Below are 56931 nucleotides of genomic sequence, written 5' to 3' on the forward strand. Positions count from 1 at the left end.
TCCGTTTTGGAAATGTTCTTCTCAACCCACGGAGCTCGTAAGGGAATGACCGATACGGCTTTGAAGACGGCCGATTCTGGATATTTGACTCGTCGTTTGGTCGACGTGGCCCAAGACGTTATTATTCGTGAATTGGATTGTGATACTGATCGTGGACTTGACGTTTCAGCCATTATGAATGGAAATGAAACTATCGAACCATTGTATGATCGAGTACTTGGTCGTTATGCTCAAAAGACAGTTGTAAACCCTGAAACTGGGGATGTAATTGTTGCACATAACGGTTTGATCGATGAAAATATCGCCAAGGCAATTGATGCTGCAGGTGTTAAGACGGTTAATATTCGTTCAGCCTTTACTTGTAATACTGAACACGGTGTCTGTGTTCACTGTTATGGACGTAACATGGCTACTGGTGATGTGGTTGAAATTGGTGAAGCCGTTGGTACGGTTGCTGCCCAATCAATCGGAGAACCTGGTACTCAATTGACAATGCGTACTTTCCACACAGGTGGAGTTGCCGGTGATGATATCACTCAGGGACTTCCTCGTGTGCAAGAAATCTTTGAAGCTCGTAACCCTAAGGGACAAGCTCAAATTTCTGAAGTATCAGGAATTATCGAATCAATTGAAGAAAATCCAGCTGATCGGACTAAGGAAGTTACTATTAAGGGCGAGACTGATACTCGTACTTATACTCTTCCAATGTCTGCACGTATGAAGTTTGCTGAAGGTGATCACATTCACCGTGGAAACACAATTAGTGAAGGATCAGCTGATCCAAAGGAAATTATCAAAGTTCGTGATACGATGGCAACGGAAAACTATATTGTTGAACAAATTCAACAAGTTTACCGGATGCAGGGAGTTGAAATTGGTGATAAGCACATCGAAGTTATGGCACGTCAAATGTTGCGTAAGGTTCGTGTGATGGATCCAGGAGCAACTGAATTGTTGCCAGGAACTTTGCTTGATATCGCTCAATTCCGTGAGGCTAATGAGCCTGTTTTGAAGTCTGGTAAGTTACCAGCAACAGCTCGTCCAGTTTTGTTAGGAATTACGAAGGCCTCATTGGAGACCAATTCATTCCTTTCAGCGGCTTCCTTCCAAGAAACAACACGTGTCTTAACTGATGCTGCTATTCGTGGAAAGAATGATCCTTTGATCGGATTGAAAGAGAACGTTATTATTGGTAAGCTAATCCCAGCGGGAACTGGAATGCCAGAATATCGTTCAGTAAAACCAAAGCTTGATGCTGATCCAGTTGTTTCAACAACTGAAGAAGGGGCAAGTATTCCTTCAATTTCAGATATTGAAAATTCAATGAATTTGTAAGAATTAAATTTGGTTAATAAAAAAGCCGAGACATTTTGTCTCGGCTTTTTTTGTTTAAATAATTTTAATTCACATTGTATTTTTTTAGATATTTTTAAGTGCCTCAGTATAATTCGGTTCTTGTCCTTGATCATGTAAGATCTCTGAGTATTTAACCGTTCCATTGGGGTTAATAATCCAGACTGAACGTAAATCTAATTTTAATTCTGGAACATATAGCCCCATCGCGTCGCCAAAATCATGGGCAACATCAGATAGCATTTTCATATTTTCAACATTTTCGGCGGCACACCAATTTGACTGCTCTTCCACAGTATTAGTTGAAATAGTTACGAAGTTAACATTAGGATGTTGATCAACAGTTTCATTGAAATGCTTAGTTTGTAAGCTGCAGACGGAAGTATTGATATTAGGAACAACGCTAATTAATAAAGGTTTATCAATTAATAAATCTTGGGCTGAGATAGTTTGATTTTTGGCATCTACGACACTAAAAGTTGGAAGCTTCATACCCAGTTTAGGTTGATTTCCAGGGACTGTTACGGGTTCACCGTTAAAACTAAAAGTCATAAAATTTATCCTCCATTGATCCTGTGTTAAAAAGTAACGGAATGTATATGTCCATCATACGTTAAAATAATAAATTCAACAAATATCTAATGGGTCATAGTATAATCGATAAAAATATATTTTGATATAAATAAAATGTATTTTTGAACTTTTTAAAGATGAAATTGATTAATATTTAGGCATAATAAAGTAAAAATTAAAGTTGCTAAAGGTCTAATTAATGTCAAAAAATTATAATGGTACATATTATTAATTTAATAAAAAAGCGAAATAAAGAAAGAGGATTTCAAATGATAATTAAAAGTGGGATCGGTGCGAGTCAAGTTAATATGGACGCACTCTTAATTCGCGATATAGTTTTTATTGGTGAACAAGGAATTGATCCAGAGTTAGAACACGATCAAACTGACTATGAGCGAATTCATTATGTGGGTTATTTGGATCAACAGCCTGTCGTTACTGGTCGGGTTAATGCCACTGATCAAACTTGGCATTTGGAACGGGTTGCTACTTTAAAGGACTATCGAGGGCAAGGAATGGCTAAAAATTTATTAGAATTTATTCTTAAAGAAGCCATGAATCAAAAGATCAAACTGGTTGAATTAGATGCACAAATGCCTGCGAAACCATTTTATGCTAAATTAGGTTTTGAAGCATTTGGTGTGCCATTTTATGAAGCTGGATTAGAACATATCAAAATGCAAAAGAAATTAAAAATATCGTTATAAACGTTCAAGAACCAGGACAATTTTGTTCTGGTTTTTTAATATCTATTATTTTTAATATAAAAAAACACAATTGGTTGTAAAACCTATTAAGGCATGCTAAAATATCAAATGTAAGCGTTTACAATTAACAAAAAATAAACGTCTGCGGGTTGGTAGTGAAGTGGCGAGGAGACTACCAGTGCTAGGGATTTGGGCATTCCTAAAAATAAAAATATTTTTTTGAAAGGTCGATATTATCATGATGTCACTAACAAAGCACGAATTAGCAAAATATATGGATCACACTCTTTTGAAAGCTGACGCGACAAAAAAAGAGATCCAAGCCATTGTTGATGAGGCAAAGGAGTACGATTTTGCCTCAATCTGCGTGAACCCATATTGGGTTGCCTACGGAGCAGAAAAATTGAAGGATACAACAGTTAACGTATGTACAGTAATTGGATTTTCTTTGGGAGCTAATACTACGGCCGTTAAGGTTGCCGAAACTATTGATGCCATTGAAAATGGTGCTACTGAAGTTGATATGGTGATCAATATTGGTGAACTTAAAGGCGGAAATGATGCCATGGTTACAGATGAAATTGCCCAATTGGCTAAGGCAGCTCATGATCGTGGTGCTATCTTAAAGGTTATCATCGAGACTGCTTTATTGACAGAAAAAGAGATTATTCGGGCATCCGAAGCAACTGTTAAAGGTGGAGCTGACTTTGTAAAGACTTCAACTGGCTTCTCAACAGCTGGTGCGAAATTAAAAGATGTTAAATTAATGCGTGAGACAGTGGGACCTAACTTTGGTGTGAAGGCTTCTGGTGGAATTCACTCGCGCCAGGAGGCGGATGACATGATCTTAGCTGGTGCTACGCGCTTAGGTGTTTCTGCATCAGTAGCTATTATGAATGATGAAATTTCAAAAAGTAACTATTAAAATTTAATTCGAAAATTGTGATGATAAGTTGCGATTATAAACGAAGGTAGTTATGCACCTGGATACTAATCGTGTCGAGGTGTTTTTTTGATCGTTATTTTAGAAATGGGGTAGAAACATGTATAAGCGTATCTTTGGAATTGTTTTAGATTCAATCGGAATTGGAAGTGCTGCTGATGCTGCTAAGTATGGAGATGATGGATCAGATACTTTGGGGCATATTGGTGAATATTTTAAAGGTGATTGGGCTTTACCCAACTTACAAAGAATTGGTTTGGGAAATATTAGAACCGAGAATCAGATTAAAGGGATTGAACCAATTGATTCCCCGGTAGGATATTATGGAAAAATGACGGAAATGTCAGCCGGTAAGGATTCATTAGATGGTCATTGGGAAATGATGGGTCTTCCGATGATGTACGAATTAAGTACTTATCCAAATGGTTTCCCTAAGGATTTATTGGATAAAATTGGTGCGTTTGCTGGACGTAAAATTATTGCGAAAGGTCCGTATTCTGGAACTGAAGTTATCAAAGATTATGGGGAGGAAGCTGTAAAGGATGAGGCTTTGATTATTTATACTTCAGCAGACCCTGTGATGCAGATTGCTGCCCATGAAGATGTAATATCGGTGGAAGAACTTTATAAGATTTGTGAATACGCACGCTCATTGGTAAACAAAGCGCCAAATATTATTGGTCGAATTATTGCACGTCCGTTTATTGGACATAATGCTAATGACTTTAAGCGAACGTCCAATCGACATGATTTTGCATTGGCACCGACTGGGATGACCGATTTAGTGCGGCTCCAAGTTGCAGGACAAAAGGTAATTGGAATTGGAAAAATCAATGATATTTTCTCGGGTCAAGGAATTGATGAGGGATATCATAATGAGTCTAATCGTGATGGAATGGATCATGTGGATAAAGTTATTCAACAGGATTTCACAGGTTTCGCATTTACCAACTTAGTAGATTTTGATACTTTATATGGGCATCGTCGTGACCCTGAAGGTATGGGTAAAGAATTGATGCAGTTTGACCAACGTTTGGGACAAGTAATGTCAGCGCTGAAACCCGATGATCTTCTGTTAATTACTGCTGATCATGGAAATGATCCAGGTTTTAAAGGATCTGATCATACACGAGAACAAGTGCCAGTTTTGGCATATTCACCAAGTATGGAATCTCACGGATCATTAGGTGTCAGATCAACTTTTGCTGATTTTGGAGCAACTATTTTAGACAACTTCAAGCTTGATAATCAGGTAGGAACTAGCTTTTTAAACGAATTAAAATAAATTAAATTACGAATATAAGTTTAAGTTTATTTATTTTTGGGATTCAAAAAGCTTCATATAAACAGGTTGAGGTGATAGTGATGACAATGTTAGAAACTTTGATGAAAAAGCGAAATAATGAAGAATTAACATCAAATGAAATCGAGACAATGATTCAAGATTTTACAGCCGGTAAGATTCCAGACTATCAAATATCAGCCTTTCTTATGGCTACTTATTTTACGGGAATGACTATTCCAGAATTGACTAATTTAACGATGGCAATGATGCATTCAGGGGATGTTTTAGATTTGAGCACTATTGAAGGCATTAAAGTTGATAAGCATTCCACTGGAGGTGTGGGCGATAAGGTGAGTTTACCATTAGCACCGATGTTGGCTGCATTGGGAATTAAAGTTCCCATGATTTCTGGTCGTGGATTGGGTCATACTGGTGGGACTTTGGACAAGTTGGAAGCTATTCCTGGTTATCAGGTTGAAATTAGTGAAGATGAATTTAAAGCTCAAATTGATAAGGTAGGAACTGCAATTATTGGAGCAACGGGAAACATTGCACCAGCTGATAAGAAAATGTACGCCCTACGAGATGTGACCGCAACCGTTGACTCAATTCCTTTGATTGCTGCTTCAATTATGTCGAAGAAATTGGCTACCGGGAATAATGCTCTAGTTTTAGACGTTAAAACTGGATCTGGAGCATTTATGAAGGAACAGGATCAAGCAGAAGCTTTAGCCCAAATCATGGTTAAAATTGGCAAAGAAGCTGGAATGCAGATGCAAGCAGTGATTTCCGATATGAACCAACCTTTGGGGAATAAAATTGGTAATACTCTGGAAATTGAGGAAACTTTGGATACATTAAAAGGGCAAGGACCTAAGGATTTGTTGGAAGTGACCCTCACCTTAGCCGCACCCATGGTAGTAATGGCTCAAAAAGCGGATGATGAAGTAACGGCTCGTGAAATGTTGATGAGAACAATTGAAGATGGTTCAGCTCTAGTCAAGTTTGGTGAAATGATTACTGCGCAAGGTGGAGATAATCGAGTCCTAGGAAATTATAATTTGATGCCTCACGCTAAATTTGAAGTTGAATTGACTGCTCCAAGGAACGGATATCTTAGCCGTTTAGATGCTGATGCTGTTGGAATAGCTTCGATGCAACTTGGCGGTGGCCGAACTAAAAAAGATGATGTTTTAGATTATGGGGTTGGCATTACACTTCATAAGAAATTGGGTGATGCAGTTACTGAGGGTGAAAGCTTGATGACCATTGCCACGGAAAAAGAAGATATAACTGAAATTATGGATTATTTACAGGAACATCTGGTTGTAGGTGATGCAGTTAAGGTTCCGACGTTAATTCATAAAATTATTAAATAAAAAATAACTAAATTGATATCAAGTAAACCGAAAGTGAGAAACTAATTATGGCAACTCCACACAATGAAGCAAAGATGGGCGACTACGCCGAAACAGTCCTATTACCAGGTGACCCTTTACGGGCTAAGTATATTGCAGAAACTTTCTTAGAAGACGTGGTACAGGTCAATGGAGTTCGGGGAGCACTAGGCTTTACGGGTAAATATAAGGGTCACCGTATTTCAGTCCAAGGTTCTGGGATAGGAATTCCATCAATGTCAATTTATATCAATGAGTTGGTTAAAGAGTATGGTGTTAAAACTATTATGCGTGTTGGTTCTTTTGGAGGTATGGCCCCTGAATTAAAATTGGGTGATGTTGTTTTGGCCTCCGGTGGTTCAACTGATTCATCAGTAATTGCAAACACTTTTGGCCCAGGAATTTATTATTCAACGTTGCCGGATTTTGGATTACTAGATACGGCTTACCATACCGCCAAAGATTTAGATATTCCAGTGACGGTTGGAAATATATTTGCAGCTGACCGTTTTTACAATGATGAAATTGATATGCAAAAGTTGACTAATTATGGAATCTTAGGGACAGAAATGGAAGTTGCTGGTTTATATCTATTGGGAGCCAAGCTAAATATTAAGACCTTAGACATTTTAACTTGTTCAGATCATGTCTTCCGCGGCGAAGCACTGTCATCGGAAGAACGACAAAATTCATTTGCAAATATGATGAAAGTGGCTTTGGAAACAGCTGTTAAGAATGATGAAGCATAATTAAAATGTTGGAATACGTTATTTTGTTTAAACGGCTGGGTATCGATAAAATGCGGTACTTGGTCGTTTTTAATCAAAAAATAAGGCCTAAATTATTGGTTAATTGATGAAATAATTGGTTAATTGAACAAATTTTAGCATGGTATACTGAATTTAAGATGGCAATGTAGGGGAAATGCAATGACAGAAATGATGTTAAAGCTACCGGATGAAATTTATCAACAAATTAAGGCTGATGCAAAAAGTCAGCATTTGGCACCTGAAGATTATGTTGTAAATATATTGAAAGAAACAATGGCCGCTAAATTTGAGGATACTTTTGAGGCCCGCCAGTTTCAAGCCAAACGGATACCTGGGCGCAAATTTAATCGAGAGCATGAGTTGGTTTTAGTTGATGGTATTAACTATCGTTATCGGTTGGCTGATGGAAATACAATTAATTCTACATCCGATTATATGGTAATCGGGGCTAAAGGGAATGTTTTAATAATTAAGCAAGTGGGAACTAGTCAAACTAGTTAGAATGGAGTCATTAATGCCTTTTGGAATTAAGATCGTACCGCAAAACAATGTAGGCTTACGAGAGAATTTAGGAAAATACAGCGTCACGGTTGATTCTGGGATTCAATTTTACGTACCGATTTTTCAAAAAATTCGGCGTGTTAGCATGGCAATGAGCCCTTTAAGATTGCCAAACTATTCTGTGATAACAAAAGATAATGCAGATGTTTCTGCCAGTGTTACCTTGAATTATCATGTGACTGATGCGGTTAAGTACATGTATGAGAATACAGATTCTGTAGAATCAATGGCTCAATTGGTTCGGGGACATCTGCGCGATATCATTGGAAGAATGGAATTGAATGAAGCATTGGGATCCACAGCGCTCATCAATCAAGAATTAAGTATTGCGATTGGTGACTTAACTAATACTTATGGCATTAATGTGGATCGAATTAATATTGATGAATTAACTCCATCACGAGCCATTCAAGAAGCGATGGATAAACAATTAACGGCTGATCGAGAACGGGTTGCTGCAATTGCTGCTGCCGAAGGGCAAGCTCGTTCTATTGATTTAACGACCAAGGCAAAAAATGATGCTTTGATGTCGACAGCTAAGGCAGAGGCTGACGCAACTAAAACACGGGCTGATGCTGAAAAATATAGAATTGATACTATTCAAGAAGCTTTGAAAAGCGCCGATCAAAAATATTTTCAAAATCAGTCCATTGAAGCTTTTAAGACTTTGGGCGAAAACCCTGCTAATACGGTAGTGGTTCCCAGTGATCAAGCTCACGAATATGGACAAATTCCGGTGATTGGTAAGTTGTTAAAAGATCAATTAAATTAGTAACTATAATAATTAAATCATTTAAAAATGACCGTTTTAAGGTGAAAGGAGCTTTATAATGAAAGCAATTCAGATTGAACAATTTGGTGATGTCGATGAAATGAAAATGCAAGATGTCGATATTCCTGTTCTGGGCAAGCAACAAATTTTAGTACAAAATAATGCAGTGGCAATTGATCCATATGATATTAAATACGTCATGGGAGAATATGGGCCTAATGATACTTGGCCAGTCATTCCTGGATCTAGTGTAGCGGGAACTGTGATGGAATTTGGTGCTGAGGTAACCGATTTTAACCTTGGGGATCGAGTAGTTGCAACTCGACATTTAAAAACTTATGCAGAAATGGTTCCAGTAGCACAATCAGCCTTAGCGAAAATACCTGATGAAATTTCAGATGAGATAGCCGTGGCGGCTGCTTTAGGGGCTGCAACAGGATATCAAATGATTATGGAAAAACTAGCGGTGCAAGCCGGTGAACGAGTTTTGATTCACGGTGGGGCAGGTCAAGTCGGTGCTATGGCGATTCAAGTAGCTTTACTACAAGGCGCACAAGTTGTTGCGACAGCTAGTCCTGATGATTTTGAGTTTGTGCGTAGTTTAGGGGTAGAGGAAGTTTTAGATTATCATAAACTGAGTTGGGAATCATTAGCACCGTTTGATGTCATCTTAGATCCCATTGGTGGTCAGATGACTGAAAAGTCCGTTAAAGTGTTAAAGATGCATGGACGTTTGAAAACTTTAGGTATGATCCCAGAAACATTACAAAGTGGAGCCGATGTTGAGTCCGTTTATGCAGATATTAAACGGCCTACGTTGGAACGAGTTTTAGCTTTATTGGCGAAGAAGCAGGTTGAAATTCGTTTGGGGGATGTTCTGCCCTTTACGGAAAAAAATATTAGGCAAGCTCACGTGGTCGGACGACAACATACTTTGCATGGAAAAACAGTTTTAAAGTTTACAGAGTAAATTAAGGTTGCTTAATTGTTGATTTTAATTTATATTGTATTAATCAGATTAATAAACTTAACCTAGTATAATCGTTGGAGAATGGCTAACGAGATCTACCTGCACCTAAGCTGCGGACTACTAGTTTTAAGGGATGAGTCCATTCAATTATGGGCTCATTTTTTTATTTTAAATTAAATCCGGATATTAACGCATATGAAATTAGAGGAGTTGGATTAATGAAGTTATTAGAAGAACGAATTAAGCAAGATGGTCGTGTCATTGGGACGGAAGTCCTCAAAGTAGATAATTTTTTGAACCATCAAGTTGATCCTGCCTTAATGGAAGCTATGGGACAAGAATTTGCTCGTTTATTTAAAGATGAAAAAATTGATCGCATTTTAACGGTTGAATCATCTGGGATTGCACCGGCAGTCTTTACCGCATTAGCCTTAAATGTTCCGATGGTTTTTGCTCGTAAGAAGCAGTCACTAACTTTAACGGATGATAATTATGTTGCTGATGTATATTCGTTTACGAAACAAGAAACTAATCATATTATCGTTGATAAGCGCTTTATTCAAGCGGGTGAACGGATTCTATTGATTGATGACTTTTTAGCAAATGGTCAGGCGGTCCAAGGAATGTTAGAAATTGCTAAGGCTGCCCAAGCCGAAGTAGTTGGGGCGGGAATTGTCATTGAAAAGACCTTCCAAAAAGGAAGAGCGCTCTTGAATGAGCAAGGGCTTAAAGTCGAGTCTCTTGCACGGATTCAGGCTTTTGAAGATGGTAAAGTTATCTTTGCTGAGGCATAGCTTAGATTAAAAACCATATACTAGATGATATAAAAAAACGACGTACTTGGGGCTTTTTTATTAGCTGTAAAAGGGTCGTTTTTTATTTACTGTAAAGAGCGTATAATTTGACATACAGTTTGGATAGAAAAGGTGAAAAAATGCGAAAACAAGATGATTTTTATGCAGCAATTAATGGTACATGGGAAGAACAAGCTGAAATTCCAGCTGACAAGCCCCGAACAGGAGGGTTTAATGATCTTAGTGATGCAATTGAGGAGCTAATGTTAGCAACCTCTGATCAATGGCAAGCTGGTGAAAATTTACCAGATGATGTCGTTTTAAGAAATTTCATTAAATTACATCATTTAACTACTGATCAAGCTCGGCGTAATGAAGTGGGATTAGCTCCAGTTAAAGACATTCTTCAACAAATTTCGGCGCTGAATTCTTTTGATGAATATACCCAAAATATTGCACGTTTTGAAAAACTAGCTTGGCCAAATGCCATGCCATTTGGGATCGCACCTGATTTTAAAGATGCTCGGACCAATGTTTTATGGGCTGATGCACTGGGAACGATTTTACCTGACACAACTTATTATGAACCTGGGCATGAAAAAGGGGCGGAACTATTAGCTGCTTATCGTGAAACCACATTACCAATTTTAATGAAGTTTGGTTACACAGAAACCGAAGCCCAAACCTTATTGGATCAAAATATTGCTTTGGATGCTCGGATTGCCAAATATGTATTATCAAATGAAGAAAATGCTGAATATGCCAAGTTATATCATCCTTATCAATGGGATCAATTTAAGGCTTTGGTACCGAATTTGCCTTTAGCAGATTTTATGCAGGAAATGATTGGAAGCCAACCGGATCAGATTATTGTGCCAGAGGAACGTTTCTGGCAAAATGCTGATCAGTTCTATTCTGAAGAAGCTTGGCCATTATTGAAAGCACACTTATTGATTGATGCAATGCTGGACTATACTAGCGTCTTGACCGATGAAATGCGTATCATGGGTGGCGCCTATGGCCGTATTATTAGTGGGACACCTGAACCTAGTTCAACTAAAAAGGCAGCTTATTATTTGGCAGCAGGACCATACAGTCAAGCACTGGGATTATGGTATGCTCAAAATAAATTCTCGTCAGATGCTAAAAAAGACGTAGAATTGAAAGTTTCCACAATGATTGATGTATATAAGGAACGTTTGGAGAATAATAGTTGGTTAGCAGAACAGACGCGTCAAAAAGCCATCAAGAAGTTAGATACGATTGTGGCACATATTGGTTATCCAAATGAATTACCACAACGTTACTATGATAAGGTGATTGATGAAAACAAGAGTTTGTTTGATAATTTCCAAACTTTGAGTGAACAATCAATTCAATATGAATGGGCTAAATGGAATCAACCTGTCGACCGAACGGAATGGCATATGCCAGCCCATATGGTTAACGCTTATTATGATCCCCAACAAAATCAAATTGTCTTTCCAGCAGCTATTTTACAAGCGCCATTTTATGATCTAAAACAAAGTTCATCAGCCAATTATGGCGGAATTGGGGCAGTTATTGCCCATGAAATTTCGCATGCTTTTGACACTAATGGAGCGTCATTTGATGAAAATGGAAGTTTAAATAATTGGTGGTTGCCTGAAGATTATGCTGCCTTTGAAGAACGAACCCAAGCGGTAATTGATCAATTTGATGGTTTGGAATCATATGGGGTTAAAGTTAATGGTAAATTGACTGTTTCAGAAAATGTTGCTGACTTAGGTGGTTTATCTGCAGCATTAGCAGCTGCAAAACGAGATGCTGATTTTTCAGCTAAATCATTTTTCATAAATTGGGCTACTATTTGGCGGATGAAAGCACGTCCTGAATTTATGCAGATGATGGCTAGCGTCGATGTACACGGACCTGCCAAATTGCGGGTTAATGTACAAGTTGCTAATTTTGATGAGTTCTTTCAAACTTTCGATGTAGAGAAGGAAGATCAGATGTGGCGAGATCCAGCGCAACGAATTCAAATTTGGTAAAAATAAAAAGGCTAAGGCAATATGACCTTAGCTTTTTTTGTAGGGGTTAACCTCAAAGAAGGCCTACGATGGTCAATTATGTTTGGGTAAAATATTTAAAAATTTGAACTAGATGTCCAAATTAATTTAAATATACGAATTTTATTTATCTACTTTATGAATTTTATTTCACAAAGTTTAAAAAATAACGAGTGGGTGAAAATGTTAATGAAAGCGCTATCAAATTAAAACGTTTCACAAATTCTACTTCTAATCCTTATTTAATCAGCACTTTGCGTTGATTATCATGCTGAATTGGTGTTGACAAAAAGATTATACTTGATATAATTAACATTGTTAATAAATACACAAACGAAAATAAATAAGCAAACATATATGGGAGAAGTTAACATGGCTGAAACAAAAGCACCGAAAAAAGCAAAAAAAGTCTTAACACCCGAAGAAAAAGCAGCGCGTATGGACGCCGCTGTTAAAATGACTGGGGAATTAGTTGAAAAGGCCCAGAAAGCTGCAGTAGAGTTTTCAACATATACGCAAGAACAAGTTGATAAAATTGTTGCTGCGATGGCCTTAGCTGGTTCAGAAAATTCATTGCTACTAGCTCACGAAGCTGTTGAAGAGACAGGCCGTGGAGTAGTGGAAGACAAGGATACTAAGAATCGCTTCGCCTCAGAGTCAGTTTATAATGCAATCAAGAATGACAAGACTGTTGGTGTCATCAATGAAGATCGTGTAACTGGTAAAGTTGAATTAGCTGCTCCACTTGGGGTTTTAGCTGGAATCGTTCCTACGACTAATCCAACTGCAACATCAATTTTCAAATCAATGTTGACAGCAAAGACTCGTAATACGATTGTTTTCGCTTTCCATCCACAAGCTCAAAAGTCTTCAGCACATGCAGCTAAAATCGTTTATGATGCTGCCGTTGCTGCTGGAGCGCCAGAAAACTTCATTCAATGGATTGAAAAGCCTTCACTTGAAGGAACTACTGCTTTGATTAAGAATCCAGGAATTGCCTCAATTTTGGCTACTGGTGGTCCTTCAATGGTTCACGCAGCCTTGACTTCAGGTAACCCATCAATGGGTGTTGGAGCCGGTAACGGAGCTGTTTATATTGATGCAACTGCTGATGTTAAGCGGGCTGTTGAAGACTTGTTGTTGTCAAAGCGTTTTGACAACGGAATGATCTGTGCTACTGAAAACTCAGTTGTTGTTGCTAAGGAAGTTTATCCTGCCTTCATGAAGCAAATGCAAGAGCAAGGTGCTTACTTGGTACCTGCTAAGGATCACGAAAAGCTAGCTGAAGGAGTCTTCGTCAAGAATGCTTCTGGTTACGGGGTTCAAGGTCCAGTTGCTGGAATGTCTGGTCAAAACATCGCTAAGCGCGCAGAGATCAAGGTTCCTGCTGACAAAGATGTTTTGATGTTTGAACTTGATAAGAAAAATATCGGTGAGGCCTTATCATCAGAAAAGCTTAGCCCATTATTGTCAGTTTACCAAGCTGGTTCACGTGAAGAAGGAATTGAAATTGTTCGCGCATTATTGAACTACCAAGGTGCTGGACATAACGCTGCTATCCAAATTGGGGCGCAAGATGACCCATTTGTAAAGCAGTATGCTGACGCTGTTGAAGCATCACGAATTTTGGTTAACCAACCAGATTCAATTGGTGGTGTTGGAGATATCTATACTGATGCTTTGCGTCCATCATTGACGCTTGGTACTGGATCATGGGGGAAGAATTCATTGTCACACAATCTTTCAACTTACGATTTGCTAAATATCAAGACGGTTGCCCGTCGTCGTAATCGTCCACAATGGGTTCGCTTGCCTAAGGATATTTACTACGAATCAAACTCAATTACTTACTTACAAGACTTAGAAAACGTTTCACGTGCCTTTATTGTTGCTGATCCTGGAATGGTTCAATTTGGCTTTGTAGATAAGATCTTAGACCAATTTAATTTAAGTGCTACACCAGTGAAGACGTCATTGTATGGAACAGTACGCCCTGACCCAACTATCAGCCAAGCCGTTGATATTGCTCGTCAAATGGCAGCCTTTAAGCCAGATACTGTGATTGCATTAGGTGGAGGATCAGCTTTGGATGCCGGTAAGATTGCTCGCTTCTTGTACGAGTATTCAGTTTCTCACCCAGGCATCTTGGAAGATGATCAAGCTTTGATGTCATTGTTTGGAAAGTTGCAACAAAAGTTTATGGATATCCGTAAGCGAATTGTTAAGTTTGAACAAGCTAGTTCAACCCAATTAGTTGCTATTCCAACAACATCAGGAACTGGATCAGAAGTGACACCATTCGCAGTCATTACGGATGATGAAACTCACGTTAAGTATCCTTTGGCTGACTATGAATTGACACCACAAGTTGCGATTGTTGATCCAGAATTTGTTATGACGGTGCCAAAGCGTACAGTTGCTTATTCAGGAATGGATGCATTGTCACACGCACTGGAATCATACGTTTCAGTAATGTCTTCAGAATTCACTCGCCCATGGGCTTTGCAAGCAATTAAGTTAGTCTTTGAAAACTTAGTTACATCATACAATTATGATCCAAGTCACCCAACACTTGAAGGGCGTGAAGCTCGTACTAAGATGCACTACGCCTCAACTTTGGCTGGTCAATCATTTGCGAATGCTTTCCTTGGAGTAAATCATTCACTTGCTCACAAGACTGGTGGAGAATTCGGTTTGCCACACGGATTGGCTATCACAATTGCAATGCCACATGTTATTAAGTTTAATGCGGTGACTGGTAACGTTAAGCGTACACCATTCCCACGTTATGAAACTTATACAGCCCAAAAGGACTATGCTGATATTGCTCGTTACCTTGGTTTGAAGGGACAAACTGATGCCGAATTGGTTGATGCTTTGTTAGCTGAAATCAAGAAATTGACTGATGCATTGGATATTGATGTTACTTTGTCAGGTAACGGAGTTTCTAAGAAAGACTTAGAAGGATCAGTTGATAAGTTAATGGATTTGGTTTACAACGACCAATGTACTCCAGGAAATCCTCGTCAACCACGTTTGGAAGAAATTCGTCAACTTTTGATGGATCAATTCTAATCAAATAAGAATCAAAAAATGCTAAAAAGCTCATATAAGGAACTGATTAAATAATCGCATTTTACCAATTTGGGTGAAGTTGAGATAAAACCTTGAGTTTTTGAACATATTAGAGAGAGGCTGGGGCTTTTGTTCCAGCCTCTTTTATCATAATAAAAGACTAAAATATGATGAAATATAGTGCTCATTATTAAATGTTAAAAGATGCTAAATTTAAGGTTGAAACGTTATGATTAAAATGATTAGGTCCTTTGTGAACCTAGATTATTGAAAATCAATACTGTCTCATATAATAATCCCCGTTTCGGTCTGAAATACGTTAAAATAAAAGAAAAAGGTTACGTTAGAATCAGGCTTAAACGAATTGATTGAAATGGGATAAAAGTTAAACGTTATTATCCGTAAATATAAAGTTAAAAATGATCTAAAATGCTTTATTAAATTTAAGCGACAGTATTTTAAAGTGAGAATGAGCGAGGGGAAACTGATGAAGAAGCGTATTGTAATTGTTGGAGCTGGTTATGCTGGAGTTATGACGGCTCGTAAATTAGCTAACCAATTTAATCAAAAATCAGAATATGAAATAGTTTTGATTGATGAGCATCCCTTTTTCACGTACCGTACGAGTTTACATGAAGTGGCGACTAAGCGGATTGAACCTAACGCCGTACAATTTGATTTACGACAGCTTTTTATGCATCAAAAAAACGTTAAGATTGTGACAGCACGGGTTGAAAATATTGATGCAAATCAACATATCATTCATACCTCGATAGGACAGGTGGATTATAATAAGTTGATTTGGGCTGGTGGTGTTGAGGCACGGTCTGATGTTCCTGGAGTGAATGAATATGGTTTTCCTTTTTGGAGCTTGGACCAAGCAACTTCTCTGCGAGTACATATAGAAGAAGTCATTCGGCAAGGCGCAATTGAATTAGATGAAGATATTCGACAGCAAAAATTACGGCTCGTTGTGGTTGGTGGCGGTTATCTGGGGGTTCAAATTCTTGGTGAACTACTGGATGAACGTAGAATTTTGGCTAAAGCGAACCAACTTCGTAATCGCGAAATTGAATTAACCTTAGTCGAATCTAAAGCCGAAATATTATCAGATTTAGATGATGCTCGGGTTAGTCATAAAGTTGAAAATTACTTAAGGCATCAAGGCGTCAAGGTTTACAAAAAGAAAGCTGTATCAGAAATTTTTGAAGATCATTTAGTATTGAATGACGGTGATAAGATTATGACTAATACCGTTATTTGGGCTGGTGGTACGCAGGGTCGAACGCAAATGACTGAATTGGATTTAAGTCAAGATGAAGAACGACATCTGCAAGTTACACCTGAAATGCGGATTCAGGATCAAGCTGATATTTATGCATTGGGTGACTCAGTGATTCAGCCTTTGCCAGCGCATTTAAAAGAACGGAAGGGTTCAGAAACCTTAATGCCTAAACGTGGTGAACATCGTTATTTCTGGCCTCAAAATGTGCATAATGCAGTCAATCAATCAGGTAAATTAGCCAATAATATTGCGGTTAAATTATTAAATCATGGAGATTTAAGTGCTTTTAAACCGAAAAGTCAACGGATTTTTATTTCTGTTGGATCACGGTATGGGGTCGCGATTTTTAAAAATCGTTTAGCGGTAACTGGATTTTGGGCACGTGAGTTTAAGCATTTAAGCAATTTACATTTTTTGGCCCAATTGGGATCAACTTATCAAATACATCAATACTTAAAGCGTGAAATTTTCTCAACGCCGTAACATATGATTTCTGGACAAGGAAATGTTTCCAATGTCGGAAATACCTTGTGGTCTTTGCCGTTACGTTTAGCGACGGGAATATTTTTGATTATTACTGGGGTTGCGATTGGAGGGGGAATTGGTTCTATCTTTGCGGGAGTAGGAATGGCCCTGTTCTTTGGATTTATGACCACAATTGCTGGCTTTATGACTTTTTTGTTGTCGCTTGTAATGCTGGGAACTTCTTTTTCAATTTCAGCGTTGCTACTCCCCTTTGTCGGAATTGCTTTGATGAATGGTGCCGGACGTTCATTTGGGGTTGACTACTGGTTAGTTCCATTTATTCAAAAGAATTTAGGAATATTTATTACTGGTGATAGTCAAGCTAGCTATAATGACTTGGAAGATGAAAAAAGATAAAATTAGTATTTATAATATAATTAAAAAGGGAGCTCGGATTTTTCCAGGCTCCCTTATGATATATTGCAAGAATCTTTAAATTAAAATTACTGCTTATTTATGTTATAGGTTGGGGTGTTGAGCAGCATAAAAAGCTAGGACAATTCCGTGAGCGACTGAAACGTTGAGTGAACGAACGCTTCCGGCTTGGGGAATATAGAGCATTGCATCAGAAGCTTTAATTAATTCATCAGCGAGGCCAATTTGTTCTTCACCAAAAATGAAGGCTGCCTTTTTAGCTAATTTGGTTTCAAAAAGGTTGGTTGGTTGGTAAGATTCAATGTTATCAATCGCGTAAATGGTATATCCTTCAGCATGTAGTTGATCAAAAATAACTTGATAATCGGTTACTCGATGATGTTCAATATGTTCGTAGTTATATGTTCCAACTGATCCACGACGGTCCCATTTTTTTGAACCCTCTGGTCGATCGGGGAAAGATTGATTAACTGGATTAAGGAATATTAATTTGCGAGTCGCAAAAGCATTGCTATTACGTACGGCTGTAGCCTTGTTAAAATCATGCGTTAAATTTTGCATGATTGAAACGGCTTCATTACGTTTTTCGTCCAAATCTGCCCGAATGGCTTCATCAGACATATTTTTATAATAATCAGTGACATTCCGATAATCATTGGAATGGTTTAAATCGATTTCAGACATAGTTAATTTTTACCTCGTTTAAATTAAATTCGAAGGCACTACCTTTTAAACTAGTGAAGATTGATTCATCGAAAATCAAATAAGCTAGAATAAACACAGTACGATACTCTTATTGTAACAAGAAGCTAATGATATTTGGTAGAATATCGTAGAGATTAAAATTAAAATTTTTAAGGATGTATGAATTATGATTGAGATTAAAAATTTAACATATACATATCCTAATCGCTCCGAACCGGCGTTAGAACAATTAAACTTTAACATTGAAAAGGGAGAATGGGTGGCAGTAATTGGTCATAATGGTTCTGGAAAGTCGACATTGGCCAAATTATTGACCGGTCTTTTGAATACACAAACTGGTCAGATTAAAGTTAATCAATTAGTAATTAATGAAGAAAATATTTATGAAATTAGAGATCTGGTTGGGATGGTTTTCCAAAATCCAGATAATCAATTTGTCGGTGCAACGGTTGAAGATGATGTCGCCTTTGGGTTGGAAAATCGACAAGTTAAACGCGAAGAGATGTATCAACGAGTTCAAAATGCATTAAAACGGGTTGGGATGCAAGATTTTGCTACAAGGGAACCGGCTCATTTATCTGGTGGGCAAAAGCAGCGGGTTGCTTTAGCGAGTGCTTTGGTAATTGAACCAAAAATTTTGATTTTAGATGAAGCTACCGCTATGTTAGATCCTAAAGGCCGCCGGGAAATGATTGAATTAGTACGTAATCTTAAGGCGGAACTAGGTGATGAATTGACAGTTATTTCAATTACACATGATATTGATGAAGCGGCGCACGCTGATAACGTGATTGTGATTAATGATGGAAAGTTAGTAGAGATGGGTCAACCAGATCAGGTTTTCAATAATGCTGAAAAACTAATTCAATTAGGATTAAATGTTCCATTTGCGGAACAACTCAAAGTTAAGCTGGCACAGCGTGGGATTAAAGTGCCGACAACTTATGAAACAATGGATGGGATGGTGGATTGGATATGGCAATCAATTTCCAAGAAGTAGGTTTTACCTACCAAGTTGAGTCACCTTTTGCTGTGCCAGGCGTACATGATGTTAACTTTACGATCCCAAAGCAGCAATTTACGGCTGTGATTGGGCATACTGGTTCGGGAAAATCGACAATGTTGCAATTGTTGGACGGATTGATTTTACCGCAGAGTGGTAAAATTGAAATCTTAGATCAAATGGTCACGCCAGAAACGAAATTAGCGGCTACGAATGAAATTCGCCGCCATGTGGGAATGGTTTTTCAGTTCCCTGAGGCACAATTATTTGAGGCGACCGTCTTAGAAGATGTGATGTTTGGCCCTAAAAATTTTGGTCATAGTTCTGAAGAAGCCAAAACTTTAGCATTAAAAGCATTACGTCTGGTTGGTATGCCTGAAAAATTTGATGATCAATCACCTTTTGATTTATCAGGTGGTCAGATGCGTCGGGTGGCTATTGCAGGAGTGCTAGCGTTAGAACCGGAAATTTTGGTTCTCGATGAACCAACAGCGGGTTTGGATCCACAAGGTCAACAAGAACTGATGGCGCTATTTGCACAATTGCAACACGAATATGGAATGACAATTATTTTGGTAACCCATCAAATGGAATTTGTAGCACAATATGCACAACATGTTTTAGTATTTGAACATGGAACAGTTATTAAAACGGGAACGCCTGAAGAAGTCTTTTCAAATCAGCAATGGTTACAAACAAAACAATTAGATGTTCCGATGGCTAAGGCTTTCGCAGATCGATTAGAAAACAAAGGTATTAAACTTGAACATGTGTTAAACCTTGACGCTCTAGCTGATCAATTGGCGCAAAAAATAAGGGAGGCCAACAAAAATGTTTAGTAAAATTTTGATTGGTCGTTATTTGCCGGGTGATTCAGTGATTCATCGTTTAGATGCACGAGTTAAGTTGGTTTTGAGTATTGCCTTTATTTTTATGATTTTCTTAGCAACTAATTGGCCAGGCTATCTTCTTGCTACGGCTATTACTTTATTAGTAGTGAGCTTAACTAAACTGGGCTTTGGTGTTTTCTTGCGGGGTGTGCGGCCTTTGATTTTTCTAATGCTGTTTACCACTATTTTGCAAATTTTATTTGTGACAACTGGTCATGTTTTGTGGTCATGGGGTTGGTTGAAGATCACTAGCGATGGATTAGTTAACGGGGTAGCTATTTTTATCCGTTTTATGTTAATTATTATGTTTTCTACGGTCTTAACATTGACGACGACACCATTAGATATTGCAGATGCGCTTGAAACGTTATTGCGTCCCTTACAAAAAATCAAAGTTCCAGTCGCCGAGTTAGCTCTAATGGTTTCGATCGCATTGCGCTTTGTACCAACTCTATTGGATGAAGCAGAAATGATTATTAATGCTCAACGAGCGCGAGGTGTTTTGTTCAATGAGGGGAGTCTGGTGAAACGAGCGAAAGCTTTTATTCCAGTGTTGATCCCGTTGTTTATTAATGCAATTAAACGGGCTATTGAATTAGGGGATGCAATGGAGGTGCGCGGCTACCGAGTAGGGGTCGAACGTTCTAAATATCGGATGCAAAGTTGGCACAAAATTGATTCTTGGGCAGTAATAATTTTTATTGTTTTTGCGATCTTATTATTTGTTTTTTATCTAATTTTTTAAAATTTATCTGAAATGAAGGAGGGGTATAAGATGCCAAGATATCGTGCTATTGTTGCCTATGATGGAACCGATTTTTCTGGTTGGCAAGTTCAACCAAGTAAACGAACGGTGCAAGGAGAATTAGAAAAAGCTGTGAATAGAATGGCTAAAAATCCGGAACAACCAATTCGAGTTCAGGGGTCTGGTCGAACGGATGCTGGGGTCCACGCTTTAGGTCAAGTAGCCCATTTTGATTTACCTTTTGATATTCCCGAAAGTGGGGTTCGTAAAGGACTTGCGACGATGTTACCCTTTGATATTGAAATAAAAAAAGTAGAGAAAGTTGATGCCGACTTTCATGCTCAATATAGTGCACATACAAAAACGTATCAGTATCGTTTATCAAATCGTGCTTTTCGGGACCCATTTAAACGCAATTATACTGGATATTGGCCGCGTCGGATTGATCCTAGTAAAATTGAAATGGCGATAAATGATTATTTAGGTGAACACGATTGGCAAAGTTTTGCGGCTTCTGGATTTCAGGCTAAAACCACAATCCGGACGGTCACGGCTGTTAAATTCATGAATGATGTTGAGCATGAGGAATTGATTTTTGAATTTACGGGAACCGGATTTTTGTATAATCAAATTCGAATTATGGTCGGCGTTTTATTAGAAATTGGTGGGGGGAGTCGCCCAGTTGATGATATCCCACGTCTATTAGCTCAAAAAGATCGACAACAAGCCCGATTAACAGCTCCAGCTAGTGGTTTGTATCTTAAATCAGTTGATTATTAAAACTAGAATGTGTTATAATATTTATGTCGAAAGACAAGGGCAAGTTTGCACTTCGAACCGTGTCAGGGTCGGAAGGCAGCAGCACTAAGGAGATCGTGGACTGTGCCTTATATATGAAATTTAACAAGAGGTTCGGAAATTTATGTTCCGAGCCTCTTTTTGTAAACATTTTTATAAAATAATTAGTTTTAAACTAGCAAAATTTTGGTAGAATAAAGGGTAAGATTATAAATTAAAAGGGGAGGGTCGCAAATGGCTTATCAAGCACTTTATCGGACCTGGCGTCCACAAAAATTTGCCGATATGGTTGGTCAAGAGGTGGTTACAAAGACCCTCCGGAATGCTTTAATAACTGAACAAATTTCGCATGCTTATCTATTTACTGGACCTCGAGGAACAGGAAAAACTTCTGCGGCCAAAATTTTTGCAAAAGCCGTTAATTGTTTACATCCAGTTGATGGTGAGGCTGATGGAACTTGTGAAATTTGCCAGGCAATTGATCAAGGAACATTAGGCGATATTATCGAACTAGATGCTGCATCTAATAATGGAGTGGATGAAATCCGAGAAATTCGAGAAGATGTTAATTATGCACCTACTTTGGCTAAATATAAGGTCTATATCATTGATGAGGTTCATATGTTGTCAACGGGGGCATTTAATGCTTTATTGAAAACTTTGGAAGAACCACCAGCAAATGTTATTTTTATTTTAGCCACTACGGAACCACAAAAAATTCCGGCAACGATTATTTCAAGAACACAACGATTTGATTTCAAAAGAATTGATGCCAATGCAGCCTATGAACGGATGGTATATATTCTAAATCAACGTGGTAATAACTATGATGATACAGCGGTTAAGGTCATAGCTAATGCCGCTGATGGTGGAATGCGTGATGCCTTGAGTATTCTGGACCAAGCCCTTTCTTTTGGGAATGGAAATGTAACACTGGACAACGCTCTCTTAGTGACTGGATCGGTAACACAAACTTTGTTGGGTGAATATGTCATGGCTTTGGTAGAACACAATTCTAAACGGGCTTTAGCTAAGTTAACAGAGGTGTTAACTGACGGTAAAGATGCTGGACGTTTTATTGAGGATCTAATCAGTTATGCCCGCGACTTATTGTTGAATACTGAGGCACCGGATTTAATTTCATTGGTACCTGATGATAATTTTAAACAATTGGCCCAAGAGCAAAAGGCTGATACTTGGTATCAAATGATTGATGTACTTAGTGAAACCCAACAACAACTACGATTTACTAATCGTCCTAGTATTTACTTGGAAGTATTAACCGTTAAATTGAGTCGTTTAAACCAGGCTGGAGTTGCTGAACCACAAGCAGTGGTAGCAGGAAATTCCGCTACAAATGTACACGTAAATACTGAAACTACGCTGAAACCCTTAGATGATTCCAATGATGGTACAGTGATTGAGACCGATAACGTTGCACCTGTTGCTGAGCAGCCTATTAGAATTGCACATAAGGCAAGTACAGAGAAGAAGCATATTTTTGAAGTGCTAGATGCTGCCACACGTGGTGATTTGAATCGTTTACAAGCAGCTTGGGCAGATATTTTAGCTCAATTGAATGTTTCACAAAAAGCTATTCTTAGTACTGCTAAACCGGTGGCCGCTTCTTCAAACGGTGTACTTTTAGGTTTTGACTTTGAAATTTTCCGTGATAAAACCAAAAAAGATCAAGGTCTGGTTGATCTTTTGAATGAACAAATTAGAAAGTTAACTGAAAGTAAAGATGAGAGAAACTTGGTCTTAGTTACCAACGAAGAATGGCCAGATATACGAAATCAATGGATTCAACAACATCGCAAAAATAAACCAGCAACTGAAAGTGCAGCAGCACCGGAAGCTGAATTAGCGGCCACTGATATTCCAGAACAAAATGAGAGCACCCAAGATCAAACGATTGTGCAAGCCGCTAAAGATTTATTTGGGGATGAGTTAGTTGAAGTGAAAGCTGATTAATTCAGCTTACTTGGTAGAATGCAAGGGGGAGATTTGATGCAGTATCCAGAACCAATTGCAAAATTAATAGATAGTTATACGAAACTACCTGGAATAGGGATTAAAACAGCAACACGTTTAGCATTTTATACCATTGATATGCAAGAAGAAGATGTAACCCATTTTGCGCAATCATTAATTTCAGCTAAGCGTGATTTAAAGTTTTGTAGTATCTGTGGAAATCTAACAGAAGAAGATCCTTGCTCAATCTGTCAGGATGAAACTCGTGATCCTTCGGTTGTTTTAGTGGTTGAAGAAGTGAAAGATTTAATGGCATTGGAAAACACTAATGAATTCCGAGGACGATACCATGTTTTACATGGTGTTTTGTCACCACTAGCAGGAAAAGGTCCTGATGATATCAATATCGATACGTTGGTCCAACGTTTGCAGAAAAATGAAGAAATTCAAGAAGTTATTGTTGGAACAAATGCCAATGCTGAAGGTGAGGCGACAGCGATGTATTTGAGCCGTCTTTTGAAACCAGCGGGAATCAAAGTATCTCGACTAGCCACTGGCTTGGCGGTTGGTAGTGATATCGATTATGCGGATGAAATTACATTGATTAAGTCCGTTGAGGGAAGGACGCAGATGTGATGTTTGGATTAAAGAAGCTAAAATTAAAACCGGAAGTTTACGATGCAGAATTGTTGGATGCAATTGATGATGCAAAATATGATTATGAAAAAGCTAAGGCATCAGAAATAGCCCTATTTGAAAGCGAAATTGATCCACGTTGGATCAAAGCACAAACGGCTTTTGCTAAACAAAAATATTTCTTCTTGTTACGCGCGGCCCGCACTAGAAAAATGAAGGGCCAATGGCAACGATCGATTATTCGTTCGGAGCAATTAGATTAAGGAGATAAATCCATGGTTGGAAAATTTATTAGTTTTGAAGGACCTGAAGGCGCCGGTAAAACAAGTGTCTTGAAAGTTTTGATACCTCGTTTACAAGCGCAATATGGTCCACAGCTATTGGTCACGAGAGAGCCTGGTGGAACTGACAATCCAGTCGCTGAAGCCATCCGTGATTTGGTTTTAAGTCCAGATTATCCCACGATGGATATCAGAACTGAGGCTTTATTATATGCAGCATCACGACGGGAACATATACAAAAAACGATTAAACCAGCTTTGGTAGCTAATAAAATTGTTTTGTCAGATCGCTTCGTTGATAGTTCAATTGCTTACCAAGGGGCGGGGCGTGGAATTGGATTTGAAGCTGTTCGAAAATTAAATGATTTTGTTTTAGAAGGATTCTTGCCAGATTGCACGATTTATTTTGATATTCGCCCAGAAGTAGGTTTAGCTCGCATTAAAGCTCATCGTCAAAATGAGATCAATCGGTTAGATCTTGATCCGATTGAATTTCATCAGCGGGTGAGTGCGGGATATCATCAGTTAGCTAAACAAGATCCCAAAAGGATTATTATAATTGATGCTGAGCAACCGATTGAACAGGTTATTGAAGATGCTTGGCAAGTTGTTAACCGTATTTTGAAAATGGAGGAATAAACCATGAAAATGATTATTGCTGTGATACAAGATAAAGATGCGAACAAATTAGGAACTGCGTTTATTAAAAATAATATTCGGGCAACGCGAACAGCTACCTCTGGTGGATTTTTGCGTTCAGGAAATACTACTTTTATGATTGGAATTGAAGATGAACGAGTTGATGACGTGCTTGAGGTGATTAAAACTAATGCGAAGGCTCGGAAACAATTTATGGCACCCTCAGCTAGCTTGGACTTATCATTTGAAGCCACTACGGCAATGCCGATGGAGGTTCAGGTTGGTGGAGCGACGGTCTTTGTTCAGGATATTGAACAATTCCATCATTTTTAAAGATCGATTGATCAAATTTCCTTAAAATTATGATTTAACCTTGCTTTTTATTCTTTTTAATAGAAAATGAGGTTAAAAAATTAATTTTAAAATTATTTTAATAGGAGAAGTATAATAATACCCACCCTATCTTTTAAAGACTTGATAAAATTAAGGAGTAAAGCATGGAAGCTCAAGAAATTGTGAAACGCGCTTATTTGCAACAGTCAGCGCTCGTGGAGCGGTTAAAGCTGGCAATTGAGAGTCATCAATTGGCCCATGCTTTTTTATTTACTGGTCCAAAAGGTCAGGGGCAGCTGGATGTGGCAACTTGGTTGGCCATGCGGCTAATGTGTGAGCATCCCAAAGCCGATGGGGATCCTGATTTAACATGTTCTCATTGTCAAAGAATTGCTGCTCATGAACATCCTGATGTAATTGAAGTGAAACCAGATGGGCGTTCAATTAAAATTGATCAAATTCGTTACCTTCAAGATGAATTCAATAAAACAGCTGTCGAAGGGCAACAGAAAATTTTTATTATTAGTGCAGCTGATACTATGACCGACAATGCAGCAAATGGTTTGTTGAAATTTATTGAGGAACCAGTGGGGCAACAAACGGCTATTCTAATGGTTGAAAATCGCCAACAAGTTTTACCAACGATTGTTTCACGAACCCAAGTTATTGATTTTCATGCAATTGAACCTGTGGCTTATCAAAAGGCTTTGGTACAACTGGGATATTCAAAAGAGCATGTTAAATTAGTAGCTGCTTTGACTAATAGTTTGGAAACGGCTGGGGAATGGTTGGTTGATGATTGGTTTGAAAACAGTTATCAAGTTGTGGCAGATTTAGTTGAAAGCATTTTAAAACTTGATCCTAAAGCATTTAATCAAGTTCAAATTAATTTGATGCCTTTAGCTCAAGATAAGAGCAAACAATTAGTATTATTGAATTTGTTAGCGTCTGCATGGCGTGACTTGCTGTTGTCATTGGATGGAGCGATTAGTGAACCACGGATGATTGAAGCTAAACAATGGCTCAGCTTGGCACAGTCTTTTGGAATTAATAGGGTTTTAAAGGTGCAAGACATCGTTTTGGAAGCTCCTAAATGGTTGAAGAGTAATATTGGTTTTCAAACGGTGGTTGAGACAGTGATTTTAAAAAGCCAGTTCGGATTAGCAGCTAATTAAAATGATTAGCTAAAATACTTTGATCAGTTAATCTCAGTAGGAATGGAGTAGGGATGCAAGTACAAAAAAGTTTTAGTAAGCAAACAACCGGGACTTTATTTTTAGTGCCAACACCAATTGGTAATTTGGGTGATATGACCCAAAGATCAATTGAAACCTTGAAAACAGTGGATTTAATTGCTGCAGAAGATACACGGCATACAGCACAATTGTTGAATCAATTTTCGATAGCAACCAAGCAGATCTCATTTCATGAACATAATAAAGAAACTCGGATTCCAGAATTAGTGGAACGCTTGCTAGAGGGTATAGATTTAGCACAAGTTTCAGATGCAGGAATGCCATCTATTTCTGATCCGGGGCATGAATTAGTGCAGGCGGCTTTAGATGCTGATATTCCAGTGGTACCAATCCCAGGGGCTTCGGCAGGAATTACTGCGTTGATTGCTTCTGGCTTAGCACCACAACCATTTCTGTTTTATGGGTTCTTGCAACGAAAGCCCAAAGAGCAACAAGCAGAATTAACTCAATTAGCGCAACATTCAGAAACAATGATTTTTTATGAGGCACCACATCGATTAGCTAAAACTTTAGCAAATATTAGCCAAGTATTAGGTCCTAATCGACGAGTTGTCTTAGCGCGTGAGTTAACTAAACGGTATGAAGAATTTTTGCGAGGAACTGCAGATGAATTGCTGACTTGGACGCAAGAAAACCAAGTTCGAGGCGAATTTGTAATCGTAGTTGAAGGTGGATCCGGAGTGCCATTAATTGAAGAAGAGAGTGATCCTTTAGCGGGATTATCAAACTTGGAAGCAGTTGATGCTTTGGTAAAACAGGGTAAGAAAACAACGGCGGCGGTTAAAGAAATTGCCAAAAAACGTGAATTAGATCGACAAGCTCTATATTTGGCTTATCAAGAACAAAATGAGGGATAATAAAAAACAAAATGCGAATTTACGAAACGAAACATGAAATTTTAGATTTTGAAGGTGATATGTCAGGGAAGTTGATGTTGCCAAATATTTTGAGTTTGACGATTATGGGATCAACAAAACAATCTCTAGCATATGAAGTTGGACCGGATTATACGCATGCCATGGGCTTAGGTTGGATTGTTTTGCAACATGAGATTACGATCATTCGTCGGCCAATGGTTGGTGAAACGGTAACAATACAAACGCATGGAAAAGAGTTTAATAAGTATTTTGCTAAACGAGACTACACATTTTTAGATGAAAATAATAATAAAATTATTCAAATAGATTCAATGTATGCCATGCTCGACATGAAAAAACGAAAAATGGCACAAATTCCAGATGCTGTGGTTCAGGCTTACCAACCTGAATCAGTTAAGCGCGTACCTCATCTAGCTAAACCACTTCAATTTGCAGATGAAGAAGTTGCTGAAATTACTTGTCAGTATCATGTCCGTTTTTCAGACATTGATTCAAATCAACATGTGAACAATGCCAAGTATTTGGATTGGGCTCAAGATCCACTTGGCCGTGATTTTTTGCTAGCGTATGAACCGCAATTAGTTAATATTAAATTTGAGCATGAAGTTTTGCTGGGTGAAACAGTTGAATCAAAAATTGTTCAAAATGGTGATGAAACAAAACATCAAATTTGGATGGGCTCTGAACTAGCTGCTGAAGTAGGGATCAAATGGACTGAAAACTAAAGTAGTAGTATGATATAAATGATTCGGAAGCGGATTCACAACGTTAGAAATTATGAATTTAATAAGGAGAACAGACATGAGTACTTTGGTATTAGGTGGAGCAGGATATATCGGATCACATATGGTTGATTCATTACGTGCCCAAAATAAAGCGGTGGTAGTTGTTGATAATTTGGCAACTGGACACCGATTGGCTGTACCTGAAGATGTTCCTTTTTATCAGGTCGATATTCGAGATAAGGTTGCTTTGTCAGCTGTATTTGATCAAGAAGAAATTGATCAAGTAGTACACTTTGCGGCTTCTTCAATTGTGCCCGAATCAATGACAGATCCGTTGAAGTATTTTGACAACAATACAGCTGGAATGATTTCGTTATTAGAGGTGATGTTGGAGCATAATGTGAAGCAAATTGTCTTCTCATCAACTGCTGCTACCTATGGTGATGCCAAAGAGAGTCCGATTAAAGAAACAACACCACAATTACCAATTAACCCATATGGTTTGTCAAAGCTACAAATGGAACAAATCATGGGATGGGCCGATAAAGCCTATGATTTGAAGTGGGTTGCTTTGCGTTACTTTAATGTGGCTGGTGCTAAGCCTGATGGTTCAATTGGTGAGGATCATCCTACAGAAACACATTTGGTGCCGATCATTTTACAAACAGCCTTAGGTGAGCGTGATGCCATCACGATGTTTGGGGATGACTACAATACACCTGATGGATTCAATGTTCGAGATTATGTACATGTTATGGATTTGGTTGATGCACACGTTTTGGCTCTTGATTACTTGGCCAAAGGTAATGCTTCAAATCAATTTAACTTAGGGACGGCCAATGGTTATTCTGTAAAGCAAATGGTTGAAGCAGCACGTGAAGCAACTGGTATGGAAATTCCGGCAAAAGTTGGGCCACGCCGAGCTGGAGATCCTGACTCTTTGATCGCTGATTCAACGAAAGCTCGTAATGTTTTAGGCTGGAATCCGCAATATGAATCAGTTCAAGAAATTATTAAAACAGCTTGGACTTGGCATCAAACTCATCCAGAGGGATACCAAGATCGTTCTGAAAAATAAATTTAAGATAAAAAAGAGGTTAGTAATATTTAAGATGAACCTCAAAAACTATAAGTTAATATCTAGTTATTTTTTCTAGACGGTACGTTTTCGGTATTTTATCGAGGATTTACCGTCTAGTTTTATTTAGATGAAACTTGTAGTTATTTAATGGCATATTATTATATTTTTCACTTAATTTTTATTAAATATTGCACTCTGTTTTTTGATCGGTAACATGTGGTACTACTTGTGTTTTGTCGTTTGATATAATTCTGAAGTCACATAGATTTCTAAACCACAGGAGAAATATTAATGAAAAAGAATAATATTATATTACTCACAATTGCATCAATGACAATTGTTAGTTTAGCTACACCTATTACCTCAACAATGTTTTCAAATCCAACGACTGTATCCGCATCGCAAGGTGCTTCAGTTACTATGGATAAATATAAAGCGGGCCATTCTATTTTTGGTGATTTTAATGGTAACGTTAAAGATATTTATCTTGCTAAAAACGGTACAGTTATCAAATCAACTATTGCTACTATAAGAGATGACAATTCTTATAGTATTTCTGTTGATGCTAAGTTAGATAAAGACTTGGTTGAAAATGGTGGTAGTTATACTTTAGTAGCTTATGGACCTAATAATTCAGTTATTGCCCAAAGCGCCTTTAATAATGATGCGCCTTCTACAACGAGTGAAATTAAAAATGTTAATTATGACAAAAAATCTGGTTTATTAACGGGTAATGTTGATTCTGCGGTTAAGAATATTAAAATTTCAGCAGATGGTTATTCATATAATGAAGAAGCAACCATTACTAATGGTACCTTTTCGATTAATGTCTCTGATGATTTTTATCACGATATGAAATTTGGTAATCATGTTGTATTGATTGAAGGATTGGATAGCTCTCTTAATACCATTGCTCAAACAACTTATAGTTTATAAAAAATTGAAGTTTATTTTAATTAATTGGTCGTAAAGTTTTCGGTATTCAACCGTTAATTTTTCGGCCAATTTTGTTTTTATTTGGTAAATTTATGACGAATCGTCTCATGGAATGCCTGCATTTTTATTTTTTTTGAAACATAAAAAAGCCCTGTGAGTTAGATTGAATCCAACTTATAGGGCTTATTTCGCATAGGTTTTATTTTATACTATTTCAACGGAAGCATTTTTAATTTTCATAATATCGTGGCCGATCCAATTATAAGGACCGAGAATTGATTCAGCCCATTCAAAATCAGAATCAACAAAAATATCAGTTGGTAATTCCGTATCAGTCAATAAAAATTCATGTAAATTATTCATGGCGTCATTGCTGGTCTGAATCATTGTTGATTTAACTTGGTAATTGGCAGCTAGTTCATTTGGTAATTTTTCTAAATCTAATTTTGAAGTAGTTGGATCAGTTTGAATAGCAATTTTTAATTGAATCTCAACATTTTTACTTTGCGCTATTACGATTGGTCCAATTTTATCAATATGAGCTTGTTTAAAAACTAAAATTAAATTATTCATCAGAAACCTGACTTTCTAAGCACAATTAACGATAGTTATACGATTTATAAGTTATTCTTTTTATGGTAGATCATTTCCTGCTGCGAAATATATGTCATACCATTCTTGATTGGTAAGATGGACTTGATCAGCATCGGTCATTTCATCAATGCGGTTAATGTTCATTGAACCTAAAATTACTTGCATATTAGCGGGATGATAAGTGATCCAAGCAACTGCGACGGCGTTTTTACTGGTGTTATTTTTATCCGCGATTTCTTGTAACTTAGCATTGATTTCAGGGAACTTAGGATTATCGATAAATGGGCCTTCAAAGAAGCCATATTGGAATGGAGACCAAGCTTGAATGGTCATTTGATTTAAACGTGAATAGGCAAGGATTCCACCGTCATGATCGACAGAGCGTGGATCTTGCATATTGACATGCAATTCAGCATCAATCATACCAGTGTGCATAATTCCAAATTGGAGTTGGTTGGCAATTAGTTTTTGATTTAAAGCACTTTGTAGGAATTCAACTTGCCACGGATTCATATTTGAAACCCCAAAATGACGAACTTTACCAGCTTTTTCAAGCTGATCAAAAGCTTTGGCGATCTCAGCTGGGTCCTGTAAAGTGTCAGGTCGATGGAGCAAGAAAGAATCCAAGTAATCAGTGTGAAGACGTTGAAGTTCAATATCAACGGCCGCAATTAAATGTTTGGCGTCGAAATCATAACGAGGACCTTTCAGACCGTCACCGTTAATTTGGCCGTTTTCTAAAATAATTCCTCCTTTAGATTGGAGAAAATATTGATCACGATTTAAGGAACTGGAAGCTAGAGCATCACCTAGCACTGTTGAAGACTTTCCATCACCATAAATATCAGCAGTATCAAAAAAATCAATACCTTTCATAAAGGCTTTTTCAATAATTTCAGTAGCTTCAGGGACTGATTTTTGATCCATTCGCATGACACCTAGGGCAGTGTCAGAGACTTGAAGGTCGGTTGGACCGAGATTAATTTTACGCATAAATAAATCCTTTCTAATTATAACGGGTTAGAATTAATTAAATTTTAATTACCTCTATTATAACAGTAATTTTAATAATGGAAGCGATTGCAAATATTCTGTGTGCAGGATAAAAATAAAAGTTATAAACGTAAATAGGGGGTTCCTTATAAATCCTGTATAATGTGTCTTTGAACGTACAATGTTAATTTAAAGTTAGTTGAAAATAAAATATAAAGATACATGGAGGAATAATGCATGTTATTAATTGCATTATTGGCGGTTTTATTACCGTTAATTTTACTAGCAGGTTTGAACTTTCCAGCAGCCAAAGGAATGGCGATTAGTGCAGGGGTAGTTTTGGTCACCGCGGCTATTTTTTGGAAAATGTCGGGTTTGGTTTTGCTGGCGTCAATGTTGCAAGGATTACATAAAACTTTACCAATTTTATGGATTTTATTTGGGGCTCTTTTGATGTTAGAGGTATTAAAGAAAACTGGAGCCATTCAAAGAATTAATCAAGGATTTATGCAAGTTACAACTGACCGACGCGTGTTGACCATTTTAATTGTTTATTTATTTGGTGGTCTAATTGAGGGGGTATCAGGGTTTGGAACACCGGCGATGGTGACAGCCCCGTTGATGCTAGCTTTGGGATTTAATCCTTTAGCAGCGGTAACCTTAGCTTTGGTGGGAGATTCTACATCGGCATCGTTTGGAGCAGTTGGAACCCCCTTGACTGTGGGATTGAGTAATTTGCCAGGGGGTGCAAGTTACATTCAATTGATTGGGCAAATGATTACTCGAGTGGAGTTAACGGCAGGAACTTTTGTACCAACTTTAATCATTTGGATCTTGATCAAATTTTTTGGATCTAAAACAAATGAGACTGGCAAATTTAAGGAAATGTTGCCTTGGAGTTTGGCTTTGGGATTTAGTTATTCTTTGGTAGCCTTTATCACAGTACATTTGATTGGATATGAATTTGCTTCGATTGTGACACCGTTAGTAGTGTTAGGATTAACTTTATTATCAATTCGAATGCATTGGCTTTTGCCCGCATCGGTGTACAAAAATGCTTGGGGTACAAGCGTAGATTCAGTGCATAATAATGATAAATCAGCAAGTTCTATGCCACTATGGTTGGCATGGTTACCATATTTATTAGTAGTGATCTTACTGTTAGTCACAAGAACGGTGGAACCGATTCGATATCTATTAGACCAATATTTAGACTTATCATGGGTTCAAATTTTAGGATTTAATGACATTAATTCAAGTTGGCAATTCTTATCATCACCAGGGACAATTTTAACGGTTGCAGCAGTGATTGGTCTGGCTTTTCAACAAAGAACTCTTAAACCTTTAATTGGTAGTGCTAAAAGTGTTCTACAAGGTATGAAGTTGACAGGCTTTACGTTGGCGGTGACATTAATGATGGTCCAAATTTTCAGTAATTCTGGATTAAATCAAGGCGACTTAGCAAGTATGCCGACGTATATTGCCAAGTCGATTGCTGAAATTTTGGCTCCAGTTTGGCCGTTTGTTGCTCCATTATTGGGAGAATTAGGCTCATTTATTACTGGGAGTGCGACAGTCTCAACGTTGACTTTTGCACCCATTCAAGCAAACGTGGCTCAACAAGCAGGTTTAAATGGTCAGTTGATCATGGCATTACAAGTAATTGGTGCCGCAGCTGGTAATATGATTTGTGTGCATAATATTGTTGCTGCCAGTGCCGTTGTTGGCTTATCTGGAAAAGAAGGTCAAATTTTACGTAGAACGGCGATACCAGCTTTAGTTTATTGGTTGTTGTTGGGATTGACTGGCGCGATCTGGTTAATTTTTATTTAATTTAAATTAGATAAAATAAATTTAAAGGGGCTAGGATGCTTTGCGTCCTGGTCTCTTTTTAAAATCAACGATGATTCACCGTGATATAATTAAATTTGGAAAATAACGTAATAAAATGAACGACCATTGGCGATTTTGATCCAGTGATGACGTTGATATTTGTTATAAGATGGGAAATAAAAAATAGTAATAAACGGGGAGAAACCGATGATTTTTCATATCAATGCAACTTTGCCCGCTAAAAAATCAGGAATTGAGCATGCCGAATTAAAACGAATTCGTTTGTTTGAAAAAAACAAAATCAAACAAAAATTAGTGTTACGGGAATGGGACCCGAATTTACATGCACAAGCTAGGAAAGAACATTTAAGTGATGATCAATTATTAAATTTATTTGATTATTTTCAGGGAACATTGGTGGTTGATCCAAAACATATAACTTTGCATGATGTGGATTTTGGATTGCCGAATTTGAAATTTGCCCATGAAGAAAAAAAACATCGGTATTTAGTTTTTCATCAAGAACGTCTTTTAGCACGGGTAAATTATGATCAGACGGATAATGAACGCGTTAAATCGGTGGAATGGTTTGATGGGTGGAATAATTTATATCAAGTGAAACATTATGATGAGCGTGGTTTTGTTTCTTTAGTCCAGTGGTATACCCCTGATAATAAAATTCATCAAGAGGTTTGGTTGGATTTACAAGGGCGTCCGGTGCTAGAAAATAGTTATAAACATACCATGCAAAATGGGGATCGATTAGTAAAAACAGCTTGGTTGCTAAGGCATGCAGGTGAGATCCGTCAATTTGATACGCTGGATGAATTGATGACGCACTTTTTAAATTTAATCAATCGTGAATATTATCAAATTGCGCGACCCAATATTTTTATTTTAGATCGATCCCATTTAGGAGATGCTGGATTGTTGAAATTAGATTTGCCAGCTTATCGTGTGCTACACATGCATAATGCCCATACTAGTAACGCGCAAAAGCCGATGGAAGCTAGTTTAAATAACCACTATGAATATGCATTGTATAATTTATCAGCCTACGATGCCGTTGTTTCAGCAACACCACAACAGACCAATGATCTCATGGCTCGTTTTCAACCACAAAGTAATTTATTTACTATTCCAGTTGGAATTGTGGATCAGAATTTGTTAGATCAACCCAAGGTTCCGGTACAAGCCCGAACTTTTGGGAAAATGGTAGTTTTTGCACGGATTGCAAATGAAAAGCAATTAGATGATTTGGTAAGGGCTGTGTCCTTGGCGCATCAAAGTATACCGGAATTAACGTTAGATATTTATGGGTACGCTGACCCGACTGATAACTATGCTGCTCGGCGCGCAATTGAACAGATCATTACTTCTGATAAATTAGAGCGGGTGGTCACTTTCCACGGTTATACAGAAGAAATTGATCAAGTTGAAAATCATGCGATGTTGTATGGCTTAACTTCACGGATGGAAGGCTTCAACTTAGCACTGATGGAAGCAATTTCACATGGCTTGATTGGGATAACTTACGATGTTAATTATGGCCCTAATGAGATTATTCAAGATCAAGTGAATGGACGCATCGTAGAGTATGGTAACTATGAGGCTTTGGCCGAAGCTATCGTTAAAATACTTCAATCATCAGCATTAATAGAGAAATATTCAGTAGGAGCATATGCTTCTGCACAACGGTATTCGGAAAAAAATGTGATGCAAGCCTGGCAAAAATTATTTGATGCTGCTCAAGTACAGTGGGATCAAATGCAAAAGGTTAATAGATAAGGGGCTGCAACTAATGAATTATTTTATTAATGAAAATATTTTTGCCTTTAACTCGGGAACGGAGCATTCACAAGCACGACGGGTAAAGATGCTAAATCAAAAAGGTGTGAAAAGTAAGTTTGTTACGCGCCAGTATAATCGTTACTTAGATCGTGATCGCCATAATTTGGATTTAGATTTAAGTCAAATTATTAATATGTATGATTTTTTTCAAGGAACATTGTTACGAAAACGGCAGCCTCAAAGTTTACGAACCTTACCCAGTTTGCCTATGCAAAGCTATCATGTAGAGAGCCCATCACCAAATTATTCCTTAGTAAAGAAAAGTGGTCGGCAAATAGCTAGGATTAATGTTTTACCAGCCACGGTAGGATTAGTCGGTGAAATTTTATATAATGATCGGGCAGATAATATTACATTACGGGAAAATTGGGATTGGCGAGGTTTTTGTTCATCGGTTGATCGATTTATGCCAAATGGACAATTAAGTAGTCGACAGTTTTTGAATTTGGATGGAGAACCGGTCTTAGAAGTTACATATATGTTGATAGAAAATCAAGTTAAACCAACTTTATGGCATTTGATTAAATATCAGGGCCGTGATTATCGGTTCAAGACAGAAAATGAATTATTTGTTTTCTTCTTAAATGAATTAGGACGGTTAGATGCAACGGCTGACTTCATTTCAGAACGAAGATCAATGGATATTTCGGTAGCACAAACGATAACTGCTAATCATAAGATAGCCATTGTACATGAAATGCATACGCCAGATGTTAATCATCCATTACAAGGTGATTTATATCAAAGTCATCATTCATTGTTTGAGGTAGTAGGGCCACGGTTTGATTTGATTTTAACAGCTACTAAAGCACAAAAAGATGATTTAAAACGACGTTATCCTAAATTGAAGTTTGATGTCATTAATGACACGACCCTTTTTGAAGCGGACTTGGTACTAGACCAATCAAATTCTCGTATCAGTAATCATTTATTGTGGCTGGGTCGAATTAGTCCTGAAAAGAATCCTGCTGGTGCTTTAGAATTATTGAAGCAATTGAGAACACAAGTTCCGGATGCAACGCTGGAATTTATGGGTTATGCGCAAAATGCTGAATATTTAGAAAAATTCAAAAACCTAATTATTCAAATGGGCTTAGGACAGGTTGTCTTTATTACGCCATATGGCTCACAGGAGCAAGTTCGAGCGGCCTTGCAACGTGCTAGCTTATTAATTAGCACATCGTCCAGTGAGGGGCAAGGAATGCAACTGATCGAAGGTTTGGCTCATGGATTACCATTAGTAGTGGTAGAAAATCATTATACGACCCAAGATGATGCTATAATCACCGATGGAGAAAATGGATTGGTGATTGATTTGCATCAACCGCAGCGATGGGTGCCAGACATCAGTCAAATTTTAGGGGATGAAGCTACGTGGTCACGGATGCATCAACAGAGTTACCGAAAAGCCCAGGCTTTTACTGTGACGGCTAGTTATCAGAACTGGGAAATGATTCAAGGAAGATTGAATTAGTAATAGAAAATAAAAAAGGCCTCGAGAATGACTAATTTAACTTTATCGTTAAGTTAGATCAATTTCTGAGACCTTTTTGTATATTAAGGTAGTGACCGGAATCGAACCGGCGATCACGGTTTTGCAGACCGATGCCTTACCGCTTGGCTACACTACCAAAATTACTAGCAACAATCTAACATTATACTTTAGATTTAAAATAAATTCAATGTTTATGATAGTTAAGTGGTATACTTTATAGCAGTGATATTTATGGTGAAAAAAGAAAATATAAAAACTTTGTCAAAAAGGGTTGCCAATATCGAAAATATCTTGTATACTTATTTTTGTTGTTGCGGTTGTAACAATTTAAAAAATGGACGTTTAGCTCAGCTGGGAGAGCACCTGCCTTACAAGCAGGGGGTCACAGGTTCGATCCCTGTAACGTCCATTGGTCGCATGGTCTAGTTGGCTAGGACGCCTGCCTGTCACGCAGGAGATCACGGGTTCGAACCCCGTTGTGACCGTTTTTAATGGCTCGGTAGCTCAGTTGGTAGAGCATACGATTGAAGCTCGTAGTGTCGGGGGTTCGATTCCCTCCCGCGCCATTTGGGATGTTAAGTTCCATTAAGAAATAAATAGGGATATAGTATAACGGTAGTACGACGGTCTCCAAAACCGCTGGTGTGGGTTCGATTCCCTCTATCCCTGCTTGATATAATGGCGGATGTGGTGAAGTGGTTAACACATCGGTTTGTGGTACCGACATGCGTGGGTTCGATTCCCATCATCCGCCCTCGAGATTTATTTCTCAGTATATATCTCGATTACGTTTTAACGTAGTCATTGCCGTTGTGGCGGAATAGGTAGACGCGCGGGACTCAAAATCCCGTTCTCGCAAGAGAGTGTGGGTTCGATTCCCACCGACGGCATAATTAATAAAGGCTGTATGTTCAAAGATGTTTAACATCTTAAGACATGCGGCTTTTTTTATAAATTAAAGTCTGGATTTAAAACAAAACAAGGTAAGATAGTATTGGCTTTTCAGACGATTTTTAACGAACTAGAATGCGGAAAATTAACATATATTCATTGACGATTAGCTAAAAAAAGGGTAAGATAGTCGTTGGTATTGTTTACCATGCCACATTTGGGAATGTCCTGGTACGACTTTTTATTATTGGTAATGTTAAACAAACAGAATTATTGGAGGAAATTTCCATGCGCACAACTTATATGGCAAAGCCAGGTGAGATCGATCGTAAGTGGTATATCGTTGATGCTACTGACGTACCTTTGGGTCGTTTATCAACGGTCGTTGCATCAATCTTACGTGGTAAGAACAAGCCTACTTTCACACCACACATCGATACCGGAGATAACGTTATTGTTATCAACGCGTCAAAAATTGCTTTGACTGGTAAGAAAGCTACTGACAAGATTTACTATCACCACTCAAACCACCCTGGTGGATTGAAGGAACGTCAAGCTGGTGACTTACGTGAAAAGAACCCACAACACTTAATTGAACTTTCAGTTCAAGGAATGTTGCCAAAGGGAACTCTTGGTCACCAACAAGCTTTGAAGCTTCACGTCTTTGCTGATGCAAATCACAATCACGAAGCACAAAAGCCTGAATTGTTGGATATCAACAGCTTAATCTAAACTAGCAGAGAGGAGAAATAAGTTATGTCTACTGTACAATATTACGGAACTGGTCGTCGTAAGAACTCTGTTGCCCGTGTACGTTTAGTACCTGGAACTGGAGCAATTACTATCAACGGTAAGTCAGCCGAAGAGTACATTCCTTTCGCTAATTTGCGTGAGGTTATGATCCAACCATTTAACACTACTGAAACTTTGGGAAACTATGATGTTTTGGTTAACGTTAACGGTGGTGGATTCTCAGGTCAATCAGGTGCCATTCGTCATGGTATCTCACGTGCATTGTTAGAAGTTGATCCCGAATTCCGTGGAGCATTGAAGGCAGCAGGATTGTTGACTCGTGACTCACGTATGAAGGAACGTAAGAAGCCAGGACTTAAGAAAGCCCGTAAAGCTTCACAATTCTCAAAGCGTTAATATTTATTATCGTTTTAGAATTATTAAAGCACTCACTTTGGTGGGTGCTTTTTTTGTCTAAAAAATTTAAAAATATAAGATAATGTGTAATATTAGGAAAACAAAAGCTGAAAAGTTATAGATAAAAGGACTATAATAACGTAGCAAATTAAAATCGCTATCGAAAATTTTGCAAAAATTGTTATTGGTATTAATAAAAAGAGGTAAAAATATGATTGATTTAAAACAAGATGCGATTGAGATGTATCGCAAACATAATAAATATATGGTGGACGCTGATATTGAGCAGTTGGGTTCTTTGCTAGATGATGAATTTCATTTAGTTCATATGACAGGAATGGTACAAAGTAAGCAAAAATGGCTAAGTGAAATTCAAAGTGGTCAAATGCATTATTTTTCGTCAACGGAAGAACATGTGACGATAACTGAGTTAACTGATAATCAAGCCATTTTAGTTGGTCAAAGTCAGGTTGATGCTAGTATCCATGGCTCACGTAATACGTGGCCATTGCAATTAATATTACATCTTAGTATGATTGACGGTCATTGGATGATCATGCATATCGATGCAAGTATGTACTAAGTAAAGAGGACCAGTAATCGAAGTATAGCGATTATTGGTTTTTTAATTAAAAAGCTTGCCTTGGAGTTACTCCAAGGTTGTATACTAAAATTATGGTAAAGATTTAAAGGTGTAGTTACTATAAATTAAAAATAAATTTATTAAGTTTATTGATATTTAAGTATCAGCATGATGACTTTGTGATGGTATTTATATATTTTTTTATTAATTTAATCGCGCCGCGGACATCAAAATAACCAATTACAGATAAGAATAATAATCAAATAAAGGTTAAATTTACATTGCTGTGGCGTATGGATATATAATTTAGGAGATTTTTGATAATGACAAACATATTAATTATTGGTGCTAGTGGTACGGTTGGTGGCACAACACGGCGTTATTTGTTAGACAATACGGACGACCAGTTGACCTTAATGGCTCGAAATACAAAGCGTTTAGGAAATTTGAATGTTGAGCGGGAACGTGCGATTTCTGGCAGTGTAAATGATTCAGAGGCATTAAAGTCAGCATTAGAAGGACAGGATGTCGTTTTCGCTGCTTTAAGCGGTGATTTGAAAAACATGGCCCAATCATTAGTGGCTGCAATGGATAAAGCCGATGTGAAAAGATTATTGTTCATTACTTCTATGGGAATTTATAATGAAATTCCTGCATCAGTTGAACCTTCTGGTAATTTAGCGTCTAATCCAGTTCTACAAACTTATCGGGATGCTGCTGATGTAATTGAAGCGTCTGACTTGAATTATACGATTATTCGTCCTGGTTGGTTTGATAATGGTAACGATACTGATTATCAATTAACACATAAGGGTGAACCCTTTGGTGGACATGATGTTTCCGTTATTAGTATTGCTGATCTAGTGATGAAACTTGCACATGATCAAAACCTAGGTTCACGTGATAGTTTAGGTATCAATAGAAAATAAGCAACTTAGATATAAGGATACTTTTTATATTAAATATCATGTTTAAATTACTTTTTAATTTAAAATTTTTTGGTATAATTTGGATAAATGAAAAAATGCACATAAAATTTGAAAGGAATTGAACACCGTATAATTATATTTGTTCGGCCGTTCTAGGTATAATATTTATGAAAGCAGCAATTTTTGAAAAGGCGGGGTTAGTTACCGTTCAAGATATTGATAAGCCAACTATCCAAGCAAATGATGATGTCATCATTAGAGTCGTGCGTGCTTGTGTTTGTGGATCTGATCTATGGGCTTACGCAAATGGCGACAATAAACAAACTCATTCTGTTAATGATGGTCATGAGGCTATTGGGATCGTTGAAGAAGTTGGTTCAGCCATCACAACGGTACAACCGGGTGATTTTGTAATTGCACCATTCACACATGGTTGTGGTGAATGTGATGCTTGCCTTGCTGGTTTTGATGGAACATGTGATCGCCATCAAGGTGCAACGAACTGGTCTAATGGTTTCCAATCAGAATACATTCGCTTCCAGTATGCTAATTGGGCATTGATTAAGATTCCTGGACAACCATCAGATTATTCAGAAGGAATGATCAAATCACTAACTACTCTAGCTGATGTTATGCCAACTGGGTACCATGCAGCACGCTGTGCTGATGTCCAAAAAGGTGATAAAGTGGTGGTCATCGGTGATGGTGCAGTTGGTCAATGTGCAGTGATTGCAGCGAAAATGCGAGGGGCTTCACAAATTGTACTTATGAGTCGACATGAAGATCGTCAAAAGATGGCGTTACAATCAGGTGCAACTGCTGTTGTTGCTGAACGTGGAGCAGAAGGAATTGCTAAAGTACGTGAGATTCTTGGGGGCGGCGCTGACGCTGCGCTTGAATGTGTAGGAACTGAAGCTGCTATTGATCAAGCGCTTGGTGTACTTCATAATGGTGGTCGAATTGGTTATGTTGGTGTTCCACACTACAATAATCATGCTTTAGGTTCAACTTTTGCTCAGAATATTTCAGTGGCTGGAGGTTCTGCCTCTGTGACAACTTATGATAAGCAATTATTGCTTAAAGCTGTTCTGGATGGGAATATTAACCCTGGTCGCGTCTTTACTGAAACATACCGTTTGGATGATATCAATCAGGCTTATCAAGACATGCAAAATCGTAAAACAATCAAATCAATGGTTGTTGTAGCTGACTAACTTTAGTGATTTTAAATTGATAAATCAAGCAAGGAGTAGTTTGTTTTGGAACTTTTGATTTCATCTTTTGTCATTATTGTAGCGGTCGCTTTGAGTAATATTGCTGCGCGTTATGTGCCTAAAATTTCTAGCACATATATTAATCTTGTTGTGGGAATTATTGTTGGGTTAATACCTATGACCAATCATTTAGTTTTAGCTTTTAATAACGATATTTTCATGATTTTTGTTTTAGCGCCGTTATTATTTTTAGAAGGTCAGGCGACACCGTTATTAATTATTCGAAAAAAAGTTAAAAATATTGTGGGAACAGCTGTTATCTTGGCAGTGATTTCAGCAGTGATTGTGACGGTAGCAATTAATCAATGGTTTGGCTTACTAATTTCGATTGCATTGATTATTGTAGCCATTAGTACACCCACTGATGCCACTGCGTTTGATTCAGTAGTATCGGGCCGAGAAATTTCACAATCATTGCGAAAAACGTTGAAAATGGAGTCATTGTTTAACGATGCAACAGGTATTATTTTATTACAGGCGGCTATTTTGTGGTTGAGTACTGGTTATTTATCGTTTTGGACTAATATGCGTGAGTTTTTAATTGAGCTAGTTGGTGGTTTGATTATTGGTGCTGTCCTAGCAATTCTATTAATCGCATTTCGTCAATATTTTCTTCGATCTACAAATAACGTAATTTCATCGCAAACGTTGATCTACATTTTGACACCATTTTGTATTTATTTTGTTGCTGAGGAGCTAGGTGTCTCCGGAATTATTGCGGTGGTAACCGCTGGATTAGTGCATAATAGTGAAGCAAATCGTAGTCGTTTTTCATCACCTAGGCAAATGCATCTTGGTATCCAGGTTAATAATTTTGCCGGTGAAGTTTTGAATAGCTTTGTTTTTGTTGTCCTGGGAATTAGTTTGGAAAGAATTTTCTTTAGTCATTATAGTGCAATGACTAATTCGTTGCAGTGGTTGGCAGTGGGGGTACTTGTTTATCTCCTTTTATTGTTATGTCGCTACGTTTATGCACGATTCTTTGTGACCGATAAAAAGCGTCGGACGGCCATCCTATTTGCTTTGGGTGGCGTTCATGGCACGGTGACCCTAGCGATGACCTTTTCTATTGCTAATGAAATTTCATCAGCGAATTTTAATTTTATTTTGATTGTAGAAACGGTTGTGATTATCTTAAGTATGTTGGTGCCAACCATCGCATTTAAGCTGATTCTTCCCCGTGATTTGGAAGTAGAAAATAAACCAACTGAATTGTTACGATTAAGGCGTGAAATGGTTAAGGTGGGGATTGAAAGGGTAAAAGAAATGGAATTGAGCCCTGAAGTTAAAGCCAGTGTGATCTATGATCTGCGTGATCAAGTTCAGAAGAATACGATGAATTCTTTTTTCCAGCAGTGGAAATCCGTGGGATCTAATAAAGATGTCTTGACTGGTTTGCAAAGCGTCGAGCAGCGGCGAGCTTTGATGCAAGCCTTTAATGTTGAACGTCAGTATCTGTATGATTTGGCTAAACAGCATTTAGTAAGTTCTGAATATGTTTATGAAATATACAGTGAAATTTTATTGTCAGAATCATTAGTTTTAGATCCTCGTAATCAAATGATCTAAAATTAATCTGAATGATAGATAGTATTTACGTTATTAAAGCACTCACTTTGGTGGGTGTTTTTTTAATGAATAAAAAATAATGTGACACATGATTTTCATTAAAAATATCGAATTACACAAAAAAGGAGTCCAATTTAATGGACTCCTTTTTTGATGTTTTAATTTGTTAACATGGGTAAAATCCAATTCATCCAAGCCCAGCTAAAGGGCATTGCTAATATCATGGACGGAATCATATCAGCAGTTGGAAAAATTTTAATCTTCGTAATTCTAAATCCAGTTGCCAGCATCAGCGCTCCGCCAACTGCTTTGAAGTCAGCAATCATGGCGGGGTTGGTTAATGGGTATATCATCCCAGCTAGTAAAAATAGGATGTAAAGAATAATAAATTGCGGTACCACAATAAAGGATACAACGTAACCTAAGTTGGCGGCAAAAATAATAGCAGTGAAGAAATCTAAGATCGACTTTGAAATTAAAATTGTGGAATCACCAGTCATTCCATTAACTAATGATCCGTAAATTCCCGTTCCAGAAGCAGTGAATAAAACAATGACAGTGATTAAAGTTGACATGAATTCTTCTTCAGGCATTCCCGATTTAACAGGAGCAATTTTAGCAATTCCACGTTGCATCAATCCTGCACCACGATTAATCCAACTTCCGAAGTGAAGAATCAAACCAAGTGCGGTTCCAATAATGATAGAAAAAATAACGGCGGCCATGTTTTTGGCCGGAGCAATGGCAATAATTCCCATTACCATTGATGAAATTCCAAAAATCAAATTAATTTCTTCTTTAAATTTTTCTGAAAGTAGGTGACCAGCTAGTCCCCCAATTAAACCGCCAATAAAAATAGCGGCTCCATTTACAATAATTCCTGTTGGCATAAGACACCTCCTCAATATTTATATTCTAGAGGTTATAGAGATCACCAGCAATTCACAAACAATGGTATAATATTCCAAATAGGAATATATTAAAGGAGTTTTAATGGACATTAAAAAATTAGAGATTTTTTTGAATCTCTCAAAAACAATGAATTATTCAGAAACTGCAGCACAACTTTTTACAACACAAGGGAATATTTCAAAGCAGATTATAACTTTGGAAAAGGAATTGGGAACTAGTTTAGTCGACCGAAGTCATCGACAAATTAAGTTAACTTCAGCTGGAGAAATTGTGACGCAAATGGCCCCTAAAATTGTATCTGAATTTCAAAATATGCAACAAAAAATTCAACAAAATAAACAATATGTAGATCAACTATTAAGAATCGTGACGGTTCCGTCTGTCGCAAATTATCGAGGATTGGAATTAATTATTAATTTTCATATGCAGTATCCGGAAATAAAGTTAGATTTAACCGAGGTTGAAGGAGATCACGTTTTAGATACCTTAAAAAATGGTGGGACTGGTGTTGTTTTTGCGCGTGACTTTGGAATTTTAAAAAATAAATATGATAGTGTCATAACTGAGGAGGATTGCTTTGTTTGTTTACTACCCAAGGATCATCCTTTAGCACATCAAAAAACGATTGCATTAGCTGATTTATCACAAGAAAACTTTTTATTATTGGGCCGGGAGACCATGCTTTATGATCATGTAATTAATTTGACAAAAAAAGCAGGATTTGAACCACGAGTTAGTTACGACGGTCGACAACTTAAAATCATTTTGAATATGATTGAAAAGGGAATTGGTATCGCGATTGTTATGGATAAAAGTGTTGACCTACCTAGTGATGGGTCGATTATAAAACGCCCAATTGATCTCAGTGAAAATAGTCAAATGTTATTCATGCGAAATTATAATGTAAAGTATCCAAAAGCAGTGGAACTTTTTTGGAAATTTTTACAAACCAACTAAGCAGAGATAATTAATTAAAAATGATGATAATACGGGGATAAAAAATGCAAATAAAAGATATTACGATAATTTTAAATGAATTATCTAATGAAGAAAATGCAGCAAAACAAAAAAGGTATTTACGAAATCAATTTGAATTTTTGGGTATTTCATCACCAAAACGAAAGCTTGCCTTGCGAGACTTATTAAAAGCGGAGAAAAAACTAAATATAATCGATTGGACACTTCTTAAAAAACTTTGGGATCAACCTCAGCGCGAATATCAATATGTTGTAATTGATTATTTAACGGCTATGCAAAAATTAATTACATTTGATGATGTAATAAAAATTGAATATTTTCTTAGAACTAAACAATGGTGGGATTCAATCGATGGATTTAATCGCATTATGAGTGATTTGGGATTATTAGATTCGCGGTTAAATCAGGTCATGTTACAGTGGTCTCAGGATGATGATTTTTGGATTAGACGAGTTGCCATTGATCACCAATTATTACGTAAAAATGAAACTAATATTGAACTATTAGAGACTATTTTATTAAATAATTTGGGTAGTAGTGAGTTTTTTATTAATAAAGCAATCGGTTGGGCGTTGAGAGATTATTCTAAAAGTAATCCTGACTGGGTTCGCTATTTCATAGAAAAATATCATTCAAAACTGGCACCACTAAGTATCAGAGAGGCTAGTAAATATCTTTAATAGATGAGTTTAGTTTTAGATGATTCAATATCATTTAACTTTAAAAATTAGCTGATAAAGTTAATTTCAAAAAATTAAAAAACATATTAAATAACTTGATTAAAATTAAGCTCCAATGATAAGATTATCATAATAATTCAAGTGTTATAGGATACTACTAAAGTATCCAGTCAATAAGATTGAGAGAATATATTTTATGAAAGCAACTGTATTTATTAAACCTGGAAAAGTTGAAGTACAAAACTTAGACAAGCCGGTTATAGAAAAAGAAACTGATGCAATTATTCGTGTAGTTCGTGCGTGCGTGTGTGGATCTGATTTATGGTGGTATCGTGGTATTTCAGAACACGAATCAGGTTCAGCGGTTGGTCATGAAGCAATTGGAGTTGTTGAAACAGTTGGGTCAGCAGTTGATACAATTAAGCCAGGGGATTTTGTTGTAGTTCCGTTTACACATGGATGTGGAAACTGCGCAGCTTGTTTGGCTGGATTTGATGGTGATTGTTTGAATCGTGATAGCCACTCAGTTGGTTATCAAGCTGAATATTTACGTTATGATAATGCAAATTGGGGTCTGGTTAAGATTCCAGGACAACCTAGTGACTATTCTGAGGAAATGTTAAATTCATTGCTAACTTTATCTGATGTGATGGCAACTGGTTATCATGCGGCAGCAACGGCTGAGGTTAAGTCAGGTGATACCGTAGTAGTCATGGGTGATGGTGCGGTTGGTTTGTGTGGAGTTATCGCGGCTAAGTTACGTGGAGCAACACGGATTATTGCTATGAGCCGGCATGAAGATCGTCAAAAATTAGCTCTTGAATTTGGAGCGACTGATATCGTAGCTGAACGTGGTGATGAAGCAGTTGCTAAGGTGCTTGAATTAACTGATGGTGGAGTTGATGCAGTACTTGAATGCGTTGGAAATGAACAATCAGTGGAAACCGCCTTACAAGTTGGCCGCCCAGGAGCTATTGTCGGCCGTGTTGGAATTCCACAAAAGGCTGAAATGAATACCAATCAATTATTCAGACGTAATATCGGCCTACGTGGTGGAATTGCCGCAGTTACAACATATGATAAAGCTACTTTGTTAGATGCTGTTTTGAATGGTGAAATTAATCCAGGTAAGGTATTTACGCAAAGTTTCGCCTTGGATGATATTCAAGCTGCTTACGCTGCAATGGATGAACGAAAAGCTATTAAATCATTGGTTGTCGTGGCTGATAAGTAAATTTAAAAAGGTCATTGCTTTTATAAAGCAATGACCTTTTTTGTTTTGTTAAAATTATAAATATTTAAAAATATCTAATAGAAATAGGTGTAAAATTAAATAAGTATATTAGTATATAACAGATCGATAGATTTAAAGAATTAATTATATGTAGGGGTGGAATATGTTTTATTTAATACTTATAATAGCGGGAATATTTTCGGGAATATTTGCATCAGTTGCCGGTATGGCATCGATAGTATCATATCCGGTATTAATGGCACTGGGCTATTCACCAGTAATGGCGAATGTTTTGAGTACTGGATCGTTAGTTTTATCAGGATTAGGTTCTGTGACATCATCATATAACTTAATTAAAAAAAATATTAAAATTACTATTGGAATTGTTATATCAGCTTTATTGGGGGGGACATTAGGAAGCTATTTACTTATATCTTTACCTAAAGATAATTTTGAGCATTTAGTACCATATTTTGTTTTATTGTCAGCTGTTTTATTGTTTTTTTCAGGTAAATTATCAAATATAACTAGTAATATTAAAAAAATTAGCAAGAAAAGGTATCTAGTAATATTGGGGGCTAGTTTATTAGTTGGTGTTTATATTGGATATTTTGGATCAGGTGCGGGTTTAATGCTTGTTTCAGTTTTATTATTATTAATTCCAGCTAGCTTTGTCGAAATTAATGCAATTAAAAATTTTACAACAATGATGACTAATCTTTTGTCTTTTATTATCTATCAAGCAAATGTTTCAGTACATTGGAGTACAATAATTGTCATGGGAGTTGGTATGTTTATAGGAGGATATTTGGGACCAAAAATTATGTTGTATTTTCCAGATCGTATGTTGAAATTATTTGTGGGGGTTTGCGCATTAGGATTATCCGGATATTTATTTTACGTAGGATAAGCTAATTAAATTAAATCTATATTAACGATAAAATTATGGATTGGAAGGAACTCTATAATATGAGTGAAGTTTTAACATTGGGTGAAGCTATGGCTGTATTTGCTTCTAGTGACATAGACGAACCCCTTTGGAAAGCTAAGCATTTCGATAAATATTTAGCTGGAGCTGAGGTCAACGTGACCATTGGATTATCACGATTAGAACATTCAATCGAATTTATCACGCAACTTGGTGATGATCCAATTGGTGAATTTATTCAGTATGAGTTGAAAAAAAGTAATATAGATATAAAAAATATTAGTATTAATAGGTTATATCAAACCGGTATTATGATGAAACAGAGGGTCCTTCATGGTGATCCTGATACTGCTAGTCTCCGTAAAAATTCTGCTGCGAGTCATCTGAATATTGAAAAAACAGCAACATTATTATTGGATCAACCCGAGGTTATTTACTTTACAGGAGTGTTTTTAGCTCTTTCAGAGCAAACGAGAAAATCTTCAAAATGGTTAATAGAAAAATATAAAAATGTTCCTGATATTAAAACTGTATTTGATACAAATTTAAGACCAAACTTGTGGGAAAGTACAAGTGAAATGATTAAAACCGTTAACTATTTTGCGCATATGGCTAAAATTGTATTACCGGGGCTTGATGAAGGGAAAATTTTAACAGGGAATAGAGAGCCTAATGACATAGCTGATTTTTACTTAAACAATTCAGATATAACAGAAATTGTAGTAATAAAATTAGGTGTAAATGGGGCGTTTTTAAAGGATAAATATGGACACAAAATGACTATACCTGGTTTTAAAGTTGATAAAATATTAGATACAGTTGGTGCAGGTGATGGATTTGCAGTTGGCTTAATTTCAGGTTTATTAGAAGGATTAAGTATCGAATCGGCAATTGTGCGCGGGAATGCGATCGGTGCAATGGCCGTTCAATCTTATGGCGATAATGATGGATATCCTACAATGCTAGAATTGAATCAATTTTTAGTTCAGCATGATCAAATATGAAAAAACGACTTATTTAGATTTTATTTCTAAATAGGTCGTTTTATTTATATAAAATATAAGTTAATTTTTTTGAAGTTCGTCTGTTAATGTTATTTCACGAATTAATGGCTTGTGATTAATAAAATTCTCTACATCACCAACGCATTTTTCTCCCATTGCAAATAAGCAATCGTTTGTATATGCAGAGGTATGTGGTGTCACAATAATACGATCATTTTTCAAGAAAGGATGATCCGATTTAACAGGTTCATCAATCATTGTATCTGTTCCATAACCAGCTACTGTCCCATTCTTTATTGCATTTAACATTGCATCTTCATTAATTAATGCACCACGGGCTGCATTAGTAATATAAACGCCATCTTTAACTAATTTCAAACTATTTTCGTTAATAATTTCGATAGAGGTATCATTTAATGATGCATTTAATGAAATAAAATCTGATTCTTTTAACAATGTCTCTAAACTAACACGTTCAATTTTAGGATTATCAGCAAACCAATTGTCTGGACAATGTGGTTCGGGGTCAGTAACTAATACACGTCCGTGGAAAGCGCCTTGAAATAATTCAGCTACTCTAGATCCAATGTTACCAACGCCAATGACACCAAAAGTTTTACCGGTTAAATTGGTACCTTGGAAGGCAGCTCTATTACTCCATTCACCAGCTACAACATTATTATAAGCTGGGACAGTTTTACGCGTTACAGCGAGTAGATTAGTGAAGGCATTTTCGGCCACAGCATCACGTTCGACTAATGGTGAAACCAAGGTTACCAAAGTTTTATGTTTTCTAGCCGCTGATACGTCAACATTGTTATATCCAATTCCATGACGAGAAAGTAATAGAAGTTCATCTTTATTTTCAAAAAATTCACGAGTGAAATTAGGTGTTACAGAAGCAATAATAATATTAAATCCGTTTAAAAGTTCAGCCAATTCTTTACCAGGAATTTGTTGGTCTACCATAAATCGTTTTACAGTTCCAATTTTTTCTAATCGTTCAATGTGTTGTGTGTAGACTTGACCAAAAGAGTTAGAGTTTACGATTGCAATATTATATTTTGTCATGTTAATTATCCTTTATATTTATAAGTTTTGATATTTACGTTGATAGTCTGAAATCGATTGGAAATCATCAGAAAGATTTCGTGTGACACTGATAAATATATCCATCAATTCACGGTAACGAGGGAAACTATCTGGGTTTGGAGCGTAAGTTTTAACGGCACCAATATGCTTCTTAACTTCAGAAAGGTCTTCAGCTTCGCCTAAAGAAATTTTAGCTAAGATTACGGCTGCTAGTGTTCCAGATTCAAATGCTTCAGGGACTTTGACATTTGCTTCAAAAATGTCAGCCATCATTTGACACCAGAGCTCTGACCTAGCAAATCCACCAGTTGCCATAATATTATCGATGTTTCCTGTAACCTCACGCATTGAAAGCATGACTGAATAAATGTTATATATGATACCCTCTAGAACTGCACGAGTCATTTCTTTTCGAGAATGAGATTCGTTTAGTCCGAAGAATGAACCTCGTGCGTTGGCATCCCAGATAGGGGCTCGCTCTCCTTCCAAATATGGTAAGAAGATCAAACCATTAGCACCTGCAGGCACGTCACCGGCCAAACCTGTTAGGTAATCATATAAATCAATATCTAAATTCTTTTCCTTTAAATCATCAAATATTCTGTCACGTAGCCATCGAAAAATAACCCCACCATTATTAATTGGGCCTCCAATAATCCATTTTTTATTTGGAATGAGCTGATAACAATATACTCGACCTTTTTCGTCAATTAATGGATGATCAACAATCGAACGTATAGCAGCAGATGTTCCAATAGAAACAGCCAATGTATCATCTGTAATGGCACCCACACCTACATTTGAAAGAGCACCATCGGAGGCACCTAAAACAAATGGTGTTTGTGAATCAAGGCCTAATTCAGATGCAAATTCGGGCTTTAATCCCGTAATGGAGTCAGTTGAGCTGGTTAGCCTAGGTAACTGTTCTTTGGTAATTCCTACCCAGTTCAAAGCAATAGGATCCCAATCTAAATTCTTTAGATTTAGAAAACCAGTGGAAGAGGAAACAGAGTAGTCTGAAATCCATTCGCCGAAAAGTCTAAAAAGTATATATTCTTTAATTCCCACCCAATATTTAGCCGCTTTAAAAATTTCAGGAGAAGCTTCCTTTAGCCACTTTAACTTGAAGATAGGAGCCATTGGGTGAGTTGGAACTCCGGTGCGTGTATACAATTCTTTAGCAAGGGCAGGATTGTCTCTTTTAAGATTTGAAACGATTTTTTCAGAACGGTTATCGGCCCAAGTTAATAAATTTGTTAGTGGATTTCCGTCACCATCTACAGCCATTAAGGAATGTTGTTGAACTGAAAATGAAACAGCTGCAACTCCTTTAGAATCAACTTTACCTTCATTTAATACTGTTTTAATACCGGACAAAACGGCATTAAATATTTCATCTGGACGTTCTTCAGCCATATCAGGCAAATTATTTAATAGAGGATAAAAGTCTGTTGTTGAAGCCATAATATTGACATTATCGTCATATAACAATGTTTTTGTACTTGTAGTTCCAATATCTACCCCAATGTAAGTGTGCATATTTATTAGCTCCCTCAATAATTTATATTATTAATATATTAGTATTTTACATCTAGATTATAGTACTTTTTTGTAAGCGCTGTCAAACAGAACATAAAATCCTTTACCTATAATAATGACCTTTGCGTTTATTGAATATCATTGAAATCTATAATAATAAAGTTAAAAAATTGATATAATAGATACAGATTATAAGAATAACCAGATTAGATATCTGTATAGTAAAAGTCATAGATCAAATAATAAAAAATAAATTTCAATGTGGAGAATTATGTAATGATAAATGTTTCTAATTTACAATTTGATGCTTATCGAAGTATCATGCATAAAATTATGACTTTGGAACTGTTACCTGGTGAAAAAATCGTAGAGAAAAAAATAATAGAAGAGCTTAAAATGAGTAGAACACCTGTTCGTGAAGCCATTCTTAAGCTACGTAATGACGGATTAATGTATTCTATACCTCAGTCAGGAACGTTTGTTTCAAAAATTAATATGGAAAGTGCTGAGAATGCTCTTTATATTCGACAAACTTTGGAGATGCGGTTATTTTCTTCAACAATTAATGTTGTTACGGCTTATGACATTGAGCAGTTACGAGAAATTATTAAACGAGAACAAATATTTTTGGCGAATAAAGAATATGATTTATTTTTTAAAGAAGATGAAGCATTTCATAAATATTTTTATCAAATGGCTGATAAATTATTAGCTTGGGAAACTGTACAAAATATTTCACATCAATTAAATAGGTATCGTTGGATTAGATTGAAAGTAGCAGGTTTGTCATGGGGTACTTTGGACCATGATCATGAATCTATTGTAGATGCATTAGAAGCTGGAAATGATACAGAAATAAAAAGACTAGTTGGTCAACATGATGGATTAATGTTGCAAGAACAGGATGATGTTATTAAAAATTATCCAGAATATTTTGAATGAAAATTAAAGTATATGAAAAAGCATTCTTTTAGCTAAGAGTGCTTTTATTTTTAGAATATTAATATATCAATTTAACGACAGATGTGCTATATTGTATTAAGTAAGAGAAAGCGCTTACAAAAAAGTTCGAACTATTATAGCCTACATTAGATTGAAGAATATACATTATTAATATGTTGTGGGTGAATATGATAAATTGAATAACCAATTTAATTTGAAAGGATAGATGTTTAGTGATGAGAAGTTTATTAGATGATTATCAGAAAAATTCAAAAGATTTTGAAGATTTAGGAATTAAAGTTCCTAAATTTGATAAATCAAAAATTGAAAATACGGAAGAAAATGTTCCTGTATGGATTCATTTTGGTGGTGGAAATCTTTTCCGAAGTTTTCATGCTCTGATTGGTCAATCGTTAATCAATCAAGGTATTATGAAAAGCGGGATTGTTGTGGCAGAAATGTATGATGATGCAGTTATTAATGATGTATATCATCCTTATAAAAATATGTTTTTGAGTGTCACGATGAATAGTGATGGATCGTTTGATCAAGAATTGGTTGCCAGTGTTGCAGATAGTATATTTTTTAATCGTGATAACTTGGTTGGATGGAATAAATTAATAAAATACTTTGAGCAACCAGAATTACAATTAATAACGTTTTCTATTACTGAAAAAGGCTATGCTATTAAGGATATGAATGGTAATTTATTACCTTCTACCTTAAAAGATATTTCTGGTGGTCCAGATTATGCTACTACTAATATGGGAGCCTTGACTTATCTTTTATATCAACGCTTTCAAGCTGGTTCAAAACCCTTAGCACTAGTTTCAACTGATAATTTTTCAGAAAATGGTAAAAAATTGGAAGATGCAGTGCGAGTGATTGCACAAGGGTGGGTAGATAATGGCTTTGTTGGTCAAACTTTCTTAGATTATTTATTCAATTCAAAAAAAATATCTTTTCCATGGTCAATGATTGATCGAATCACCCCCAATCCTAGTGAAAAAGTAGCAAAGTTACTTCATGATGAAGGTTTTGAGGACACGGAAATTGTTCATACAAAAAAACATACTAATATTGCTCCGTTTGGTAATACAGAGGAGACACATTATTTGGTCATTGAGGACGATTTTCCAAATGGTAGACCAGATTTAAGTAAAGCTGGAGTCATTTTAACAAATCGTGAAACAGTAAATAATGTAGACCAAATGAAAGTTACAGCTTTGTTGAATCCTCTTCATACTGGGTTAGCAATTTATGGAACGTTATTACGAATATCATCAATTTCGCTTGAATTAAAGGATAATGATTTAAAGAAATTAATAACAACTTTAGGTTATGATGAAGATTTACCGGTTGTAATTGATCCTAAAGTAATAAATCCAAAAGAATTCTTAGATCAATTAATTCAAAAGCGGTTACCAAATCCAAATATTCCAGATACACCACAGAGAATTGCAACAGATACATCACAAAAAGTTGGTATTAGATATGGTGTAACAATAAAAAATTATTTATCATCAAATGAATTATCAGTTGATACATTAGAAGCAATTCCACTAATTATCGCTGGATGGTTTAGGTATTTACTAGCAGTTGATGATGATGGTAAAGAATTAGAACTTAGCTCAGATCCATTGTTAGAAAATTTACAAAATAGTTTAAATGGAATTGAATTAGGCGAAAAAGATATTGATATAGTAAAGAATAAAGTTTGGCCAATTTTAGCTAATAAAGAAATATTTGGTGTTGATTTAACAACGACAGTATTATCAGAAAAAATATTGCATAGATTCATGCAATTATTATCTGGACCAGGAGCTGTTCGTCAAACTTTACATGCATTTGCAATTGAGCGATAAATTCTTGAAAAGCGGTATCATAAAATACCGCTTTTTATTTTGTAGTTAGATAGTGATTTAAGTAATAATTAATTTAATTTTTTTGGGGGAGATAAAAATGAAAATGACATTTCGGTGGTTTGGTACGAAGAATGACAGTATTTCTTTAGAACAAATTAAACAAATTCCAGGGGTATCAGGAGTTGTTCCTGCTTTATTTGATGTTCCGGTCGGAGAAGTATGGTTAGAGCGAGATATCAAAGCTATGATTGATGAAATTAATAAATCCAATTTAACCGCTGAGGTCATTGAATCAGTTAATATTTCGGATGATATTAAGAATGGTGGGCCCTTACGAGACAAACATATTGAAAATTATAAAACAACGATTCGTAATTTAAGTAAATATGGAGTAAAGGTCATTTGTTATAATTTCATGCCCATTTTTGATTGGTTAAGGACAGATTTATCTTATGCATTACCTGATGGATCAAATTCATTGGCATATTTTAAGAATGAAGTTCCTATCTCGGCTGAAAAATTAATTGAAGACATGGAACATGATTCGAATGGATATTCTTTACCTGGTTGGGAAAAGGACAGATTGGCCGATATTGAGGACTTATTTAAAAAATATGAGCAAATTAATAATGAACAATTATTTGATAATTTAGTATATTTTTTAAAGTCAATTATTCCGGTGTGCGAAGAAGTGGGAATTAAAATGGCATTACATCCGGACGATCCCTCTTATCCTCTTTTTGGGTTACCTAAGGTAGTTAGTACTGAAGAAGATTTATTGAAAATTGTTAATGCTGTTGATAGCCCCGCTAATGGTATTACTTTATGTACTGGATCTTTAGGATCAAATTCACAAAATGATGTTGTCAGTATCACTAAAAAATTAAGTAAACTTGATCGAATTCCGTTTGTTCATTTACGTAATATTAAGTTTATGGATTTACAGAAGCACGATTTTCATGAGACATCTCATTTAACGTCGGATGGATCAATTGATATATATGGTGTAGTTCATGTTTTGGTTGAAAATGGTTGGGATGGTTATGTCCGTCCGGACCACGGCCGTATGATTTGGAATGAAGAAGGTCGACCTGGTTATGGTTTGTACGATCGTGCCTTAGGAGCGACTTATTTGAACGGTCTATTTGAGGCAGAGGAGAAACAAAAAAGTATGAAAATGAGATAAAATTAGGGGGCACATATTGAAAACGCTTGCATAAATCTAAAATAATCTTTATAATGATAATTGGAATACTAATATATTAGACAAGAGGTAATTAATGATGAAATTAGGAATGATCGGTCTTGGTAAAATGGGTCTTGGTTTGTCAGAAAATGCAGTAGACAATGGTAATGAAATTGTCGCATTTGACTTAAACAAAGACTTTGTTAAAAAAGCAACTGACTACTCAGATAAGATCTCTAGTGCAGATTCAATCGAGGATATGTTGGCGCAATTGCCATCACCAAAGGTTGTATGGGTTATGGTTCCAGCCGGAGCACCAACTAACTCAACTATCGATGAATTAATTTCAAAGATGGATGCTGGAGATATCATCATTGATGGTGGAAACTCAAATTACAAGGATAACTTAGAGCAAAATAAGCGTACAACAGCAGCAGGAATCAAGTTATTCGATGCTGGAACTTCAGGTGGAATGGATGGAGCCCGTAACGGTGGAAACTTCATGATCGGTGGAGATGACGCAGAAGCATGGAAGATTTTGGAACCATTGTTTGAAGGAATTGCACAAGAAGGCGGATACCTTTACACAGGACGTTTGGGATCAGGACATTACTTGAAGATGGTCCACAACGGAATTGAATATGGAATGATGCAAGCAATTGGAGAAGGATTCGAAATTTTGGAAGCTTCACCATTTGACTATGATTTGGAAAAGGTAGCACATTTGTGGAACCACGGATCAGTTGTTCGTTCATGGTTGATGGAATTGGCTGAAGAACAATTCAGCAAGGATCCTAAGTTGGATGATATTACAGGACGAGTGGTAGCAACTGGAGAAGGAAAGTGGACTGTTGAAGAAGCTTTGGATAACCAAGTGCCAGCCCCAGTAATCGCAATTTCATTGATGATGCGTAACCGTTCATTACAAGCAGACACATTTACTGGAAAAGTAGTATCAGCTTTGCGTAATGGATTCGGTGGGCACGCCATGGAAAAGAAGAACTAGGCTAATAATAGATTCATACAAGGCTTTTTTAAGTGGGTCCAAAATAATTCAAAAAAATATAAATAAAAAAACTTGGATAAAGCAATCCAAG

The 56931-nt window shown here is 36.8% G+C and carries 53 protein-coding genes, 7 tRNA genes, 1 other RNA gene and 1 riboswitch (1 of these 62 cut by a window edge); of the genes, 53 read left to right on the forward strand and 8 right to left on the reverse strand.

Annotated features, from left to right (window positions below; all coding sequences use genetic code 11):
• On the forward strand, nucleotides 1-1335 hold the 3' portion of the coding sequence (gene rpoC, locus JC2156_RS00435; RefSeq protein ID WP_006844871.1) for a DNA-directed RNA polymerase subunit beta'. Its footprint begins 2313 nt before the window's first position; only the last 1335 of its 3648 coding nucleotides appear in the window; its start codon lies beyond the left edge, outside the window; the stop codon is at nucleotides 1333-1335.
• Between the two features lie 84 nt (nucleotides 1336-1419).
• Here the strand turns inward: rpoC and JC2156_RS00440 are convergent, their stop codons facing one another.
• On the reverse strand, nucleotides 1420-1905 hold the full coding sequence (locus tag JC2156_RS00440) for a thiol peroxidase (protein WP_006844872.1): 486 nt from the start codon (nucleotides 1903-1905) through the stop codon (nucleotides 1420-1422).
• 290 nt (nucleotides 1906-2195) lie between these two features.
• On the opposite strand from JC2156_RS00440, the gene JC2156_RS00445 reads away from it, so the two are divergent.
• From JC2156_RS00445 to JC2156_RS08535, 13 genes are all read left to right on the forward strand, one after another.
• Nucleotides 2196-2633 carry a GNAT family N-acetyltransferase gene (locus JC2156_RS00445; RefSeq protein WP_006844873.1) on the forward strand — a complete coding sequence of 146 codons (438 nt, stop codon included), beginning with the start codon at nucleotides 2196-2198 and terminating at the stop codon, nucleotides 2631-2633.
• 241 nt (nucleotides 2634-2874) lie between these two features.
• Nucleotides 2875-3558, forward strand: coding sequence for a deoxyribose-phosphate aldolase (gene deoC / locus JC2156_RS00450; protein WP_202946778.1), 684 nt, complete (start codon nucleotides 2875-2877; stop codon nucleotides 3556-3558).
• A 118-nt stretch (nucleotides 3559-3676) separates the two neighbouring features.
• A complete protein-coding gene (locus JC2156_RS00455; protein ID WP_006844875.1) occupies nucleotides 3677-4861 on the forward strand; it encodes a phosphopentomutase in 1185 nt (394 codons plus the stop codon).
• 80 nt (nucleotides 4862-4941) lie between these two features.
• Nucleotides 4942-6240, forward strand: coding sequence for a pyrimidine-nucleoside phosphorylase (locus JC2156_RS00460; protein WP_006844876.1), 1299 nt, complete (start codon nucleotides 4942-4944; stop codon nucleotides 6238-6240).
• A gap of 47 nt (nucleotides 6241-6287) precedes the next feature.
• Nucleotides 6288-7007 (forward strand): purine-nucleoside phosphorylase, encoded by a 720-nt coding sequence (deoD, locus tag JC2156_RS00465; protein WP_006844877.1) that lies wholly within the window; start codon nucleotides 6288-6290, stop codon nucleotides 7005-7007.
• Between the two features lie 180 nt (nucleotides 7008-7187).
• A complete protein-coding gene (locus JC2156_RS00470; RefSeq protein WP_006844878.1) occupies nucleotides 7188-7529 on the forward strand; it encodes a hypothetical protein in 342 nt (113 codons plus the stop codon).
• Nucleotides 7530-7542: 13 nt separating this feature from the next.
• The gene (locus JC2156_RS00475; protein ID WP_006844879.1) at nucleotides 7543-8361 is read left to right on the forward strand and encodes an SPFH domain-containing protein; all 819 of its coding nucleotides are present in this window, start codon (nucleotides 7543-7545) and stop codon (nucleotides 8359-8361) included.
• Nucleotides 8362-8419: 58 nt separating this feature from the next.
• Nucleotides 8420-9331 carry a quinone oxidoreductase family protein gene (locus JC2156_RS00480; RefSeq protein WP_006844880.1) on the forward strand — a complete coding sequence of 304 codons (912 nt, stop codon included), beginning with the start codon at nucleotides 8420-8422 and terminating at the stop codon, nucleotides 9329-9331.
• A gap of 43 nt (nucleotides 9332-9374) precedes the next feature.
• Nucleotides 9375-9471: riboswitch (purine riboswitch) on the forward strand.
• Nucleotides 9472-9549: 78 nt separating this feature from the next.
• A complete protein-coding gene (locus JC2156_RS00485; RefSeq protein WP_013989582.1) occupies nucleotides 9550-10125 on the forward strand; it encodes a xanthine phosphoribosyltransferase in 576 nt (191 codons plus the stop codon).
• A gap of 140 nt (nucleotides 10126-10265) precedes the next feature.
• Nucleotides 10266-12155, forward strand: a complete 1890-nt coding sequence (locus JC2156_RS00490; protein WP_006844882.1) for a M13-type metalloendopeptidase — start codon at nucleotides 10266-10268, stop codon at nucleotides 12153-12155.
• Nucleotides 12156-12545: 390 nt separating this feature from the next.
• Nucleotides 12546-15248 (forward strand): bifunctional acetaldehyde-CoA/alcohol dehydrogenase, encoded by a 2703-nt coding sequence (gene adhE, locus JC2156_RS00495; protein WP_006844884.1) that lies wholly within the window; start codon nucleotides 12546-12548, stop codon nucleotides 15246-15248.
• A gap of 487 nt (nucleotides 15249-15735) precedes the next feature.
• A complete protein-coding gene (locus tag JC2156_RS00500) occupies nucleotides 15736-17016 on the forward strand; it encodes an NAD(P)/FAD-dependent oxidoreductase (RefSeq protein ID WP_006844885.1) in 1281 nt (426 codons plus the stop codon).
• Between the two features lie 3 nt (nucleotides 17017-17019).
• Entirely contained in the window at nucleotides 17020-17415 is a 396-nt protein-coding gene (locus JC2156_RS08535; protein WP_006844886.1) for a hypothetical protein, read from the forward strand.
• Between the two features lie 102 nt (nucleotides 17416-17517).
• Here JC2156_RS08535 and JC2156_RS00505 read toward each other — a convergent pair whose 3' ends face one another.
• Entirely contained in the window at nucleotides 17518-18117 is a 600-nt protein-coding gene (locus tag JC2156_RS00505) for a TrmH family RNA methyltransferase (RefSeq protein ID WP_006844887.1), read from the reverse strand.
• Nucleotides 18118-18304: 187 nt separating this feature from the next.
• Here JC2156_RS00505 and JC2156_RS00510 point away from each other — a divergent pair, with 187 nt between their 5' ends.
• The 15 genes from JC2156_RS00510 to JC2156_RS00575 all read left to right on the forward strand — a co-directional run bounded on the left by JC2156_RS00510 (nucleotide 18305) and on the right by JC2156_RS00575 (nucleotide 30313).
• The gene (locus JC2156_RS00510; RefSeq protein ID WP_006844888.1) at nucleotides 18305-19138 is read left to right on the forward strand and encodes an energy-coupling factor ABC transporter ATP-binding protein; all 834 of its coding nucleotides are present in this window, start codon (nucleotides 18305-18307) and stop codon (nucleotides 19136-19138) included.
• Complete coding sequence (locus JC2156_RS00515) at nucleotides 19114-19980, forward strand: energy-coupling factor transporter ATPase (RefSeq protein ID WP_006844889.1); 867 nt, start codon at nucleotides 19114-19116, stop codon at nucleotides 19978-19980. Before JC2156_RS00510 ends, JC2156_RS00515 begins: the two co-directional genes overlap by 25 nt.
• Nucleotides 19973-20776: an energy-coupling factor transporter transmembrane component T family protein gene (locus JC2156_RS00520; protein ID WP_006844890.1), complete on the forward strand. Its 804-nt coding sequence runs from the start codon at nucleotides 19973-19975 to the stop codon at nucleotides 20774-20776. The genes JC2156_RS00515 and JC2156_RS00520 overlap by 8 nt, the downstream gene beginning before the upstream one ends.
• A 30-nt stretch (nucleotides 20777-20806) precedes the next feature.
• Nucleotides 20807-21556: a tRNA pseudouridine(38-40) synthase TruA gene (truA, locus tag JC2156_RS00525; RefSeq protein ID WP_006844891.1), complete on the forward strand. Its 750-nt coding sequence runs from the start codon at nucleotides 20807-20809 to the stop codon at nucleotides 21554-21556.
• 31 nt (nucleotides 21557-21587) lie between these two features.
• Nucleotides 21588-21673, forward strand: an RNA gene (gene ffs / locus JC2156_RS08675) — signal recognition particle sRNA small type.
• Between the two features lie 135 nt (nucleotides 21674-21808).
• Complete coding sequence (gene dnaX / locus JC2156_RS00530) at nucleotides 21809-23548, forward strand: DNA polymerase III subunit gamma/tau (protein ID WP_006844892.1); 1740 nt, start codon at nucleotides 21809-21811, stop codon at nucleotides 23546-23548.
• Between the two features lie 36 nt (nucleotides 23549-23584).
• Entirely contained in the window at nucleotides 23585-24184 is a 600-nt protein-coding gene (gene recR / locus JC2156_RS00535; RefSeq protein WP_006844893.1) for a recombination mediator RecR, read from the forward strand.
• Nucleotides 24184-24447: a YaaL family protein gene (locus JC2156_RS00540; protein WP_006844894.1), complete on the forward strand. Its 264-nt coding sequence runs from the start codon at nucleotides 24184-24186 to the stop codon at nucleotides 24445-24447. Before recR ends, JC2156_RS00540 begins: the two co-directional genes overlap by 1 nt.
• 12 nt (nucleotides 24448-24459) lie before the next feature.
• Nucleotides 24460-25104: a dTMP kinase gene (tmk, locus tag JC2156_RS00545; RefSeq protein WP_006844895.1), complete on the forward strand. Its 645-nt coding sequence runs from the start codon at nucleotides 24460-24462 to the stop codon at nucleotides 25102-25104.
• A 3-nt stretch (nucleotides 25105-25107) separates the two neighbouring features.
• Nucleotides 25108-25437 carry a cyclic-di-AMP receptor gene (locus JC2156_RS00550; RefSeq protein WP_006844896.1) on the forward strand — a complete coding sequence of 110 codons (330 nt, stop codon included), beginning with the start codon at nucleotides 25108-25110 and terminating at the stop codon, nucleotides 25435-25437.
• 164 nt (nucleotides 25438-25601) lie between these two features.
• Nucleotides 25602-26612, forward strand: a complete 1011-nt coding sequence (holB, locus tag JC2156_RS00555; RefSeq protein ID WP_006844897.1) for a DNA polymerase III subunit delta' — start codon at nucleotides 25602-25604, stop codon at nucleotides 26610-26612.
• A gap of 53 nt (nucleotides 26613-26665) precedes the next feature.
• Nucleotides 26666-27550, forward strand: coding sequence for a 16S rRNA (cytidine(1402)-2'-O)-methyltransferase (rsmI, locus tag JC2156_RS00560; protein ID WP_006844898.1), 885 nt, complete (start codon nucleotides 26666-26668; stop codon nucleotides 27548-27550).
• Between the two features lie 11 nt (nucleotides 27551-27561).
• Nucleotides 27562-28296 carry an acyl-[acyl-carrier-protein] thioesterase gene (locus JC2156_RS00565; protein ID WP_006844899.1) on the forward strand — a complete coding sequence of 245 codons (735 nt, stop codon included), beginning with the start codon at nucleotides 27562-27564 and terminating at the stop codon, nucleotides 28294-28296.
• Nucleotides 28297-28372: 76 nt separating this feature from the next.
• A complete protein-coding gene (galE, locus tag JC2156_RS00570) occupies nucleotides 28373-29374 on the forward strand; it encodes a UDP-glucose 4-epimerase GalE (RefSeq protein WP_006844900.1) in 1002 nt (333 codons plus the stop codon).
• A gap of 294 nt (nucleotides 29375-29668) precedes the next feature.
• Nucleotides 29669-30313 (forward strand): hypothetical protein, encoded by a 645-nt coding sequence (locus tag JC2156_RS00575; protein WP_006844901.1) that lies wholly within the window; start codon nucleotides 29669-29671, stop codon nucleotides 30311-30313.
• A gap of 204 nt (nucleotides 30314-30517) precedes the next feature.
• On the opposite strand, the gene JC2156_RS00580 is transcribed toward JC2156_RS00575, so the two are convergent.
• Both JC2156_RS00580 and JC2156_RS00585 read right to left on the reverse strand, forming a co-directional pair.
• Nucleotides 30518-30886 carry a hypothetical protein gene (locus JC2156_RS00580; RefSeq protein WP_006844902.1) on the reverse strand — a complete coding sequence of 123 codons (369 nt, stop codon included), beginning with the start codon at nucleotides 30884-30886 and terminating at the stop codon, nucleotides 30518-30520.
• A gap of 60 nt (nucleotides 30887-30946) precedes the next feature.
• Nucleotides 30947-31900, reverse strand: a complete 954-nt coding sequence (locus tag JC2156_RS00585) for an aldo/keto reductase (protein WP_006844903.1) — start codon at nucleotides 31898-31900, stop codon at nucleotides 30947-30949.
• 237 nt (nucleotides 31901-32137) lie between these two features.
• Here JC2156_RS00585 and JC2156_RS00590 point away from each other — a divergent pair, with 237 nt between their 5' ends.
• From JC2156_RS00590 to JC2156_RS00600, 3 genes are all read left to right on the forward strand, one after another.
• Nucleotides 32138-33733, forward strand: coding sequence for an L-lactate permease (locus JC2156_RS00590; RefSeq protein WP_006844904.1), 1596 nt, complete (start codon nucleotides 32138-32140; stop codon nucleotides 33731-33733).
• A 207-nt stretch (nucleotides 33734-33940) separates the two neighbouring features.
• Nucleotides 33941-35521: an accessory Sec system glycosyltransferase Asp1 gene (asp1, locus tag JC2156_RS00595; protein WP_006844905.1), complete on the forward strand. Its 1581-nt coding sequence runs from the start codon at nucleotides 33941-33943 to the stop codon at nucleotides 35519-35521.
• 13 nt (nucleotides 35522-35534) lie between these two features.
• Nucleotides 35535-37058, forward strand: a complete 1524-nt coding sequence (locus JC2156_RS00600) for a glycosyltransferase (RefSeq protein ID WP_006844906.1) — start codon at nucleotides 35535-35537, stop codon at nucleotides 37056-37058.
• Nucleotides 37059-37144: 86 nt separating this feature from the next.
• Here the strand turns inward: JC2156_RS00600 and JC2156_RS00605 are convergent.
• Nucleotides 37145-37215 (reverse strand) — tRNA-Cys (locus JC2156_RS00605).
• A 200-nt stretch (nucleotides 37216-37415) separates the two neighbouring features.
• Here JC2156_RS00605 and JC2156_RS00610 point away from each other — a divergent pair.
• From JC2156_RS00610 to JC2156_RS00665, 12 genes are all read left to right on the forward strand, one after another.
• A tRNA-Val gene (locus tag JC2156_RS00610) sits at nucleotides 37416-37488 on the forward strand.
• Between the two features lie 2 nt (nucleotides 37489-37490).
• Nucleotides 37491-37564 (forward strand) — tRNA-Asp (locus JC2156_RS00615).
• A gap of 8 nt (nucleotides 37565-37572) precedes the next feature.
• Nucleotides 37573-37645: transfer RNA gene (locus JC2156_RS00620), tRNA-Phe, on the forward strand.
• Between the two features lie 32 nt (nucleotides 37646-37677).
• A tRNA-Trp gene (locus JC2156_RS00625) sits at nucleotides 37678-37748 on the forward strand.
• A gap of 12 nt (nucleotides 37749-37760) precedes the next feature.
• Nucleotides 37761-37833 (forward strand) — tRNA-His (locus JC2156_RS00630).
• Nucleotides 37834-37885: 52 nt separating this feature from the next.
• Nucleotides 37886-37969: transfer RNA gene (locus JC2156_RS00635), tRNA-Leu, on the forward strand.
• 289 nt (nucleotides 37970-38258) lie between these two features.
• Nucleotides 38259-38702 carry a 50S ribosomal protein L13 gene (gene rplM / locus JC2156_RS00640; protein WP_006844907.1) on the forward strand — a complete coding sequence of 148 codons (444 nt, stop codon included), beginning with the start codon at nucleotides 38259-38261 and terminating at the stop codon, nucleotides 38700-38702.
• Between the two features lie 24 nt (nucleotides 38703-38726).
• A complete protein-coding gene (rpsI, locus tag JC2156_RS00645) occupies nucleotides 38727-39119 on the forward strand; it encodes a 30S ribosomal protein S9 (RefSeq protein WP_006844908.1) in 393 nt (130 codons plus the stop codon).
• Nucleotides 39120-39330: 211 nt separating this feature from the next.
• Complete coding sequence (locus JC2156_RS00650) at nucleotides 39331-39702, forward strand: nuclear transport factor 2 family protein (RefSeq protein ID WP_006844909.1); 372 nt, start codon at nucleotides 39331-39333, stop codon at nucleotides 39700-39702.
• A 323-nt stretch (nucleotides 39703-40025) separates the two neighbouring features.
• The gene (locus tag JC2156_RS00655) at nucleotides 40026-40631 is read left to right on the forward strand and encodes an NAD(P)H-binding protein (protein WP_006844910.1); all 606 of its coding nucleotides are present in this window, start codon (nucleotides 40026-40028) and stop codon (nucleotides 40629-40631) included.
• Nucleotides 40632-40798: 167 nt separating this feature from the next.
• Entirely contained in the window at nucleotides 40799-41845 is a 1047-nt protein-coding gene (locus tag JC2156_RS00660; protein ID WP_006844911.1) for a zinc-binding dehydrogenase, read from the forward strand.
• A 45-nt stretch (nucleotides 41846-41890) separates the two neighbouring features.
• Nucleotides 41891-43474: a cation:proton antiporter gene (locus JC2156_RS00665; RefSeq protein ID WP_006844912.1), complete on the forward strand. Its 1584-nt coding sequence runs from the start codon at nucleotides 41891-41893 to the stop codon at nucleotides 43472-43474.
• 158 nt (nucleotides 43475-43632) lie between these two features.
• Here JC2156_RS00665 and JC2156_RS00670 read toward each other — a convergent pair whose 3' ends face one another.
• The gene (locus JC2156_RS00670; protein WP_006844913.1) at nucleotides 43633-44364 is read right to left on the reverse strand and encodes a DUF554 domain-containing protein; all 732 of its coding nucleotides are present in this window, start codon (nucleotides 44362-44364) and stop codon (nucleotides 43633-43635) included.
• A 103-nt stretch (nucleotides 44365-44467) separates the two neighbouring features.
• Here JC2156_RS00670 and JC2156_RS00675 point away from each other — a divergent pair, with 103 nt between their 5' ends.
• From JC2156_RS00675 to JC2156_RS00695, 5 genes are all read left to right on the forward strand, one after another.
• Nucleotides 44468-45343, forward strand: coding sequence for a LysR family transcriptional regulator (locus tag JC2156_RS00675; protein ID WP_006844914.1), 876 nt, complete (start codon nucleotides 44468-44470; stop codon nucleotides 45341-45343).
• Between the two features lie 44 nt (nucleotides 45344-45387).
• Complete coding sequence (locus JC2156_RS00680; RefSeq protein ID WP_006844915.1) at nucleotides 45388-46044, forward strand: DNA alkylation repair protein; 657 nt, start codon at nucleotides 45388-45390, stop codon at nucleotides 46042-46044.
• Nucleotides 46045-46240: 196 nt separating this feature from the next.
• Entirely contained in the window at nucleotides 46241-47278 is a 1038-nt protein-coding gene (locus JC2156_RS00685; protein ID WP_006844916.1) for a zinc-dependent alcohol dehydrogenase family protein, read from the forward strand.
• A 163-nt stretch (nucleotides 47279-47441) separates the two neighbouring features.
• Nucleotides 47442-48188, forward strand: a complete 747-nt coding sequence (locus JC2156_RS00690; RefSeq protein ID WP_006844917.1) for a sulfite exporter TauE/SafE family protein — start codon at nucleotides 47442-47444, stop codon at nucleotides 48186-48188.
• Between the two features lie 59 nt (nucleotides 48189-48247).
• A complete protein-coding gene (locus JC2156_RS00695) occupies nucleotides 48248-49210 on the forward strand; it encodes a sugar kinase (protein WP_006844918.1) in 963 nt (320 codons plus the stop codon).
• Between the two features lie 60 nt (nucleotides 49211-49270).
• Here the strand turns inward: JC2156_RS00695 and JC2156_RS00700 are convergent, their stop codons facing one another.
• Together JC2156_RS00700 and JC2156_RS00705 are read right to left on the reverse strand one after the other, a co-directional pair.
• On the reverse strand, nucleotides 49271-50281 hold the full coding sequence (locus JC2156_RS00700; RefSeq protein ID WP_006844919.1) for a D-isomer specific 2-hydroxyacid dehydrogenase family protein: 1011 nt from the start codon (nucleotides 50279-50281) through the stop codon (nucleotides 49271-49273).
• Between the two features lie 18 nt (nucleotides 50282-50299).
• Nucleotides 50300-51841, reverse strand: coding sequence for a gluconokinase (locus tag JC2156_RS00705; protein WP_006844920.1), 1542 nt, complete (start codon nucleotides 51839-51841; stop codon nucleotides 50300-50302).
• A gap of 276 nt (nucleotides 51842-52117) precedes the next feature.
• Here JC2156_RS00705 and JC2156_RS00710 point away from each other — a divergent pair, with 276 nt between their 5' ends.
• From JC2156_RS00710 to gnd, 4 genes are all read left to right on the forward strand, one after another.
• On the forward strand, nucleotides 52118-52783 hold the full coding sequence (locus JC2156_RS00710; protein ID WP_006844921.1) for a GntR family transcriptional regulator: 666 nt from the start codon (nucleotides 52118-52120) through the stop codon (nucleotides 52781-52783).
• Between the two features lie 236 nt (nucleotides 52784-53019).
• Nucleotides 53020-54648, forward strand: coding sequence for a mannitol dehydrogenase family protein (locus JC2156_RS00715; RefSeq protein WP_006844922.1), 1629 nt, complete (start codon nucleotides 53020-53022; stop codon nucleotides 54646-54648).
• 97 nt (nucleotides 54649-54745) lie between these two features.
• Nucleotides 54746-55834 carry a mannonate dehydratase gene (gene uxuA / locus JC2156_RS00720; RefSeq protein WP_006844923.1) on the forward strand — a complete coding sequence of 363 codons (1089 nt, stop codon included), beginning with the start codon at nucleotides 54746-54748 and terminating at the stop codon, nucleotides 55832-55834.
• A 97-nt stretch (nucleotides 55835-55931) separates the two neighbouring features.
• Nucleotides 55932-56840: a phosphogluconate dehydrogenase (NAD(+)-dependent, decarboxylating) gene (gene gnd / locus JC2156_RS00725; protein WP_006844866.1), complete on the forward strand. Its 909-nt coding sequence runs from the start codon at nucleotides 55932-55934 to the stop codon at nucleotides 56838-56840.
• The last annotated feature ends 91 nt before the right edge of the window (nucleotides 56841-56931 follow it).

This window comes from Weissella koreensis KCTC 3621, assembly GCF_000277645.1.

Bases quoted from the DNA above. Each gene is read 5' to 3' on its own strand.
- JC2156_RS00440 (WP_006844872.1), bottom strand. From the start codon at position 1,905: ATGACTTTTAGTTTTAACGGTGAACCCGTAACAGTCCCTGGAAATCAA.
- JC2156_RS00445 (WP_006844873.1), top strand. From the start codon at position 2,196: ATGATAATTAAAAGTGGGATCGGTGCGAGTCAAGTTAATATGGACGCA.
- deoC (WP_202946778.1), top strand. From the start codon at position 2,875: ATGTCACTAACAAAGCACGAATTAGCAAAATATATGGATCACACTCTT.
- JC2156_RS00455 (WP_006844875.1), top strand. From the start codon at position 3,677: ATGTATAAGCGTATCTTTGGAATTGTTTTAGATTCAATCGGAATTGGA.
- JC2156_RS00460 (WP_006844876.1), top strand. From the start codon at position 4,942: ATGACAATGTTAGAAACTTTGATGAAAAAGCGAAATAATGAAGAATTA.
- deoD (WP_006844877.1), top strand. From the start codon at position 6,288: ATGGCAACTCCACACAATGAAGCAAAGATGGGCGACTACGCCGAAACA.
- JC2156_RS00470 (WP_006844878.1), top strand. From the start codon at position 7,188: ATGACAGAAATGATGTTAAAGCTACCGGATGAAATTTATCAACAAATT.
- JC2156_RS00475 (WP_006844879.1), top strand. From the start codon at position 7,543: ATGCCTTTTGGAATTAAGATCGTACCGCAAAACAATGTAGGCTTACGA.
- JC2156_RS00480 (WP_006844880.1), top strand. From the start codon at position 8,420: ATGAAAGCAATTCAGATTGAACAATTTGGTGATGTCGATGAAATGAAA.
- JC2156_RS00485 (WP_013989582.1), top strand. From the start codon at position 9,550: ATGAAGTTATTAGAAGAACGAATTAAGCAAGATGGTCGTGTCATTGGG.
- JC2156_RS00490 (WP_006844882.1), top strand. From the start codon at position 10,266: ATGCGAAAACAAGATGATTTTTATGCAGCAATTAATGGTACATGGGAA.
- adhE (WP_006844884.1), top strand. From the start codon at position 12,546: ATGGCTGAAACAAAAGCACCGAAAAAAGCAAAAAAAGTCTTAACACCC.
- JC2156_RS00500 (WP_006844885.1), top strand. From the start codon at position 15,736: ATGAAGAAGCGTATTGTAATTGTTGGAGCTGGTTATGCTGGAGTTATG.
- JC2156_RS08535 (WP_006844886.1), top strand. From the start codon at position 17,020: ATGATTTCTGGACAAGGAAATGTTTCCAATGTCGGAAATACCTTGTGG.
- JC2156_RS00505 (WP_006844887.1), bottom strand. From the start codon at position 18,117: ATGTCTGAAATCGATTTAAACCATTCCAATGATTATCGGAATGTCACT.
- JC2156_RS00510 (WP_006844888.1), top strand. From the start codon at position 18,305: ATGATTGAGATTAAAAATTTAACATATACATATCCTAATCGCTCCGAA.
- JC2156_RS00515 (WP_006844889.1), top strand. From the start codon at position 19,114: ATGGCAATCAATTTCCAAGAAGTAGGTTTTACCTACCAAGTTGAGTCA.
- JC2156_RS00520 (WP_006844890.1), top strand. From the start codon at position 19,973: ATGTTTAGTAAAATTTTGATTGGTCGTTATTTGCCGGGTGATTCAGTG.
- truA (WP_006844891.1), top strand. From the start codon at position 20,807: ATGCCAAGATATCGTGCTATTGTTGCCTATGATGGAACCGATTTTTCT.
- dnaX (WP_006844892.1), top strand. From the start codon at position 21,809: ATGGCTTATCAAGCACTTTATCGGACCTGGCGTCCACAAAAATTTGCC.
- recR (WP_006844893.1), top strand. From the start codon at position 23,585: ATGCAGTATCCAGAACCAATTGCAAAATTAATAGATAGTTATACGAAA.
- JC2156_RS00540 (WP_006844894.1), top strand. From the start codon at position 24,184: ATGTTTGGATTAAAGAAGCTAAAATTAAAACCGGAAGTTTACGATGCA.
- tmk (WP_006844895.1), top strand. From the start codon at position 24,460: ATGGTTGGAAAATTTATTAGTTTTGAAGGACCTGAAGGCGCCGGTAAA.
- JC2156_RS00550 (WP_006844896.1), top strand. From the start codon at position 25,108: ATGAAAATGATTATTGCTGTGATACAAGATAAAGATGCGAACAAATTA.
- holB (WP_006844897.1), top strand. From the start codon at position 25,602: ATGGAAGCTCAAGAAATTGTGAAACGCGCTTATTTGCAACAGTCAGCG.
- rsmI (WP_006844898.1), top strand. From the start codon at position 26,666: ATGCAAGTACAAAAAAGTTTTAGTAAGCAAACAACCGGGACTTTATTT.
- JC2156_RS00565 (WP_006844899.1), top strand. From the start codon at position 27,562: ATGCGAATTTACGAAACGAAACATGAAATTTTAGATTTTGAAGGTGAT.
- galE (WP_006844900.1), top strand. From the start codon at position 28,373: ATGAGTACTTTGGTATTAGGTGGAGCAGGATATATCGGATCACATATG.
- JC2156_RS00575 (WP_006844901.1), top strand. From the start codon at position 29,669: ATGAAAAAGAATAATATTATATTACTCACAATTGCATCAATGACAATT.
- JC2156_RS00580 (WP_006844902.1), bottom strand. From the start codon at position 30,886: ATGAATAATTTAATTTTAGTTTTTAAACAAGCTCATATTGATAAAATT.
- JC2156_RS00585 (WP_006844903.1), bottom strand. From the start codon at position 31,900: ATGCGTAAAATTAATCTCGGTCCAACCGACCTTCAAGTCTCTGACACT.
- JC2156_RS00590 (WP_006844904.1), top strand. From the start codon at position 32,138: ATGTTATTAATTGCATTATTGGCGGTTTTATTACCGTTAATTTTACTA.
- asp1 (WP_006844905.1), top strand. From the start codon at position 33,941: ATGATTTTTCATATCAATGCAACTTTGCCCGCTAAAAAATCAGGAATT.
- JC2156_RS00600 (WP_006844906.1), top strand. From the start codon at position 35,535: ATGAATTATTTTATTAATGAAAATATTTTTGCCTTTAACTCGGGAACG.
- rplM (WP_006844907.1), top strand. From the start codon at position 38,259: ATGCGCACAACTTATATGGCAAAGCCAGGTGAGATCGATCGTAAGTGG.
- rpsI (WP_006844908.1), top strand. From the start codon at position 38,727: ATGTCTACTGTACAATATTACGGAACTGGTCGTCGTAAGAACTCTGTT.
- JC2156_RS00650 (WP_006844909.1), top strand. From the start codon at position 39,331: ATGATTGATTTAAAACAAGATGCGATTGAGATGTATCGCAAACATAAT.
- JC2156_RS00655 (WP_006844910.1), top strand. From the start codon at position 40,026: ATGACAAACATATTAATTATTGGTGCTAGTGGTACGGTTGGTGGCACA.
- JC2156_RS00660 (WP_006844911.1), top strand. From the start codon at position 40,799: ATGAAAGCAGCAATTTTTGAAAAGGCGGGGTTAGTTACCGTTCAAGAT.
- JC2156_RS00670 (WP_006844913.1), bottom strand. From the start codon at position 44,364: ATGCCAACAGGAATTATTGTAAATGGAGCCGCTATTTTTATTGGCGGT.
- JC2156_RS00675 (WP_006844914.1), top strand. From the start codon at position 44,468: ATGGACATTAAAAAATTAGAGATTTTTTTGAATCTCTCAAAAACAATG.
- JC2156_RS00680 (WP_006844915.1), top strand. From the start codon at position 45,388: ATGCAAATAAAAGATATTACGATAATTTTAAATGAATTATCTAATGAA.
- JC2156_RS00685 (WP_006844916.1), top strand. From the start codon at position 46,241: ATGAAAGCAACTGTATTTATTAAACCTGGAAAAGTTGAAGTACAAAAC.
- JC2156_RS00690 (WP_006844917.1), top strand. From the start codon at position 47,442: ATGTTTTATTTAATACTTATAATAGCGGGAATATTTTCGGGAATATTT.
- JC2156_RS00695 (WP_006844918.1), top strand. From the start codon at position 48,248: ATGAGTGAAGTTTTAACATTGGGTGAAGCTATGGCTGTATTTGCTTCT.
- JC2156_RS00700 (WP_006844919.1), bottom strand. From the start codon at position 50,281: ATGACAAAATATAATATTGCAATCGTAAACTCTAACTCTTTTGGTCAA.
- JC2156_RS00705 (WP_006844920.1), bottom strand. From the start codon at position 51,841: ATGCACACTTACATTGGGGTAGATATTGGAACTACAAGTACAAAAACA.
- JC2156_RS00710 (WP_006844921.1), top strand. From the start codon at position 52,118: ATGATAAATGTTTCTAATTTACAATTTGATGCTTATCGAAGTATCATG.
- JC2156_RS00715 (WP_006844922.1), top strand. From the start codon at position 53,020: ATGAGAAGTTTATTAGATGATTATCAGAAAAATTCAAAAGATTTTGAA.
- uxuA (WP_006844923.1), top strand. From the start codon at position 54,746: ATGAAAATGACATTTCGGTGGTTTGGTACGAAGAATGACAGTATTTCT.
- gnd (WP_006844866.1), top strand. From the start codon at position 55,932: ATGAAATTAGGAATGATCGGTCTTGGTAAAATGGGTCTTGGTTTGTCA.